Source organism: Sphingomonas sp. CCH21-G11 (genome assembly GCF_001555965.1).
Lineage (GTDB): Bacteria > Pseudomonadota > Alphaproteobacteria > Sphingomonadales > Sphingomonadaceae > Sphingomonas.
In genome coordinates, this window is record NZ_LSHX01000052.1 from 1 (window position 1) to 57,671 (window position 57,671).

49 protein-coding genes, 1 tRNA gene and 1 pseudogene (1 of these 51 running past the window's edge) are annotated in these 57,671 nt (G+C 65.2%); 24 read left to right on the forward strand and 27 right to left on the reverse strand.

Annotation, left to right across the window (positions count from 1 at the left end):
• From AX676_RS18345 to AX676_RS13675, 3 genes are all read left to right on the forward strand, one after another.
• On the forward strand, window positions 1-203 hold a 203-nt coding region (locus AX676_RS18345; RefSeq protein ID WP_231733191.1), incomplete at its 5' end, for a hypothetical protein.
• Window positions 204-377: 174 nt separating this feature from the next.
• Window positions 378-875, forward strand: a complete 498-nt coding sequence (locus AX676_RS18155) for a JAB domain-containing protein (protein ID WP_197420889.1) — start codon at window positions 378-380, stop codon at window positions 873-875.
• On the forward strand, window positions 872-1,378 hold the full coding sequence (locus AX676_RS13675) for a winged helix DNA-binding protein (RefSeq protein ID WP_066478767.1): 507 nt from the start codon (window positions 872-874) through the stop codon (window positions 1,376-1,378). Before AX676_RS18155 ends, AX676_RS13675 begins: the two co-directional genes overlap by 4 nt.
• A gap of 113 nt (window positions 1,379-1,491) precedes the next feature.
• Here AX676_RS13675 and AX676_RS13680 read toward each other — a convergent pair whose 3' ends face one another.
• From AX676_RS13680 to AX676_RS18160, 3 genes are all read right to left on the reverse strand, one after another.
• Complete coding sequence (locus tag AX676_RS13680; protein ID WP_066478769.1) at window positions 1,492-2,103, reverse strand: hypothetical protein; 612 nt, start codon at window positions 2,101-2,103, stop codon at window positions 1,492-1,494.
• 590 nt (window positions 2,104-2,693) lie between these two features.
• Window positions 2,694-3,005: a hypothetical protein gene (locus tag AX676_RS13685; protein ID WP_066478771.1), complete on the reverse strand. Its 312-nt coding sequence runs from the start codon at window positions 3,003-3,005 to the stop codon at window positions 2,694-2,696.
• 86 nt (window positions 3,006-3,091) lie between these two features.
• Entirely contained in the window at window positions 3,092-3,313 is a 222-nt protein-coding gene (locus AX676_RS18160; RefSeq protein WP_197417208.1) for a hypothetical protein, read from the reverse strand.
• Here AX676_RS18160 and AX676_RS13690 point away from each other — a divergent pair.
• A pseudogene (locus AX676_RS13690) lies at window positions 3,260-3,496 on the forward strand (IS3 family transposase); the annotation flags it as partial. The gene AX676_RS18160 and the pseudogene AX676_RS13690 overlap by 54 nt on opposite strands.
• On the opposite strand, the gene AX676_RS13695 reads toward AX676_RS13690, so the two are convergent.
• The 4 genes from AX676_RS13695 to AX676_RS13710 all read right to left on the reverse strand — a co-directional run bounded on the left by AX676_RS13695 (window position 3,458) and on the right by AX676_RS13710 (window position 6,848).
• On the reverse strand, window positions 3,458-3,664 hold the full coding sequence (locus tag AX676_RS13695; RefSeq protein ID WP_197417206.1) for a hypothetical protein: 207 nt from the start codon (window positions 3,662-3,664) through the stop codon (window positions 3,458-3,460). The pseudogene AX676_RS13690 and the gene AX676_RS13695 overlap by 39 nt on opposite strands.
• Before the next feature lie 143 nt (window positions 3,665-3,807).
• Window positions 3,808-5,754, reverse strand: coding sequence for a prolyl oligopeptidase family serine peptidase (locus tag AX676_RS17440; RefSeq protein ID WP_082731211.1), 1,947 nt, complete (start codon window positions 5,752-5,754; stop codon window positions 3,808-3,810).
• Between the two features lie 76 nt (window positions 5,755-5,830).
• Window positions 5,831-6,622 carry an ATP-binding cassette domain-containing protein gene (locus AX676_RS18165; protein ID WP_066544417.1) on the reverse strand — a complete coding sequence of 264 codons (792 nt, stop codon included), beginning with the start codon at window positions 6,620-6,622 and terminating at the stop codon, window positions 5,831-5,833.
• A gap of 150 nt (window positions 6,623-6,772) precedes the next feature.
• Window positions 6,773-6,848 (reverse strand) — tRNA-Thr (locus tag AX676_RS13710).
• A 167-nt stretch (window positions 6,849-7,015) separates the two neighbouring features.
• On the opposite strand from AX676_RS13710, the gene AX676_RS13715 reads away from it, so the two are divergent.
• A complete protein-coding gene (locus tag AX676_RS13715) occupies window positions 7,016-8,308 on the forward strand; it encodes a PAS domain-containing protein (protein ID WP_066478778.1) in 1,293 nt (430 codons plus the stop codon).
• 70 nt (window positions 8,309-8,378) lie between these two features.
• The gene (locus AX676_RS13720) at window positions 8,379-13,010 is read left to right on the forward strand and encodes an NAD-glutamate dehydrogenase (protein ID WP_066478781.1); all 4,632 of its coding nucleotides are present in this window, start codon (window positions 8,379-8,381) and stop codon (window positions 13,008-13,010) included.
• A 24-nt stretch (window positions 13,011-13,034) separates the two neighbouring features.
• Here the strand turns inward: AX676_RS13720 and AX676_RS13725 are convergent, their stop codons facing one another.
• From AX676_RS13725 to AX676_RS13755, 7 genes are all read right to left on the reverse strand, one after another.
• Window positions 13,035-15,209 (reverse strand): hypothetical protein, encoded by a 2,175-nt coding sequence (locus tag AX676_RS13725; protein WP_156437699.1) that lies wholly within the window; start codon window positions 15,207-15,209, stop codon window positions 13,035-13,037.
• Between the two features lie 137 nt (window positions 15,210-15,346).
• Window positions 15,347-15,613, reverse strand: coding sequence for a ribbon-helix-helix domain-containing protein (locus AX676_RS13730; RefSeq protein ID WP_197417205.1), 267 nt, complete (start codon window positions 15,611-15,613; stop codon window positions 15,347-15,349).
• A gap of 4 nt (window positions 15,614-15,617) precedes the next feature.
• Window positions 15,618-17,450, reverse strand: coding sequence for a cobaltochelatase subunit CobT (gene cobT, locus AX676_RS13735; protein WP_066478788.1), 1,833 nt, complete (start codon window positions 17,448-17,450; stop codon window positions 15,618-15,620).
• A complete protein-coding gene (locus AX676_RS13740; RefSeq protein ID WP_066478790.1) occupies window positions 17,450-17,836 on the reverse strand; it encodes a type II toxin-antitoxin system VapC family toxin in 387 nt (128 codons plus the stop codon). The genes cobT and AX676_RS13740 overlap by 1 nt, the downstream gene beginning before the upstream one ends.
• A gap of 3 nt (window positions 17,837-17,839) precedes the next feature.
• Window positions 17,840-18,118 (reverse strand): type II toxin-antitoxin system Phd/YefM family antitoxin, encoded by a 279-nt coding sequence (locus tag AX676_RS13745; RefSeq protein ID WP_066478793.1) that lies wholly within the window; start codon window positions 18,116-18,118, stop codon window positions 17,840-17,842.
• 49 nt (window positions 18,119-18,167) lie between these two features.
• Window positions 18,168-19,172, reverse strand: coding sequence for a cobaltochelatase subunit CobS (cobS, locus tag AX676_RS13750; RefSeq protein ID WP_066478799.1), 1,005 nt, complete (start codon window positions 19,170-19,172; stop codon window positions 18,168-18,170).
• A gap of 82 nt (window positions 19,173-19,254) precedes the next feature.
• Entirely contained in the window at window positions 19,255-19,911 is a 657-nt protein-coding gene (locus AX676_RS13755; protein ID WP_231726200.1) for a winged helix-turn-helix transcriptional regulator, read from the reverse strand.
• Between the two features lie 363 nt (window positions 19,912-20,274).
• Here AX676_RS13755 and AX676_RS13760 point away from each other — a divergent pair, with 363 nt between their 5' ends.
• Genes AX676_RS13760 through AX676_RS13780 form a run of 6 tightly spaced genes read left to right on the forward strand, consistent with a single transcriptional unit; the run spans window position 20,275 to window position 23,465 of the window.
• Window positions 20,275-20,943 carry a glutathione S-transferase family protein gene (locus tag AX676_RS13760; protein WP_066479036.1) on the forward strand — a complete coding sequence of 223 codons (669 nt, stop codon included), beginning with the start codon at window positions 20,275-20,277 and terminating at the stop codon, window positions 20,941-20,943.
• A 28-nt stretch (window positions 20,944-20,971) separates the two neighbouring features.
• Complete coding sequence (locus AX676_RS18565; RefSeq protein ID WP_066478803.1) at window positions 20,972-21,688, forward strand: DUF1428 domain-containing protein; 717 nt, start codon at window positions 20,972-20,974, stop codon at window positions 21,686-21,688.
• 14 nt (window positions 21,689-21,702) lie between these two features.
• Window positions 21,703-21,858: a hypothetical protein gene (locus AX676_RS18170; RefSeq protein WP_197417805.1), complete on the forward strand. Its 156-nt coding sequence runs from the start codon at window positions 21,703-21,705 to the stop codon at window positions 21,856-21,858.
• Complete coding sequence (locus tag AX676_RS13770; RefSeq protein WP_066544423.1) at window positions 21,858-22,496, forward strand: VOC family protein; 639 nt, start codon at window positions 21,858-21,860, stop codon at window positions 22,494-22,496. The genes AX676_RS18170 and AX676_RS13770 overlap by 1 nt, the downstream gene beginning before the upstream one ends.
• A gap of 3 nt (window positions 22,497-22,499) precedes the next feature.
• Window positions 22,500-22,979 (forward strand): VOC family protein, encoded by a 480-nt coding sequence (locus AX676_RS13775; RefSeq protein ID WP_066478807.1) that lies wholly within the window; start codon window positions 22,500-22,502, stop codon window positions 22,977-22,979.
• Between the two features lie 12 nt (window positions 22,980-22,991).
• A complete protein-coding gene (locus AX676_RS13780; RefSeq protein WP_066478817.1) occupies window positions 22,992-23,465 on the forward strand; it encodes an SRPBCC domain-containing protein in 474 nt (157 codons plus the stop codon).
• On the opposite strand, the gene AX676_RS13785 is transcribed toward AX676_RS13780, so the two are convergent.
• The gene (locus AX676_RS13785; protein WP_443025970.1) at window positions 23,448-24,056 is read right to left on the reverse strand and encodes a J domain-containing protein; all 609 of its coding nucleotides are present in this window, start codon (window positions 24,054-24,056) and stop codon (window positions 23,448-23,450) included. The two genes, AX676_RS13780 and AX676_RS13785, sit on opposite strands and share 18 nt — an antisense overlap.
• 42 nt (window positions 24,057-24,098) lie before the next feature.
• Here AX676_RS13785 and AX676_RS13790 point away from each other — a divergent pair, with 42 nt between their 5' ends.
• From AX676_RS13790 to dacB, 9 genes are all read left to right on the forward strand, one after another.
• On the forward strand, window positions 24,099-24,410 hold the full coding sequence (locus tag AX676_RS13790) for a BolA family protein (RefSeq protein WP_066479037.1): 312 nt from the start codon (window positions 24,099-24,101) through the stop codon (window positions 24,408-24,410).
• Between the two features lie 18 nt (window positions 24,411-24,428).
• Complete coding sequence (locus tag AX676_RS13795; RefSeq protein ID WP_066478821.1) at window positions 24,429-25,328, forward strand: pirin family protein; 900 nt, start codon at window positions 24,429-24,431, stop codon at window positions 25,326-25,328.
• 80 nt (window positions 25,329-25,408) lie between these two features.
• Complete coding sequence (locus AX676_RS13800; protein ID WP_066478824.1) at window positions 25,409-26,290, forward strand: alpha/beta fold hydrolase; 882 nt, start codon at window positions 25,409-25,411, stop codon at window positions 26,288-26,290.
• Complete coding sequence (locus AX676_RS13805; RefSeq protein ID WP_066478832.1) at window positions 26,287-26,760, forward strand: DUF523 domain-containing protein; 474 nt, start codon at window positions 26,287-26,289, stop codon at window positions 26,758-26,760. Before AX676_RS13800 ends, AX676_RS13805 begins: the two co-directional genes overlap by 4 nt.
• Before the next feature lie 52 nt (window positions 26,761-26,812).
• Window positions 26,813-27,697: a LysR family transcriptional regulator gene (locus AX676_RS13810; RefSeq protein ID WP_066478834.1), complete on the forward strand. Its 885-nt coding sequence runs from the start codon at window positions 26,813-26,815 to the stop codon at window positions 27,695-27,697.
• Window positions 27,698-27,765: 68 nt separating this feature from the next.
• Entirely contained in the window at window positions 27,766-28,800 is a 1,035-nt protein-coding gene (gene dgcN / locus AX676_RS13815; RefSeq protein WP_066479040.1) for an N-acetyltransferase DgcN, read from the forward strand.
• A complete protein-coding gene (gene dgcA, locus AX676_RS13820) occupies window positions 28,758-29,783 on the forward strand; it encodes an N-acetyl-D-Glu racemase DgcA (protein WP_066478836.1) in 1,026 nt (341 codons plus the stop codon). Before dgcN ends, dgcA begins: the two co-directional genes overlap by 43 nt.
• Entirely contained in the window at window positions 29,783-31,027 is a 1,245-nt protein-coding gene (locus AX676_RS13825; protein WP_066478839.1) for a dicarboxylate/amino acid:cation symporter, read from the forward strand. Before dgcA ends, AX676_RS13825 begins: the two co-directional genes overlap by 1 nt.
• The gene (gene dacB, locus AX676_RS13830; RefSeq protein ID WP_066478842.1) at window positions 31,024-32,484 is read left to right on the forward strand and encodes a D-alanyl-D-alanine carboxypeptidase/D-alanyl-D-alanine endopeptidase; all 1,461 of its coding nucleotides are present in this window, start codon (window positions 31,024-31,026) and stop codon (window positions 32,482-32,484) included. Before AX676_RS13825 ends, dacB begins: the two co-directional genes overlap by 4 nt.
• An 18-nt stretch (window positions 32,485-32,502) precedes the next feature.
• Here the strand turns inward: dacB and AX676_RS13835 are convergent, their stop codons facing one another.
• Complete coding sequence (locus tag AX676_RS13835) at window positions 32,503-33,522, reverse strand: serine hydrolase domain-containing protein (protein ID WP_066478854.1); 1,020 nt, start codon at window positions 33,520-33,522, stop codon at window positions 32,503-32,505.
• Window positions 33,519-35,042, reverse strand: coding sequence for an MFS transporter (locus AX676_RS13840; RefSeq protein ID WP_231726198.1), 1,524 nt, complete (start codon window positions 35,040-35,042; stop codon window positions 33,519-33,521). Before AX676_RS13840 ends, AX676_RS13835 begins: the two co-directional genes overlap by 4 nt.
• Before the next feature lie 325 nt (window positions 35,043-35,367).
• Here AX676_RS13840 and AX676_RS13845 point away from each other — a divergent pair, with 325 nt between their 5' ends.
• Window positions 35,368-36,582: a serine hydrolase domain-containing protein gene (locus tag AX676_RS13845; protein WP_231726196.1), complete on the forward strand. Its 1,215-nt coding sequence runs from the start codon at window positions 35,368-35,370 to the stop codon at window positions 36,580-36,582.
• A gap of 27 nt (window positions 36,583-36,609) precedes the next feature.
• Here AX676_RS13845 and AX676_RS13850 read toward each other — a convergent pair whose 3' ends face one another.
• On the reverse strand, window positions 36,610-37,794 hold the full coding sequence (locus AX676_RS13850; RefSeq protein WP_156437700.1) for an MFS transporter: 1,185 nt from the start codon (window positions 37,792-37,794) through the stop codon (window positions 36,610-36,612).
• A 50-nt stretch (window positions 37,795-37,844) separates the two neighbouring features.
• Complete coding sequence (locus tag AX676_RS13855; protein ID WP_156437701.1) at window positions 37,845-38,321, reverse strand: cupin domain-containing protein; 477 nt, start codon at window positions 38,319-38,321, stop codon at window positions 37,845-37,847.
• Window positions 38,322-38,492: 171 nt separating this feature from the next.
• Between AX676_RS13855 and AX676_RS13860 the strand changes: the two genes are divergently transcribed.
• Both AX676_RS13860 and AX676_RS13865 read left to right on the forward strand, forming a co-directional pair.
• Window positions 38,493-39,674 (forward strand): patatin-like phospholipase family protein, encoded by a 1,182-nt coding sequence (locus AX676_RS13860; protein ID WP_066479050.1) that lies wholly within the window; start codon window positions 38,493-38,495, stop codon window positions 39,672-39,674.
• Window positions 39,658-40,158, forward strand: coding sequence for a DUF302 domain-containing protein (locus AX676_RS13865; RefSeq protein ID WP_066478858.1), 501 nt, complete (start codon window positions 39,658-39,660; stop codon window positions 40,156-40,158). Before AX676_RS13860 ends, AX676_RS13865 begins: the two co-directional genes overlap by 17 nt.
• Window positions 40,159-40,534: 376 nt before the next feature.
• Here the strand turns inward: AX676_RS13865 and AX676_RS13870 are convergent, their stop codons facing one another.
• The 8 genes from AX676_RS13870 to pglX form a co-directional block, all read right to left on the reverse strand.
• On the reverse strand, window positions 40,535-43,075 hold the full coding sequence (locus tag AX676_RS13870) for a DEAD/DEAH box helicase family protein (RefSeq protein ID WP_066478866.1): 2,541 nt from the start codon (window positions 43,073-43,075) through the stop codon (window positions 40,535-40,537).
• Complete coding sequence (locus tag AX676_RS13875; RefSeq protein WP_066478868.1) at window positions 43,075-44,877, reverse strand: hypothetical protein; 1,803 nt, start codon at window positions 44,875-44,877, stop codon at window positions 43,075-43,077. The genes AX676_RS13870 and AX676_RS13875 overlap by 1 nt, the downstream gene beginning before the upstream one ends.
• Window positions 44,877-46,091 carry a hypothetical protein gene (locus AX676_RS13880; RefSeq protein ID WP_066478871.1) on the reverse strand — a complete coding sequence of 405 codons (1,215 nt, stop codon included), beginning with the start codon at window positions 46,089-46,091 and terminating at the stop codon, window positions 44,877-44,879. The genes AX676_RS13875 and AX676_RS13880 overlap by 1 nt, the downstream gene beginning before the upstream one ends.
• Window positions 46,091-49,297, reverse strand: coding sequence for a UvrD-helicase domain-containing protein (locus AX676_RS13885; RefSeq protein WP_066478873.1), 3,207 nt, complete (start codon window positions 49,295-49,297; stop codon window positions 46,091-46,093). The genes AX676_RS13880 and AX676_RS13885 overlap by 1 nt, the downstream gene beginning before the upstream one ends.
• Entirely contained in the window at window positions 49,294-51,840 is a 2,547-nt protein-coding gene (locus AX676_RS13890) for a PD-(D/E)XK nuclease family protein (protein ID WP_066478875.1), read from the reverse strand. Before AX676_RS13890 ends, AX676_RS13885 begins: the two co-directional genes overlap by 4 nt.
• Window positions 51,841-51,964: 124 nt before the next feature.
• Window positions 51,965-54,046 (reverse strand): BREX system Lon protease-like protein BrxL, encoded by a 2,082-nt coding sequence (brxL, locus tag AX676_RS13895; RefSeq protein WP_066479056.1) that lies wholly within the window; start codon window positions 54,044-54,046, stop codon window positions 51,965-51,967.
• A 7-nt stretch (window positions 54,047-54,053) separates the two neighbouring features.
• Window positions 54,054-56,561 (reverse strand): BREX-1 system phosphatase PglZ type A, encoded by a 2,508-nt coding sequence (gene pglZ, locus AX676_RS13900; RefSeq protein WP_066478878.1) that lies wholly within the window; start codon window positions 56,559-56,561, stop codon window positions 54,054-54,056.
• Window positions 56,554-57,671, reverse strand: partial view of a BREX-1 system adenine-specific DNA-methyltransferase PglX gene (pglX, locus tag AX676_RS13905; RefSeq protein ID WP_066478879.1) — the 3' end only. Its footprint extends 2,413 nt past the window's final position; the window shows 1,118 of its 3,531 coding nt (coding positions 2,414-3,531); the start codon falls outside the window, past its right edge — the gene reads right to left on this strand; it ends in the stop codon at window positions 56,554-56,556. Before pglX ends, pglZ begins: the two co-directional genes overlap by 8 nt.

The window sequence follows — 57,671 nt, forward strand, 5'->3', positions numbered from 1 at the left end:
AGGCCTTTACGGCCAGCTTTCTGATTGCGTGGTTTGTTAAATACGTAATCGCCTTCGGTTTGGGTATTCTGGGCACTGTATCTGCCTTCCATTGCCCTTGGGCTGTGGAAGGGCGGACTACCCGAACGAATCGGCGCTGCCGTGCTTGTCGCAATCCCGGCGGTTCAGTTCGCGGGGTACGCGTTCTTTCTGCCGAATTATGACGCCATAGACCCGGTTTCCTTGGCCGCCGATTGCGTCGGCATTCTCGGCTTCGGGTATCTGGCCCTGAACGCTCAAAGGTTCTGGCCCATATGCGCATGCTCTTTCCAGCTACTGGCCGTAAGCGGCCATTTCGCCCGCTCGATCGAGATATCGGGACATCCGGTGATTTATTCGTGGATGAAGTCGACGCCGACGCTGATCGCTGCGCTCTGCGTTCTGGCGGGCACGATCATGCATCAACGCAAGCGCCAGGCGATCCCTCGAAACGACTCCTGGGTCGACTGGGCGCGCGTCCGTTCTTCCGGGTCCGATCGAAAGCGACATCCCGGGCTCTGATCAGCGCGATGGCCGGCCCCCTTGAGCGGCTCCGGGTCATTCTGCTCGATGAAAAGGACGGTTACATTCACGACGAGGAGATCGCGATGGGCGATGCGAACTCCTTATCCGCCGACTTCCGGTCGGTATTCAAGATCGCGTTCAATTACGGCGCATCGGGTATCGCGCTGGTTCACAATCATCCCTCGGGCAATTGCGAACCCAGCTCAAAGGACATCGAGGCGACCCGTCGCATCAACAGTCTCGCGCATATCCTGGGATTTCGGCTGGTCGACCACATCATCGTCGGGGGCGACGCAGCGCATTCAATCAAGACGGGAGCTCGACTCAAATGAAGCAATTCCCCTCTTTAGTTCCCGTCCGCATCCGGGACGCCGGCAATGCCTCATCCCGCAACGCCGGATCCAAGGTCTTTGACCAGCGCCGGCTGAGGGAATGGGCGGATCACACCCTGCCACCAAAGGCCTTTTCATCACAGGATCATCTGGACTTTGAATTCGACCTGAAGGCGCTCTCCGAACGCGCGGTGTACATCTACGAGATGCGCCGGATTCGATCGAAACATTTCGACCAGGACCTCTTCGGCGAACCCGGCTGGGACATCCTGCTCGATCTTTTCATCGCGTTCGCAAATCGGGAGCGGATTTCAACGACGAGTTGCTGCATCGCGTCGGCGGCGCCCGCCTCGACCGCGCTGCGATGGATCGGAGAACTGGTCGAAACGGGGCTCGTCAAGCGGGAGCCGTCCCTGACCGACCGACGCTCGAGCTACGTTTCCCTCACGCAAGAGGGGGCGCTCAAGATGGCGCGCTTCCTCACCTCGCTCGGCGACTGGTAAGCTTGGCGACGCTCTGACCGTTGAAAGCGCGATTGCGTTTCGCCTGGTTTTCGGCGCGCGTTGCAAATGAGGCCTCGACATGACGCCTCAGCTGTGGAGATCGACCGTGCGGTCTAATGCGCCTCGCCCATCAGACCACTGGCAGTTCCCGGAAGACGACGGCGATTTCCGTCATCATCGGGGTCGCGCTTGCGGCCGTTGCAGGTCGGTCGACCGTCACTCCAATAACCGCTCGCCTTGGCGAGCCAGGTCAGGCAGTTCCGGCAGGGGTTCTTGGGCCTGTTTCCATCCGGATAGAAGGTGATGAAAAACAGCTCGTGTACCGGGACGTTGCATTCCTGGGCCAGTTGCAGGGCCCTGGCCTCTGCACAATTACAGATCGGGCGATTTTCGACATTGTTGGAGCTGAACACCTGATCGTAGGAGCTTCCGATCGCCTCCGCGAAATTGTCGATGCGTCGGCGTGACCCGTCATCGAGCTCTCGATAACGAGCACCCCTGTATGATGCCCCGGTCAAGCCGCCGGACAGGCCCGAATATCCGACGAAATCCTCGTCTCCGGTCAGGTTGATGGCGTAGCAGAGGTCGGACATCCGCCTGACGCCGAAGCGGCCCGCCATGTCCCGGTTCCGCAACAGTTCCTCATCACGCGCACGACGCCGCAGGGCGCGCTCCATCATGTAACGCAGAAACTCTTCGTCCGAGTCCTTCCACGGCGCACACATGGGCAGCTCCCCCCAGCCAAATGAGATACCGGGGAAGGCAAACAGATCGGTCGTGCAAATTCAAATCAAATCCCGCCCGTTTTGAATGCTTCGGGCAAACGGGTTTCGACGGCGCGGGGTGACCATAGAAATCAGGCTGACAGCAAATCTTTATGGCATGGCATCGCATCTCACGAAGGTCCGACGGCGGAGCCGAACCTGTACGGTCATACTCGGCCGCGAAGTCGCCGCCGTCATACAGGGATCGGGTCGCACCCCATCCGCCGCTCACCTGGACCAGCCGCCCCAGCGGGTCCCAGGTCAGCAACGCGGTCCGCGCCCCGCTCGCGCTGACCAGCCGGTTCTCGACGTCGTAATTGTAGGTCGTGCTGACGTCGTTGGTCGGGTTGCCGCGACACGTGAAAAGGTGCCCGGCAACGCACATGGTCGCCTGTGCCACTCTTCGATGCTCAGCGGAAGCGATAATGCCCCATAGAGGACAAAGCTGGGCGCTCAAATTACCCGAGAATTTCCGTCAGTCGCGGCCATAAGGATGACCCCGGCCATTAGTTTGTGCTTCGCTCCCATCGCGCCGCTGGCATTGCCGGTGTTCAGTTTCGCGCTTCGCGCAAGGCCTCCAACTCGGCCAGCCTGACAGGATCGTCTGCTGCCAACGCCTCTTCGAGATAGAAACTATGCGCGATGTTTCGCACGACCTCTTTGGCTTCGCCGCTATATTCTTCAGCGATAACTGCAAAAGCGTCAACTAATTCTCGAAGAAATCCCTTATCCATCTCGTCGAGTCGTGCGGCGAGATTTTCCATCATCTCAACAGATGTATCAATATTTAGCTCGTCTTCATCAGTGAGCGATAGGAATATAACAAAATCGGCGACAATACGCGCAACTTGCTCAGCGATCATGGCTTGACAACCCTCACACGTATATTGGTTACGTTCATTCTCTTGAACAACTTTAGTGCCTTGATCTTCTGGGTGGATGTCGGAACTTACCATATCCCAATAAGGCGATGCTGTGCCAATACGTCAGACTGCCGCAGCAGCTGATCGCGCGCATGTGGTGCATCGACCACTTTTAATTTCCGATCGATGACATATTCGCCACGGAAACCATCGAACTTGACGGGCCGTTTCGAGCCGTCTTGCAATATCCGCGTCAGTGTCGGCGCTTGAACCGCACGATCAAGGAGACAACGGTCAAGCGTTACCATTACGACAGCCACGCACAGCTGACCGCGCACCTCCACGACTTCATTAATGCCTACAATTATGGTCGTCGGCTCAAAACCCTGCGCGGCCTCACGCCCTAGGAATACATCTGCAAATGCTGGACATCCAAGCCCCAGCGGTTCACGTCAAACCCGCACCACCAAATGCCGGGACCAGACACCTAGAACCAACGGTTTGGTGAAGTCCGGCTCGTCGTTGCTCTTCTGCACCTCGCCCTCTTCGAGCGGCGAAAGTGCGATGTCGGCGATACGCCCGAGATGAACCTTGACGAACAGATCCTGCGGATCACGACCAGCCAGCAGCTGGTCCAAAACGCCCTTTTCGATTGCCATATCGATGGTCCTTTCCATTCCACTCCATCCTATGGCTTCTCGCACAAAATTCCTGACAGTCCCTGCGCGCCTCGCTCACGGCCGCGAACGCGAACTGGCCGACCCGGTCAATGTGCTCAACTATAAAACGCTGAGCGTCGTGATCAGCGCGGCGAGCCGATCTGTTCCATTATGACCTGGGTCAGAGCTGGTGCGTCTATGTCGCCGTGCGACGCGCCTTCGGTTGTCAATAGTCCCGCCCTGTAGCCAAGAGATTTAGCATATACCTGAAAATTTTGCGAATTTGCGAGAAGCGTGCGCTCGTCGCCCTTGTCGTGTACCAGTATAAAAATGGGTGCCTGCTTGGCAGGCGCGCGAACACCTCCATACCAGCGCGGAAAACCCCCTTCGGCCGAGCCGAACTCCGCGAGGTTGGGATCCCGCCCCGCGGCAAGCACCTGAAGATCCAACGCTCCCGAAAGCAGCACCGCCGCCCTAAACAGGTCCGGCCGGCGCAGCGCCGCTTTAGCCGCGACGAATGCGCCCGCGCTCGCGCCCGATACGGTTACCAGCCCGCCTCCGCCAATACGACGGCGACGAATATCCTCCACCACGGCTAAGAGGTCGTCGACTGTGCGCGTTTTTAGGTTGCCTCGCCCCTGAGCTGCCCACGCCGCATCGCGCCCCCCGTCGCCGCGCAGCACGGGCACGATCACCACGCCCCCCTGCTCGATCCAAGCCTTCTCTAAGCTGTTGGTCAGCCACTCTCGAGCGGGCTCGCCATAAGCGCCATATGCCCTCACCAGCGCCCGCCCGCCCTGTGAAGGATCGCCCAGCACGGCGTAGCTGACGGTCTGACCATCTGGCGCACGCGCCTCGTGCCGGACAATGGCGGGCCCCCGGCGCTCTTGCGTTTGCGTCTTCGTTCCTGTGCTCGCTTGGTTTAAGGTAGGTGCGCGCTCACCACATGGCGCAAACGGGTCGGCGCCGGTCCGTTCGGACTCGAAGCGGATGACCCACTGCGCCAACTGGCCGTCAGGTCGCGCCACATTAAGTATGCCTTCCGCGCCGGCACCCGCCATTAGGCCGATGGCGGCAGCGTCATCACCTAACTCACGCACGGTGACGGCTGTTAAGTCACCACTTTGTCGACATAGCTCCACCAAGCGCGTGTGGCCCGCTTGGTCGGCCACCGCGAGCGCGCGACCTCCGAAAAAGGCCAAGGAAGCCCCCACGTCGTTCAATTCGCGACGAGTATGTCGGGAGCGTAGCGGCGGACCATGGACGTCGGCGACGTACATCGGGCTCCAACCAGTCGTTCCGCCCAGTGCCGTCGTGAACGGAAGGTGGAGTAGCGATCCAGCCGGCAGAACTTGTCCGCTCCGGCTGCGAAGGTCCGCACGGGAGATCGCAAAAGCCGTCGTGCCGTGTGCAGTGACGAATCCGTCGGTTCCGAAACCCGCGAAGAGCGTTCGCCCTGCCACGTCGAGCAATGACAATTCTTTGTCGGCGACAAGTATGTGATGACCTCCGTCCATTTGCACAAACCAACCGCGTGGCAATTGTCCATCGTCGGTCATTCGGACGCGTCCGGCCACCGTCGGCGGCCCGCCCGCCTTGGTAACGTAGAGTCCGGACGGGAGATCACCCGGCTTGCGCTCGCTCAACGCCGTGGCCGACCATACCGCAATGCCGCCGGAAAAGCTGACAGCTTCAAGCGTTGCGTTCGTGATGCCGATTTCGGGCCAACCCGGTATCGAACGCCCAGTGGCGAGGTCGAGACTGCGCCACCGGGCGCGATCCGAGCCAGGCGGCGCGTAGCCGACAATGCAGCGGTCGACAGCCTTGCTGTCGCAAGTCAGGCGCTTGATGACCTGCGGCAAACCGTCCGGTGTGTCCGGTGTCGAGAAGACGACCTCCCCCGAGCGAGCGCCGTCGTGCCGTACTAACCTGTTTCCACTCCGCACTTCTAGGATCGGCCCACCTACAGCAACGATGCGTGCATTAGCTTCGGCTTGGTTCGTCTCCGCATTTGTTTCGCTGTGGGCCCCAAATATGAAGAGAGCAGATAAAAAAGCGGCCAATGGACGCCGCCGAAAATATAACCACATCTTTAATCTCCAACGGCGTCCATGTCAGATTAGAACACTAAGCTATACCTAATAGCGACTGTCTGACCGGTGGTATCTACTCCGAATGCAATCTATTCGATACCATCGCTGATTCCGTATCGAGATTGGCGGTGCCTTCATCGAGGATGAGCATCTTGGGGTTTGGATAGAGCGCGCGCGCAAGCAGCACGCGCTGAAGCTGCCCTCCCGACAACACTGACCCCATGTCGCCGACAAGCGTCTCATAGCCCATCGGCATGGCCTCGATCTCGGCATCAATCTGCGCCATTCTGGCGACCTCGCGCACACGCGCCATGTCGATATCGGGATCAAAGAACGCGATGTTCTCGGCCAGCGACCCGGGATAGAGCATGTCGCCTCGTGCGACCGAGCCGGTCGCGCGCCGATATTTGTCCTTGCGATACGAACCGATCGGCCGCTCGCCGAGACGCACCGCGCCGCTGCTCGGTTCGAACGGGCCCATCAGAACTTTCATCAACGTGGTCTTGCCGCCGCCCGATGGACCGGTGATCGCGATGAACTCGCCCGGCTCGATCCGCAGGCTGACACCGTTCAGCACCATCGGTTCATTGGCGCCATAGCGGTAGAACACGCGGTCGAGAACCAACGGTTTGTTGAAGTCCGGCTCGTCGTTGCTCTTCTGCACCTCGCCCTCTTCGAGCGGCGAAAGTGCGATGTCGGCGAAACTTCCCAGCGAGAGCTTCCGTTCGATGCCGCAGCAGCGGTAGCGGTAACGCCAAAGCAGAGCCCCCGCCGGCTGCACCAGCAAATACAAACCATCGGTGTCAGCAACCTTATATGGCCGCTCAGCCGGTTTGAGCGATCGAATCCGCATCACCGTAAGCATGGGTCCACGCCTCCTGCACCGTTCGTGGCCCCTTGATTCGTGGCCCCTTTTGAGTGGGCCACGGCGGAACATAATGAGATTTCACGGGACCGCCGAACGCCAATTCACCGCAGTTTTCTGCGGTTTTCTAGCCTTGCTCACGGTATGTGCTGGTGCCGCCTACAGGACTCGAACCTGTGACCCCCGCATTACGAATGCGATGCTCTACCAACTGAGCTAAGGCGGCGGCGGGGCGTGGACCCCGTCGGGACGCGGCGCATATCAGGCCATGGGCGGCCTGACAAGCATCGCCTCGCGCCCCTGCTTTAGCGCGAAGCCCTTTACGCAACGTTTACCACGCAGCGTGCAAAAGAGCGGCGACGGCGGCGCGTCGTCGCCCCAGGGGAGCCTTCAATGGATACCGTTCGCGGACTCGACGACCCAATCGAACACGGCCAGGACGAGCTGCTGGACGATCATGGTCAGGACAGTCCCGTCGACATCGGCAGCGACGAGCGGCGGATGCATGTCCGCGCCTATAATCACTGGGTGTCGCTGCTGAATGGGCGCCCCTTCCCGCTGATCAGCGATCTCGAGCCCGAGAATATAGCGGATTTCGGCCCGAACAGCGTGCTGATCGATTTCAGCCACGGCCTTGACGATCCGACCATCCAGTTCCTGGGTTCGCTGCTGCGCGAGGAGTGCGGCATCACGGGCGACCTTCAGCGCATCGCCGACGTGCCCAGCCGCTCGCTCCTGTCGCGGCTGACCGACCATTATCTCCAGATCATCGCGAATCGCGCGCCGATCGGCTTCGAAGCCGAATTTGTCAGCCAGCGCGGCTACAACACCTTTTATCGCGGCATCCTGATGCCCTTCTCGTCGACGGGCGAGGCGATCGATTTCATCTATGGCGTCATCAACTGGAAAGAAGTGCTGGACGACGCGGCGCAGGCGGTGATCCACGCCGCGCTCGATGCCGTCCGCCAGTCCGGGCCGCGCTCGAACATGTCCGCGCCGATCTGGGCCGACGGTCCGGGCGCCGGGCTGGGCGACGATGCGGGCGCGGATGAGGACGACGCGCTGCTGCTCGGGGCGGAACTCGAGGCCCCGTTCGAGGTCGCCGGGCTGGCCGACCAGCTGGTGCTGGCGCGCGAGACCGCGGAGCTGGCACGCGTCGCCGATACCCGGTCGCGTGCCGCGCTGTACCGCGCGCTCGGCCGTGCGCATGATTTCGCGCTCGCCACGCTGGACAGCCCGGAGGATTATGCCGAGCTACTCGCCGACGCCGGCATCACCGTCCAGGCGCGCGCGCCGATGACCGCGGTAGTCAAGCTAGTCTTCGGCGGCGATTACGACAAGGCGCGCGTCACCGAATTCGCCGCCGTCCTCGCCTATGCCCGGCGTACCGGGCTCGCCGCCGGCCAGCTGGTCGCCGCGATCGAGGCGATGCCGGGGGGCATGAAGGCGATGGTGCAGGCCGAGCGCGTGTACCGCCGCCCCGCCCCGCGTGCCGCCGCGGAGGCCGAGCTGATGACCGCGCTGCGCGCTCGCCCGACAATCGCCAGCGTGCCGATCGCCGCCGACGGCGCGGAATTCGTGCTGTTGCTCGCCCGCGCCAACGATGCGGGCGCGCTGGATGTGGTCGGGCGCGTCGATGCCGATGAAAAGCTGACGCGCCAGGCCGTCCGCCATCTTGCGGAATAAGGCAGGACCGCGACGCATTCGCCGCGACTAAGGCTTGAGCCGCGGGCGGGGCGGGCGCATAGCCGCGCACATGACGACGACGATCGACGCGACGCTGGTCACCGAGCTTGCCGCCCGGCTGATCGAGGGAGCATTGCCGGGCGAGCTGGAGGGGTTCGACCCGGATGCACGACGGGAGGCCGCCGCCTTCATGGTGCTGGCCGCGCAATCCCGCCCACCCGGCGGATCGGGGATCGTCATCGAACCGTTGCGCAGCGACGGGCCGGCCAGGATGCGCCTTGCCGTCGTCAATGACGACATGCCGTTCCTGGTCGATTCGATCGCTGCCGCAATCGGCGCGCACGACATCGCGGTCGACCGGATCATCCACCCCGTGCTGCCGGTGCGGCGCGATGCCGACGGACGGCTGGTCGCGATCGACAGCGGCGGTGCCCCGGAATCGATGATCTATATCGAGATGGAGCGCGCCGAATCCCGCGTCCGCCGTCAGCTCCACGACGATATCGCGCGCGTGCTCGGCCATGTTCGCCACGCGGTCGGCGACTGGCCGGCATTGCAGGCGGCGATGCTGCACGATGCAAGCGCGTTGCGCGACCGTGAGGCCGCCGCGCTGCTCCACTGGTTTCTCGATCGCAACTTCACGCTGCTGGCGCACGAACGCTGGCATCCGGACGGCACGGCGTCGGGCCAGCTCGGCCTGGCGCGCGGCGAGCTCGACGTGCCGATCCTGGCCGAGCCGTCGCGCCAGCTGGCGCGCGAATGGTTTGCGGAGGGCGGGCGCGTGCCCCTGCTGCTCAAGTCCAACTGCATCTCGCCCGTGCATCGCCGCGCGCCGCTCGACCTGGTGCTGCTGCCGGTGCTGCGGGACGGCGCGGTCGAGGGCCTGTCGATCCATGCCGGGCTCTGGACGAGCGCCGCGCTCAATGCCGATCCGGAGGATGTACCACTCCTGCGCCGGCATCTGGAACGGCTGCAACAGAAGTTCGGTTTCGATCCGCGCGGTCACACCGGCAAGGCGATGGCGCACATGCTGAGCGCGCTGCCCCACGACCTGACCACCGCCTTCTCGCCCGAGGCGCTCGAGGACGTCACGCTGACCGCGATGTCGATCGCCGATCGCCCGCGGTCGAAGCTCGCGCTGGTGCGCAGCACGCTGGGGCGCCACCTGTTCGCCTTTGTCTGGCTGCCGCGCGACGAGCTGACCACCGCGCGGCGGGTGGCGATCGGCGACATGCTGGCGAGTGCGGCCAATGCGCATGTGCTCAACTGGACGATCAACCTCGACGACGGGGTCGCGGCGCTGATCCGCTATACGCTCGATTTGCGCGGCGAGGGGCGGATGCCCGACGCGGTTGCGCTCGATGCGCGCATCCGGCGGATGGTACGCGGCTGGCGGCCGGCGGTGAGCGCGGCGCTCGAGGAACTGGTCGGGACGCGCGCGACCCGGCTGGCGCTGCGCTTCGCCAACTGCTTCCCCGCCAATTACCGCAACGTCCACACGCCCGAGGACGCGGCGCAGGACATCCTGCGCTTCGCCGCACTTCAGAGCGCGGAAGACCGATCGGTCCGGATCATCCCGGGCGACGACGCGGCCGGCGGGCCGCTGCGCATCAAGGTCTATTGCATCGGCGGCGCGCTGGCGCTGTCCGACGCGGTGCCGGTGTTCGAGAATTTCGGCTTCCGCGTGATCGAGGAAGTCCCGACCCGGCTTGCCGGCGATTCGGGCGCCTTCGTCCACGACTTCCTGGTCGAGCTGACCGGTGCGCACGATTCGCGCGCATTGCCCTTCGACGTCGGCGTGGTGGAGCGCGCCATCGCCGCCGTGCTGGAAGGGCGGGCGGAAAATGACGGTTTCAACCGGCTGGTGGTCGAAACCGGCATGGCCCCGCAGTCGGCGGTGCTGTTCCGCGCCTGGTTCCGATACCTGCGCCAGACCGGGATGAGCTATGGCCTGGTTACCGTCGTCGATGCGCTGCGCCGCGCGCCGCACATCGCCCAGGCGTTGATCGCGCGGTTCAACGCTCGGCACAATCCCGCCGCACGCGATGACGCTGCCGCAACCGCCGCCGACGAAGCCATCGCGCAGGGGCTGACCAAGGTTTCCGCGATCGACGATGACCGCATCATTCGCGCCTTCCGCGGCGTGATCGACGCGATGCTGCGCACCAATGCCTTCGCCCCTGCGGCCGAGGAAGCATTGGCGTTCAAGCTCGACAGCGCGCGGGTGCCGGGCCTGCCCCAGCCGCTGCCGTGGCGCGAGATCTGGGTCTATTCGCCGCGGATCGAGGGCATTCACCTGCGCGCGGGACCGGTGGCGCGCGGCGGCCTGCGCTGGTCCGACCGGCGCGACGATTTCCGCACCGAGATCCTGGGCCTGATGAAGGCGCAGCGGGTCAAGAACGCGGTCATCGTGCCGACGGGCGCCAAGGGCGGCTTCTACCCCAAGCTGCTCCCCTCCCCCGCCACCGACCGCGACGCCTGGCTGGCCGAGGGGACGGAGAGCTACCGCATCTTCATCCGCTCGCTGCTGTCGGTCACCGACAACATCGTCGGCGGCAACGTCGTCCATCCGGCCGGCATCGTCGTCCATGACGGCGAGGACCCGTATTTCGTCGTCGCCGCGGACAAGGGCACCGCGACGTTCAGCGACGTCGCCAACGCGCTCGCGATCGAGCGCGACTTCTGGCTGGGCGACGCCTTCGCCAGCGGCGGATCGGTCGGCTATGACCACAAGGCGATGGGCATCACCGCCAAGGGCGCGTGGATTTCCGTCCAGCGCCACTTCCTCGAATCCGGCATCGACGTCCAGACCCAGCCGGTGCGCGTCGCCGGGTGCGGCGACATGTCGGGCGACGTGTTCGGCAACGGCATGTTGCTGAGCCGGGCGATCAAGCTGGTCGCCGCGTTCGACCACCGCCACATCTTCCTCGATCCCGATCCCGATCCGGCGACAAGCTGGGCCGAGCGTTCCCGCCTGTTCGCGTTGCCGCGGTCGAGCTGGGCGGACTATGATGCGTCGCTGATCTCCAAGGGCGGCGGCATCTTCGCGCGGAGTGAAAAGAGCATCGCGCTCAGCCCGGAGGTGCGCGCGGCGCTGGGCATCGAGGCCGAGGCGCTCGAACCCGCCGCGCTCATCTCCGCGATCCTGACCGCACCGGTCGACCTGATCTGGTTCGGCGGCATCGGCACCTATGTGAAGGCCGCCGCAGAGAGCAATTCGGACGTCGGCGATCCCGCCAACGACCGGCTGCGCGTCAATGCGGAGGCGATGCGCGCGAACGTGATCGGCGAGGGCGCCAATCTGGGCGTGACCCAGGCCGCGCGCATCGCCTTTGCCGCGCGCGGGGGCCGCATCAACACCGATTTCATCGACAATGCCGCCGGCGTCGATTGTTCGGACAACGAGGTCAACATCAAGATCGCGCTCAACCGCGAGATGATCGAGGGGCGGCTGGCGTTCGAGGACCGCAACGTGCTGCTCGCGTCGATGACCGAAGATGTCGCGCATCTGGTGCTTGAGGATAACCGGCTGCAGACGCTGGCCCTGTCCTTCATGGAGGGTGACGGCCCGGTCGCGCTGCCCAGCTATGTCCGCGTCATCGAAATCCTCGAAGCCGGCGGACGGCTCGACCGCGCGGTCGAGGGACTGGGCACCAACGAGGAGCTGTTGCGCCGCGCACAGGAGGGCAAGGGGCTGACCCGGCCGGAACTGGCCGTGCTGCTCGCCACCGCCAAGCTGGCGCTGCAGGACGCGATCGAAACCCAGGCGCTCGGCAGCGATCCCGAGTTGCTGGGCGACCTTCATGCCGCCTTCCCGCCCGCGATGCGCGAACGCTTCGGTCCGGCGATCGAGGCGCACAGGCTGCGCGGCGAAATCGTCGCGACCAAGCTTGCCAACCGGATCATCAATCGGCTGGGGGTGCTTCACCCGTTCGAGCTTGCCGAGGAGGAAGGCGCGTCGCTGGGCGACATCGCGGCGATGTTCGTCGTCGCCGAACGCCTGTTCGGGCTGCCCGAATTGTGGCGCGAGATCGAGACGGCATCGATCAGCGAGGCCGCGCGCCTTGCCCTGTTCGACGAAGCCGCGGTCGCAATGCGGTCGCAGATGGCGGACCTGTTGCGCGTTTGCCCGCCGGGCACGGGGCCGGGCGCAGTCATTGCGCGCCTCGAACCCGGCATCGCCAATCTCGACCGGCGCACGCGCGAGCTGCTGCTGACCGAAGCGCAGCTGCAAAGCGACCGCATCGCGCAGCGCCTTCAGGAAACCGGCGCGCCGGCCGATCTGGTGCGCAAGGTGGTGCGGATCTTCGAACTCGACGGCGCGGTCGGTCTTGCCGACCTCGGCGAACGTTCGGGTCTGGACGAAGCGGTCCTGACCCGCGCCTTCACTGGACTGGGCAACGCGCTTGGTCTCGACTGGGCCCAGGCGACGGCGGCGCGGATCAACACCGGCGATCCGTGGGAACGGCTGTTGATTGCGGGACTGGCGCGCGATTTCCAGCAGCTGCGGCTCGACTGGCTGGCGCGCAATGCCGGCGGCGACCCGCAGGCAGCGGTCGAGGCCTGGATCAAGGCGAACCAGCCGCGCATCGACCAGTTCGTCGCGCTCATCGCCCGCGCGCGTCGTACCCAGGTGCCGGGCGCCGCGATGCTCGCCCAGATCGCGGGCCAGGCCCGCGTGCTGCTGGGGCGCGGCGGCTAAGCCGCCGCGCGCCCGGTTCTCGGCTTAGATTACTTCGTCGATGCTCAGCGCGAACGGCTTGCCCTGCAGCGTGCGGCCCGAGCCATATTGGAAGGGCTGGCGGGTACGATCGTCGGGGCCGTCATGCGGCCATTGCTCGACCACCCAGCTGTCGAGCCGGCCCGGCTGATAGCGCGCGGGATAGTTGTCGATCCAGATGCCGTAGACGTGCACCGTCTTGCCCTCGTAATCGAGGACGGTCATGCCCTGGGAGCCGAGCGCGAGGTCGCGGCCGGCACCGCCGAACCCGGCCTGGTTGCCGGCGATCGTCAGGAACACCGGGTCTTTCAACCGCCGGTCGCGCAGCACCGCATAACGATCGCCCCGATAGCTATAGACGCCGATTTCGCGCGTGCCACGACTGACGATATAAAGATCGTCGGTTCGGACGGCGCCGGCAATCGGCGTCGTGACCTGGACCGGGTTACGGCCTACTCGCCATTCGCGCACCGCCATCGTCGGCATCTGCGACGCCCGCGCCGGATCAATCAGCGACGCGACGTCGTATTGTCGCACCGTCCCGTCCATCGACGCGATGGTCACCAGTGTCGACAGATAATTCCAGCTGAGCCGGTCCCAGCCGGACAAGGTGTTGGTACCTGTGCGGATCTGTCGCGCGTAGACCGCGGTGGGCTGTGCCACGTCCAGCGTGCCCAGCACCACCGGCCGCTGTTCCGGCCGGGTCGCAAAGCCATAGGGCCATTGGTCGTCGCGCGCGCCCTGATTGGAGTTAGCGGTCTCGTTCCAACGTGCCTGGGTTGTCAGATACTGGTCGCGATAGAAGCGCAGCAGCGGGCGCAGGTCGACGATCGCCACCTTGTTCTCCGCACGTGAGCCGACAACCGCATAGCCCGCCGACGCCAGCAGCTTCCAATATTCGGTCTGGGGAATAAACGCGTCGAACGCGAGGTTGCTGCGCGCGAACCAGCGATCGCGCTCCGCTTGGGTATTCAAGCCCCGGCCGCGCCAATCCTCGAAGCCGCGAAACTTCATTGTGCCGGTTGAAAGCGCCATGGCCACCGTGTTGGGTGCCGCCATCGGCAAGTCGACAAAGCCGAGCAGCTTCAGCCCACGCACGCCCGGCCAGCTTTGCACGCCCCAGCCGTGACGGCCAGTGTCGGTGTTGCCGATATTGGCGGGATCGTCCGCGCCCACGGCGATTACGCCCAACTGACCCTTGCGCGCGGCGGCGTCCCACACGGTCACCAGCAGAAACTCATTCATCGCGGACAGGGCAAGTGCGGTCGGCACCTTTCCGGCCGGCAGACGGATCGCGGTTTCGCAGGGCGTGCCGGTCGCAAAACCATTGCAATACTGGTCGTTGCCGGTGCCGGCGGCAGCGATCACCCCGTTCTGGAACGCCAGGAAGCCGGTGATCGATGTCTGAATCTCGCCACGCGTCGCGGCGATAGCGGGCAGGGGCAGCGTAGGGTCCTGCTCCCGCAACCGCGCAACCGCGGGCGTCGTTGGCGTGGAGACGTTGTTGCGGTTCCACCAGTCGCCATACCAGGATGCGTTCATGCGCATGCACAGCGCCTGGGTCGAACCGTCGCTGGCGCGTGCGGCACGGGCACCGTCAAAGGCACGGGCGTTGGCGACGCCGGCGCGCAGGTTCGCGGGCGCGTCGGTATCGGGTGAAAACAGCATCTGGCCCGACATGATCCAGCCGCCACCGCCGCCAAAGCCGTTGCCATAACCGTCCGGCGCATCGCTTTGGATCAGCCGGTCCGACGTCTGGCAGAAGCGGTCCGCGAGCGTGCGGTTCAGCCCGCCCTTCCACAAACCGTTCGGCTCGGGCTGGTAGATCGTGTTGGCGGGCTCGGCCTCGCCATAGTCGACCGCGCTCGGCCCCAGCCGGTATCGCACCATTTCCGCCGTGTGGTAATTGGCGGCAACCCGGCCATATTCGGTCCAGTTGATGCTGCCATCGGCATTCAGGATCAGTTCGCGCCACTGCCCGATCTGACTTGGGCTTTGGCCGGTTGCCGCGGGCGTTGGCGTAGGGCTGGGGGTTGGCGCCGGGGCAACCGCAACGCCGCCGGCACTTGTGCCTTCACCGCCGCCGCCGCCGCCGCCGCCGCATGCGCTCAACGCGCCCAGCGTCGCGACCGCAGCCCACCGTCGCGAACGCACGGCCACGATGGCCACCAATCCTGGCATCGATCTACTCCCCGACTCCCATATTCGCGAAGCGATGCCACGCCGGTCGTTAACGCGCTGTAGTGGTCGCTACGATAATCGCAATATCGAGAAAGCCAGCAGATAGATCGTGTGAAGCGCGCGCCGGATGGTTAGGACTATCGAGCCGACAGCGCCGCTGAATGCCCATGCAGCCAGCTACGGATCGCGCTCGCCAGGTTGGGCGGATCATTCGCCTGAATACGCAGCGCATCGATTTCAGCGATCAGTGCATTGAGCGGCAGCGCGCGCACGGCGGCGGCGTGTTCCAGCGCGTCCCAGAACAAGGGTTCGAGCGCGATCGACGTTTCATGCCCGGCAATGGTGACCGATCGCTTGACCGCGGGACGAAACCCGCCGGGCGGCGGCTGGATCGCGCCAGTCACGCGATCAATCGGTATCGAACAGGCTGGCGAGCTGTTCGACCATCGTACCCGCTAGCTGTTCGGCATCCATGATTGTCACCGCTTTGGAATACCAGCGGGTCACGTCGTGGCCAATCCCGATCGCCACCAGCTCCACGGGCGAGCGCCCTTCGATCCAGCCGATCACCTGGCGCAGATGGCGTTCCAGATAGCTGCCCGAATTGACCGACAGCGTGCTGTCGTCGACCGGCGCACCGTCCGAAATCACCATCAGGATCTTGCGATCCTCCGCCCGCGCGATCAGGCGGGCGTGCGCCCAGAGCAGCGCCTCGCCATCGATATTTTCCTTGAGCAGCCCCTCGCGCATCATCAGCCCGAGCGACTTCTTGGCGCGCCGCCACGGCTCGTCGGCCTGCTTGTAGACGATGTGGCGAATGTCGTTCAGCCGCCCCGGCTGTGGCGGACGTCCGGCCGCCAGCCATGCCTCGCGCGCCTGCCCGCCCTTCCACGCGCGCGTGGTGAAGCCCAGGATCTCGGTCTTGACCCCCACCCGCTCCAGCGTGCGCGCCAGGATGTCGGCGCTGATCGCCGCGATGCTGATCGGCCGGCCGCGCATCGATCCCGAATTGTCGATCAACAATGTGACGACCGTGTCCTTGAACTCGGTATCGCGCTCGATCTTGTAGCTCAACGACTGCATCGGGTTGACCACCACCCGCGCCAGCCGCGCCGCGTCGAGCAGCCCTTCGTCTTGGTCGAAGTCCCAGCTGCGGTTCTGCTGCGCCATCAGGCGGCGCTGCAGCCGGTTGGCGAGCTTGGTCACCGCGCCCTGCAGATGGACGAGCTGCTGGTCGAGATAGGCGCGCAGCCGGCTCAGCTCCTCCTCGTCGCACAGCTCGGTCGCGGCGACGACTTCGTCGAAACGGGTGGTGAAGGGCCGGTATTCGAATTGCGGCGGCAGGTCGGACCACGGCCGGTTGGGCCGCACCGGCATCATCCCCTCTTCGCCTTCGTCCCCCGGCTCGCCCTCGGCATCGTCCATGCCGTCTTGTTGCTGCTCGGCGGTTTCGCCGTCCTGCTGCTCGCCCGATTGCTGTTCGGGGCGCTGCTCGAACTCCCCCTGCCCCTCGGCGCCCGAGTCCTGGTCCTGTTCGGCCTCGTCGGTGTCGTCGCCTTCCTCGCCGCCCTCCTGGTCGTCGCCCTCGTCCTCGCTATCGTCGGGCTTCAACTCGCCCTCGGTCAGCTCCAGGTCTTCAAGCAATTGCCCGATCAGCTTGGCGAACATCGCCTGATCGTCGATCGCCAGCGCCAGCGCATCCAGGTCCGCCGCGCCCTTGCCCTCGATCCACTCGTCGACCAGCGCCATGCCAGGCACCGCGGCGATGGGGGGCAGCTTGCCGGTCAGCCGATGGCGGACCTTCAGCCCGATCGCGGTCGACAGCGGCACCTCGTCGCGGCTGCGCGCGCGGGCGATCGGGTCCGATTTAAGCCGCATGGCCAGCGCCTGGTCGAGATTTTCCGAAACGCCCGCATAGCCGCGCGATCCCAGCGCCTCGACCCGCGCGGTCTCCACCGCGTCGAACACCGCGCGCGCGACGGCCTCCTTCGGCGCGCCGCGCGCATGAAGCGCGGCGTCGTGGTGGCGAAGGCGGAGCGCAAAGCTGTCTGCGAACCCGCGCGCCTCGGCGACCTGATCGGCGGGCAGTTGCCGCGCCGGCATCGGCACGCGCAGATTGCGCCCCGACTGGCTCGGCGCGTCGGCGGTAAAGGCCAGCTCGACCTCCGCATCGCGCGCAATCGCCCGCGCAGTGCCGGTCAGCACCGATTTGAAGTCATCGAGCTGGGTCTTCTGCGACATTACCAAAGCACCTTGCAGCCGAGCGCCGCGATCTGCGGGTCACGGGTGATGACGGTCAGCCCCTCGATCTGGCCCTGCGCCGCAATCATTCGATCAAACGGATCACGATGCCGCCCCGGCAGCAAACCTGCCAGCCGGGCATGATCGTAACGAAGGGGAAGATGCACGAAACGGTCCTCCTGTGTCGCCGTCTCGAATTGCTCCAGCGTGTCGATCATCGACCGCAACTGTCCGGCCTGAACCTTCAATGCAATCTCGTAGGCCGAAATCGCGCTGACGAGAATGTCTTCGTCGCCTGACTCGATCAGTGCCCGCGCGCGCGACGACAACATGGGATCTTCGAGCCACCACCAGATCAGCGCGTGCGTATCGAGGAGGAACCGCAACGCTCACGCGTCCCCGAGCTTGCGTTCGAACCCGTCCAGCTCCTCGTCGGTAAAGGTCGGCTCGAACCAGATGTCGCTGGGCACATCCTTCAGCAGATGCCGGAAGCGACCGGGTTTACGGGGCGGATGCCGCTCAGGCTCGAGCGGCATGAGCCGCGCATAGGGCTTGCCCGCCTTGGCGATGATGATTTCCTCGCCCGCATTGGCGCGATCGATCAGGCGCGACAGGTTCGTCTTCGCGTCGTGCACATTGTAGATCTTGTGCGGATCGGCTTCGGACATACGGCACCTCTTACTCAGTGGACTAAGTTAGTCCAGTCAGGCTCCGCGCTCAACCCTTCCCCACCACGCTCTCCGGCAAATCCTTGCCGAACACGCGCTGATAATATTCGGCCACCAGCGCGCGCTCGGCCTCGTCGCACTTGTTGAGGAAGCTCAGCCGGAAGGCGAAGCCGATGTCGCCGAAGATGAGCGTGTTCTGCGCCCAGGTGATGACGGTGCGCGGGCTCATCACGGTCGAGATGTCGCCGTTGATGAAGCCGCGACGCGTCAGATCGGCGACGCGGACCATGTTCTCCACCGTCTCCTTGCCGCCGGGCTTGTCATATTCGCCCGACTTGGCGAGCACGATCTGCGCTTCGGTGGCGGCGGGCAGGTAATTGAGCGTGACCACGATGTTCCAGCGGTCCATCTGACCCTGGTTGATCTGTTGCGTGCCGTGATACAGTCCGCTGGTGTCGCCCAGGCCGACGGTGTTCGCGGTCGCGAACAGCCGAAACCACGGATTGGGCCGGATCACCCGGTTCTGGTCGAGCAGGGTCAGCTTGCCCTCGGTTTCCAGCACGCGCTGGATCACGAACATCACGTCGGGGCGACCGGCATCATATTCGTCGAACACGAGCGCGGTCGGGGTCTGCAGCGCCCAGGGCAACAGGCCCTCGCGGAACTCGGTGATCTGCTGGCCGTCCTTGAGCACGATCGCATCGCGGCCGATCAGGTCGATGCGGCTGATATGCGCGTCCAGGTTGATGCGGATGCACGGCCAGTTCAACCGCGCTGCGACCTGTTCGATGTGCGACGACTTGCCGGTTCCGTGATAGCCCTGGATCATCACGCGGCGGTTGTGGGCAAAGCCCGCCAGCACCGCCAGCGTCGTGTCGGGATCGAACACATAAGCGGGGTCGAGGTCGGGCACGCGCTCGTCCGCTTCGCTGAACGCCGGCACTTCCATGTCGGTGTCGATGCCGAACAGGTCGCGCGCCTTCACCATCTTGTCGGGCGCGTCGAGCACCGTGGTGGCGCGGCTGTCGGGCTGGGTATTAGGAATGGTCGACATGGGAGTTTCCTGATGGGCGGTCTGATGCCGGGCTATGGCTGCAGGTAGCCACTCGATCCGGCAGCCGCAACGGGGCCGTTGGTCAGCGATGCTTGGCGGGCAGCGGAAACCAGGTGATGAAACGCGCGAGCAGGTCGCGGTCTCCCGCTACGGAAAGCTGGCCTGCGGCTTCAGCATCGTCGACCGGACGGCCGCCATAGACGATGGACGCAATCGTCACCGGATCGCCGGTCAGGACCAGATCAGCGCCATCGGGATCGCCGCGCCCGCTGTCCAGCCTCCCGTCGGCGATGCGGATGACGAACGATTCGGGGCCGATCCGAAACCCCAGGGTGGCGCGCGTACGGCCAGCGCGGGTGGCATCGAACATCGTGCGGAACGACATCATGACCGACGCGGCTGATATGGGCAGCGTCGGATCGTGGAGCGGCGACCGCACCGCCCAGCGCCCCAGCTCCTGCACCAGGACTTCGGCTTGGTACCCCCATTCGGTAAGCTCATAGACCTGGACCGACGCGGGTGGCGGCAGGCGATGGCGTTTCACGACGGCCAATGCCTCCAGTCCCTCCAGCCGCTGGGTCAGCACATTGGCGCTGATGCCGGGCAGGCCGGCGCGCAGCTCGCTGAAACGGCGCGGCCCGAACATCAGCTCGCGCAGGATCAAAAGCGACCAACGCTCACCGATCAGCTCAAGCCCCAGCGCGGTACCGCAGGCATCGTCATACCACCGGCCGTGCACCCCTGATCCACTTTGAGTTATCTTTTCTGACTTCACAGTTGCTTTTTGTAACGCGCGCGCGCACAAAGCTCAAGCGGCCGATTCGCCCGGACCGCGGTCGAGGGAGAATGGCGATGAACCGAATGATCGGCGTCGGCCGGCGCGTGACCGCACCCGAGGGATCGGGTGCTGCCGATCCACCCGCCCCTTCCCGCTCACCCACAGGCCGTCCGTCCGCGACGTACCGTGCCGCGGTGCGTGCATGCACGACGGCCGGACCCGGGCACGCCTGACGACGATCGCGGCCGAACCGCCCCCGCATTCGGGACCAAAGGCCGGCCAAGCCGGGTTAACCCGGACGACACCCCCTGCCGGAGAATGATGATGCCCGTCGACCCTGAAGCCCGCGTTTCGATCACCGCCTTCGACTGGGTCCCCGCCTTCGCGCGCGGCCAGGTCCGCGACCTGCGGGTGCGCTGGGCATTGGAGGAGGCCGGCATCCCCTATTCGGTGCGGCTGATGTCGCCGCGCGGCGAGCGGCCCGCCGACTATTTTGCCGATCAGCCCTTTGGCCAGGTGCCATGTTACCGCGATGACGACGTCGTGCTGTTCGAAACCGGGGCGATCCTGCTCTATCTGGGCGACGGGTGCGAGGCGCTGCTGCCGCGCGACCGCGTCGGCAGAGCGCGGGCGACGAGCTGGCTGATCGCCGCGCTGAACAGCGTCGAGCCGGTGATCCAGCAGCTGACCGCGATCGACCTGTTCCACGCTGGCGAGGACTGGACTGCGGCGCGACGCCCGCAAGTCGTCGAAATGGTCGAGCGCCGCCTGATGCGGCTCGCCGCGCATCTGGGCCAGCGCGACTATCTGGAGGACCGCTTTACCGCCGGCGACTTGATGATGACGAGCGTGCTGCGCATCCTGAACGGCACCGGGCTGGTCGATGCGCACCCCAATCTGGTCGCCTATCGCGATCGCTGCGCCGCGCGCCCGGCATTTGCCGCGGCGCTGGCCGCCCAGCTGGCGGATTTTCGCGAACCGGCGGCCGCCTGAACGGCCGCGAAGGTGGAGGGAGAGTGAAATGACCTATGTGGAAGGCTTTGTCCTGGCGGTGCCTGCGGAAAACAAAGACGCGTATCTCACGCACGCGCAAGAAGCGTCGGCGATGATCCTCGATGCCGGCGTCGCCCGGATGGTCGAATGTTGGGAAGACGATGTCCCCGATGGCACCCACACCGACTTTCGTCGCGCCGTAAAGGCGCAGCCGGACGAAAAGATCATCTTCAGCTGGTTCGAATATCCCGACCGCGCCGCCCGCGATGCCGCCGGCGCGAAGATGATGGCCGATCCGCGCATGGAAGACATGAGCAAGTCGATGCCGTTCGACGGCCGGCGCATGATCTATGGCGGGTTCAGCTCCCTGCTCGACCTTGGCGACAGCAAGGGCGGCTATACCGACGGGTTCTTGGTCGCCGTGCCGACCGCCAATCGCGATGCCTATCTGGATCTCGCACGTCAGGCCGCCGAAGTGTTTATCGAATACGGCGCCAACCGTGTGGTCGAAGCCTGGGGCGACGACGTGCCCGACGGCAAGGTGACCGACTATCGCATGGCGGTGCAGGCTGGCACGGACGAGAACGTCGTCTATTCCTGGATCGAATGGCCGTCGAAGGCGCATCGCGACACCGCCTGGGAACAGGTGATGGCCGATCCGCGGATGCAGCCCGATCCTGAAAACCGCCCGTTCGACGGCAAGCGCATGATCTACGGCGGCTTCACCCCCATCCTCGATCGCTGAACGGGAGACAGGCGATGGCAAACCTTCATGGCGACTTCATCTGGTACGAACTGATCACGCCCGACGCCGACTCGGCGCAGGCCTTCTATGCCCCTCTGCTCGGCTGGGCGGTGCGCAGCGCGGGCATGCCCGACATGGACTACCGGCTGGGGGCGATGTCGCCGGGCTGATGCGAATGCCCGACGGGATGGCGATGCCGCCCGCGTGGCTCGGCTATGTCGGCGTCGATGATGTCGACGCGATGGCTGACGCGTTCAGGCAGGGCGGCGGCGCGGTCCACCAGCCGCCGTGGGACATTCCCGGCGTCGGCCGCATGGCCCTGGTTGCCGACCCGCAGGGCGCGCCGCTCTACGTGATGAAGGGCGCGGTCGAAGGCGGCGAGAGTGTGGCCTTTTCCTACGACAAACCGCGCCCCGGCCATTGCGCGTGGAACGAGCTGTCGACGAGCGATCCCGCCGCGGCCAAGGCCTTTTACGGCGCGCGCTTCGGCTGGGTGAAGGACGGCGAGATGGCGCTGGGCGACATGGGAACATACGAGTTCCTGCGCCACACCGGCCATGCCCCGGACGGATCGCCGATGGGCCGGGGGATTCTCGGCGCGGTGATGCCGATGATGCCCGGCGTGCCGATGCCGCACTGGACCTTCTACTTCCGCGTGCCCGACATCGACGCCGCCGCCACGCTGATCGGTGCGAGCGGGGGCGGGATCGTCCAGCCGCCGATCGAGATTCCGGGCGGCGACTATTCGCTCGTCGCCACCGATCCCGCCGGCGCCGTCTTCGGCCTGGTCGGCAGCAGGAAGGGTTGAGCCATGGGCAAGCTGGTCAACTGCCTGTGGTATGATCGCGGCGAGGCGCGCAGGGCCGCCGAGTTCTACGCTAGCGTCTTTCCCGACAGCCGGGTCGGCCGCGCCAGCGTCCAGCCGTCCGATTCGCCGGGCGGCAGCGCCGGCGACGAGATGACGGTCGAGTTCACCGTGTGCGGTCGCGATTTCATCGGCCTGAATGGCGGCGATCTGTTCAAGCCCAACGAAGCGGTCAGCTTCATGGTGCTGACCGCCGACCAGGCGGAAACCGACCGCTACTGGGATGCCATCGTGAACAACGGCGGACAGGAAAGCGCCTGCGGCTGGTGCAAGGACCGCTGGGGTCATTCGTGGCAGATCACGCCCCGCGTGCTGATGGACGCAATCACCCATGACGACCCGGCCGTCGCCAAGCGCGCCTTCGACGCGATGGCACAAATGGGCAGGATCGATGTCGCCGCGATCGAAGCCGCGATTGCGGGTTGAGGAAGGAAGACGATGACGGCAACCGCAGAAAATAGCTGGCAAATGGGCGTCACGCGCTTCATCGCCGCACCGCCCGAACGGGTGTGGGATGCGATGACCCGGCGCCAGACCGAATGGTGGTGTCCGCTGCCCTGGCGGGTCGAGATCGTCGAGCAGGACTGGCGCGCGGGCGGGCGCACCCTGACGGTCATGCACGGTCCGGACGGAGAGGTGCACCCGCACGAGGGCATTTTCCTGGAGGTGGTGCCGGGCGTGCGCTTCGTGTCGACCGACGCCTTCGTGCTCGCCCCCGACGGCAGCTACATGCCGGCAGGTCCCTTCATGCTCGGATCCTGGGAAATCGCGCCCGAGGGCGACGGCACACGCTATACCGCAACCGCGCGTCACTGGGACGAGGACACGGCCCGGCGCCACGCCGAAATGGGGTTCGAGCAGGGCTGGGGCGTGTGCGCGGACCAGCTCAAGGCGCTATGCGAAAGCGGGTGAGCCCTTGAGCCGCTGATACGCCTCGATCACCGCCTGCAGCGCGCGTTCGTGGCTGCGGTCGCCGCCATTGCGGTCGGGATGGAACTTGCGGACGAGCTCGCTGTACCGCTGGCGCAGCGCGCGGCGGTCGCAATCGGCGTCGAGCCCCAGAATCTTGAGTGCGGATCGCTCCTGCGGGGTCAGGGGCTTGCCGTCGCTGCGCGCGCGCGCGTTGGCCAACCCGTCGCGGAACCGCGCGCCGATCGCGTCGATCGGGTCGGAATAATCCGCCCAGCGCGGCGGGCGATCGGCGCCGCCGGTCGCCGCAAAGGCGCGCGTTTCGCGCTCCCACCCGGCATAGGGCCGCTGGGCGTCGTGGATTTCCTCCGCGGTCATTCCAGCGAAATAATTGTAGCCGGCATTGAAGGCGCGGACATGCTCCAGGCACAGCCAGCGGTAACGCCCCGGCTGATCGCCCGGCAGGCCATCGGCCAGCGGCGCACGAAACTCGCCGGGCTGGTCGCAACCCGGATGCGCGCACATCCTTCCGTTCGCCTCGACCCGGCCGTGAAACCGGGTGCCCGGCCGTTCCCTGCGCTCATCCCGCGCCACGCCTGACCCTCACATTCTGCAAAAATGGCCTATATAGGCGCGATGACCGATGCCGCCACCGCCCCCGCCGCGATTCCCGACGCGATCCCCCTGGCCGACACGATCGCCCGGCGCCTGACCGCCGCGCTCGACCCGACACGGCTGCATGTCAGCAACGACAGCGCGCAGCACGCCGGCCACATGGGCGATGACGGCAGCGGGGAGAGCCATTTTTCGGTGACGATCGAAAGCCCCGCCTTTGCCGGCAAATCGCGCGTCGAACGCCAGCGCATGGTCAATCACGCGCTCGCCGACTTGCTCGCAACGCGCATCCACGCGCTCGCCATCCGTGCCACCGCCCCCGCCGACGCGTGAAGCCCGAAAGGAATTGCCGTGACTGAGGACCCGGTCATCCACGTCATCCATCCGACCACGCACGACCTGGGCGGGTTCAAGGTGCATCGCACCCTGCCCTCGAGGCCGCGCACCATGGTCGGGCCGTTCATCTTCTTCGACCAGATGGGCCCCGCGCATCTGGCGGTCGGCGAGGGAATCGACGTGCGTCCCCACCCGCATATCAACCTGGCCACCGTCACCTATCTGTTCGACGGGGCGATCGACCATCGCGATTCGCTGGGCACAGTGGCGCGGATCGATCCCGGTGCGGTCAATCTGATGACCGCCGGTCATGGCATCGTCCATTCCGAACGTTCGCCGGCCGACCAGCGCGCGCAGGGGCCCGCGCTGTCGGGCATCCAGACCTGGATCGCGCTGCCCGAACGCTTCGAGGAAATAGACCCGGCGTTCGAGCATGTCGGTGCCGACGATCTGCCGATCGTGACCGGTGCCGGGGTGAGCGCGCGCGTGATCATGGGCAGCCTGTGGGGCACGCCGGCGCCGACCACCACCTATGCCGGGACCATCTATGCCGATATCGAGCTGGACGCGGGCGGCGTGGTGCCGATTGACGCCGATGCGGACGAACGCGCGGTCTATGTCGCGATGGGCGACGCCACGCTCGACGGCATGACGCTGGAGCCGCAGACGCTATACGTCCTGCGGCCGGGTGCGGCGATGACGCTGCGCTCCGAACGGGGCGGACGCGTCATGCTTTGCGGGGGCGAGGCGTTCGCGACGCCGCGTCACGTCTGGTGGAATTTCGTGTCGTCGAGCCGCGACCGGATCAATCAGGCCAAAGAGGACTGGAAGGCCGATCGCTTTTCAAAGGTTCCGGGCGACGATCAGGAATTCATCCCGATCCCCGAAGTGCCCAAGACCGTCAGCTATCCCTGATCCCCCCCGACCGCGCTTGCCGGAGGGCCCGGGCGTCGGCATAGCGTGCGGCGTCGAACATGGCCGTCGGGGGAAATGGGATGTCCGAGTTAAAGCACGACCGTATCGCACTGCCGACCGGCGTCGCGCTCGACGTGTGGACCGGCGGCGATCCGGCACATCCGGCGATGATCTTCCTGCACGGCTTTCCCGAATCGCACCGCACCTGGCGGCACCAGCTGCCCGAATTCGCGCGCGACCATTTCGTGATCGCGCCGGATCAGCGCGGCTTTGCGCGATCGGATAAGCCGGCCGAGATCAGCGCCTATGCCCCCGACAAGGTCGTCGCCGACCTGATCGCGCTGGCCGGCCATTTCGGCCTCGATCGCTTCACGCTTGTCGGCCACGACTGGGGCGGCGCGGCCTCGTGGATGGCTGCCCTCAAGCGGCCGGACCGGGTGAGCCAGCTCATCATCCTGAACGCACCCCATCCGCTCATTTTCCAGCGCACGCTGATCCACGACCCTGCGCAGCGCGCCGCCAGCCAGTATATCCGCGCGTTCCGCAATCCCAGCCTGGAAGCGCACATCGAAGGCATCGGCCTGGATGCGTTCTTCGACACGTCCTTCGCGCGTCATGCCGACCTTGCCCGGCTCGCCCCCGAAAAGGCCGCATATCTCGACGAATGGTCGCAACCCGGCGCGATCACCGCCATGCTCAACTGGTATCGCGCCAGCGCGCTCGAAGTCCCGGCGACCGACGAGCAATGCGACGGGCCGGCCTTTCTCCACGCCCCCTTCCCGCCGGTCACCCAGCGCACGCTGGTCATCTGGGGTGTCCGCGACGCGGCGCTGCTGCCCGTCCAGCTCGACGGGCTGGACGCGCTGGTCCCCGACCTGACGCTGGTGCGCGTGGATGCGGGCCACTTCATACCGTGGGAGGCCCCCGACGAAGTCAACCGGGCGATCCGCGACTGGCTGTGACCGCGCCGCCCCCGCGCATCCTGGTGTCGGCCTGCCTGCTCGGCCAGCCGGTGCGGTATGACGGCGCGGCGAAGACGGTCGACGACCCCCGGATCGAGCGCTGGCGGCGCGAAGGGCGGCTGGTGACGATCTGCCCCGAACTGGCCGGGGGGCTCGGCGTGCCGCGCCGCCCCGCCGAGCGGCAGGGCGAGCGGGTTGTAGATGATGCCGGCGACGACGTGAGCGGCGCGTTTGACGCCGGGGCGCACGCGGCGCTCGTGCTCGCGCGCAGCCAGGACTGTCGGTTCGCATTGCTGAAGCAGGGGAGCCCGTCCTGCGGGTCCGTTCAGATCGGTGATGGCAGCTTCACCGGGCGGCGGGTTCCGGGCATGGGGATCACCGCCGAACTGTTGTCCGCCAACGGTATCCGCGTGTTCGGCGAGGACCAGATCGATGCCCTGGACGCTGCCCTTGCCGCGACGCCGCGCTGACACCCCGCCGCACGGAAATTGCGCATCGTGCAAAGCACGATAGGGTGGCAGCATGAACCTGCGCCACATCGAGATTTTTCACGCGGTCTATGTCAACGGGTCGGTCAGCGCGGCGGCGCGCGCGCTCAACGTGTCGCAGCCATCGGTGTCGAAGACGCTGCGCCACGCCGAATCGCTGCTCGGTTTTCCGTTGTTTCAGCGGACCAACGGCCGGCTGGTGGCGACCGAGGATGCGCACAGCCTGTTCGTCGAAGTGGGCGAGATTCAGGATCGCGTTCACGCGCTGCGTGAGGCGGGGCGCAACCTGAAGCGCGGCGTGTCGGGCATGCTGCGCGTGTCGGCCCTGCCTTCGCTGGCGTTGGATGCGTTGCCGAACGCCGTCACCGAATTCCTGCGCCGCCATCCCAATGTGAAGTTCGACCTGCAGACGATCCATCACGACGATCTGCTGCGCAAGCTCTATGAGCGCGAGAGCGACCTCGCCATCGCGTTCGAAGTGCCGCCCGCCGCGCCGATCGGCAGCCGGCGGCTCGGCGAGGGCTCGCTGGTCGTGCTCTATCGTGAACAGGACATGCCCGACGCGCCCGAGGAAATCGAACTGCAGCAGCTCAGCGGCCGCCCGTTCATCAGCCTGGCGTCGAGCGGTCCGATCGGGCTGCGCTTCACCCATGAGGTCGAGCGGCTGGGGCTCGAGCTCAACGAAGTGATTTCGGCGCGGACCTTCTACATCGCCACCGCACTGGTCCGCCGTGGCGTCGGGATCACGGTGGTCGACAGCTTCACCGCGCGCGCGGCGATGGCACCGGGGCTGGCGATGCGGCCGTTGAAGCCCAGCATCGGCTTCGACGTCCACGCGATGTTTCTGCAGAACCGCCCGCCGACCGCGCTCGCGACCGAATTCCTGAAAACCGTCGCTCAGGTCATGGTCGCCCCATAACATCAATCTATGGCACGCGTGCACTTGCTATAATGCGCCCGCCGGTCCCGATGTTACGTCAATTCGCGATGATCCCGGCACCCTATCTCCTCTATCTCGGTCACAGCACCGATCCCGTCGGGATCAAGACGTCGCGGGGGCTGGCCACGTTTCGCCCCGAGGATTGCGTCGGCGAATTCCGCCACGACGACTGTCCGCTGACGCTGGGGCTGCCCCGCCTGAACATGATCGAAGCCGCGATGGCGGGCGCGCGCACGCTGGTGCTGGGCGTGGCCAATGCCGGCGGCCGGATGGACGCCGCGCTGGTCGAAGATGCCGCAGCGGCGCTCGAGGTGGGGATGAACGTCGCATCGGGCCTGCACCACCGCCTGCGCGACGAACCCCGGCTGGCGGCGCTCGCGGCCGAGCGTGGCCTCGCGCTGTTCGATGTGCGCGATCCGCCGCCGGGCCTGCCGGTCGGTACCGGCGAGGCGCGGGCGGGCCACCGGCTGCTGACCGTCGGCACCGATTGTTCGGTCGGCAAGATGTATGCCTCGCTCGCGCTGACCCAGGCGCTTCGCGAACGCGGCCTGCCCGCCGATTTCCGCGCGACCGGCCAGACCGGCATCCTGATCGCGGGCGCGGGTGTCCCGGTCGATGCCGTGGTCGCCGATTTCATCGCCGGCGCGATCGAGCAGCTGGCACCCGCGCGCGACGATGACGGCTGGGACGTGATCGAGGGCCAGGGCTCGCTGTTCCACCCGTCCTTTGCCGGGGTTTCGACGGGCCTGCTCCACGGCGCGCAGCCCGAGGCGATCGTGATGTGCCACGATCCGTCGCGCCCGTTCATGCGCGGATTGCCCGGCCGCGCGCTGCCGGACCTGGCCGAATGCCTCGCCGCCAACCTCAACGTCGCGCGCCTGACCAGCCCGGCGGTGCGCGCGGTCGGCATCTGTCTCAACACCTCGGCGATGGACCGTGGCGAGGCGCAACGCCTGTGCCACGCGACCGCGGATCGCATCGGCCTGCCCTGCACCGACCCGATCGCCTTCGGAGTCGACGCGATCATCGACGAGCTCCTATGCCACGCATCCTACGCGCGCAGCACCATCGCTTCGCGCTAGCCCGGCCCTTCCGCATCGCCCGCGGGGTCAAGACCGTCGCCGAAGTCGTGACGGTCTCGGTGCGTGACGGCAGCCATGTCGGGCGTGGCGAGGGGGTGCCCTATGCCCGCTACGGCGAATCGATCGACGCGACGCTCGCCGCGATCGACCGTGTCCGGCCGGCGATCGAGGCAGGCGCGAGCCCGCATGACCTGCTGGCATTGATGCCGCCGGGCGCGGCGCGAAATGCGGTCGATTGCGCGCTCTGGGACCTCGAGGCCCGCGCTCGCGGTCGATCTGTCGCCGAGCTGACGGGCGTGGCACCGCCGGGGCCGACCGCCAGCGCGCTCACCATCGGGATCGACACGCCCGACGCGATGGCCGCCGCCGCCGCCAAGGTCGCCGGCGCGCCGCTGATCAAGGTCAAGGTGGACGCCGATGATCCGGTCGCGCGATTGCGCGCCGTGCGCGCCGCTGCACCGGGCCCGCGGCTGATCGTCGACCCCAACGAAAGCTGGGACGAGGAACTGCTCCGCGCGATGCAGCTGCCGTTGGTCGAACTCGGTACCGATCTCGTCGAACAGCCGGTGGCGGCCGATGCCGACGCCTGGCTCGCGGGCTTCACGCCGGCCGTGCCGATCTGTGCCGACGAAGCGGTGCACGTCGCCGACGATCTCGACCGGATCGCCGGGCGGTATCAGGCGGTCAACATCAAGCTGGACAAGACCGGCGGATTGACCGCTGCAATCGCGCTGGCCGACGCGGCGCAGGCACGGGGCCTGACGCTGATGACCGGGTGCATGATCTCGTCCTCGCTGTCGATCGCGCCCGCGCTGCACATTGCGGGACGCTGTGCGTTCGTCGACCTTGACGGGCCGGTCTGGCTCCGGGAGGATCGGCCCGGCGGCGTCACCGACCGGCACGGGATCATGTTGCCGCCGCAACCGGGCTTCTGGGGGGACGGAATGACCGAAACGGACGCGGCGAACGGCATCGCGACCTGATGGCGCGTGCGTGGTTCGCCATCCCCCTGTGGCAACGCGTGCTCGGCGCGCTGGTGCTGGGCGTCGCCTTTGCCCTGATCTGGCCCGCAGGTACGCCGGCGGTCGCGTTCATCGGCGAGCTGTTCGTCCGCGCCATCCGGATGCTGGTCGCGCCGATCGTCCTGATCACCATCGCTGCCGGCATCACGTCGCTGGCCGATCCCAAGCGACTGGGTGGGCTGGGTGGCCGCACCATCGCCCTGTTCGCGATGACGACCGCCATCGCCGTTTCGGTCGGAATGCTGGTCGCCAGCCTGATCGGGCCGGGGATCGGCGCGCCGATCGGGCGGGCCACGGCCCATGTGCTGGGTGATCCGGTCACGCCCTATCAGCAGCTGATCGGGATCATCCCGGTCAATATCGTCGACGCGCTGGCAAAGGGCGACATGCTGGCGTTGATCTTCGTCGCGATCCTGACCGGGGTCGGCACCGTCGTCGCGGGTGCGCCCGGCAAGCCATTCGCCGACCTGCTCCAGTCGCTGTCGGCGGTGCTGCTGCGCATCGTCGGCATCGTCATGGAGGCGACGCCGTTCGGGGTCTTTGCGCTGATCGCCAATGCGGTCGCCGCGAATGGCGCGGCGGTGTTCGTCAATGTCGGCTGGCTGGCGCTGGCAGTGGTCGCGGGCTCCGCGATCCAGCTGCTGATCGTCCACAGCCTGATCCTGCGGGTGATCGCGCGCCTGCCCGTTCTCCCCTTCTATCGCGGCATCGTCGACGCGCTGGTCGTCGCCTTCTCGACCGCGTCGAGCTCGGCCACGCTGCCCGTCGCGATGCGGGTGGCCGAACGCAATCTGGGCATCGCGCGGCCCGTCTTTTCGACCGTGCTGCCGCTGGGCGCCAGCATCGGCAAGGACGGCACAGCCATGTATGTGGGCCTGCTCAGCATGTTCGCGCTGCAGGCGCTCGGCACGCCGCTGACCCCGGAAACCTATGGCGTCGTGCTGCTGACCGGTGCGCTGGCCGCGTTCGGCACCGCGCCGGTGCCGTCGGCATCGCTGTTCATGCTGGCGGCGGTCCTGTCGGCGGCGGGCGTCGCACCTGAACAGACCGCACTGGTCGTCGGCTTCGTGCTCCCGTTCGACCGGCTGCTCGACATGACACGCACCGTGCCGAGCGCGAGCGCCAATCTGGTCGTCGCGACCACCGTCGCGCGCTGGGAGGGCGAGCTGGACGCCGATATCTACCGCGCGGCGAACGCGGCATGAGGGGCGGCCGCGGCCTGCTGATCATCGGCGTGCTGGCCATGACCGGCGTGGCGGTCGCGCAGGACCCGCCGCCGCTGACCGTGCAGGTCGAACGCGTGTTCGCCGGGGCGCCGCCCGGTACCCGCTTCGGCCTGCTCGTGGTTGACCCGGACGGGCGTGAGATCGTGGCAATCAACGCCGGCCAGCGTTTCATCCCGGCGTCCAATACCAAGATCGTGACCACCGCCGCCGCCTTTGCGACCTTGCCCGCCATCGACCGCGCCGACCAGGCGGCGGGCACGCGGGTGCGCCTGTCGCCGCGCGCTGGCGGGATCAGTGACGTCGTGCTGGAGGGGCGCGGCGATCCGTTCCTGTCCGGCGCGCCCGACTGCACGCGCGCGTGCCTGAGCGAACTGGCCGATGCGGTCGCGGCGCGCGCTCGCATCGTCGGCGACGTGGTCGGCGACGCCAGCTATTTCCCCGACGAACGCTGGCCGCCGGGGATGAGCTGGAACAACATCCCGACGCGCTCGGGCACGGGAATCGCCGCGCTGGGCATCGACGACCATGAAACCGCGCTGAGCGTGACGCCCGGCGGGTCGGGTCAGCCGCCGGCGATCGGCGGATCGGGCTATTTCACGATCGACAACCGCGCCGTGACCGTTTCTGGCGATCAGGTCGATCTCAGCTATGACCGCGCGCCCAACCGGCGCGTCCTGCGCATCACCGGTACGATCGGCAGCGCCGCTGCGCCGGAGACGCTGCGGGTCGGGGTCGACGATCCCGCGCATTATGCGGCGTGGCGGCTGGCCGAAATGCTGAAGGCGCGTGGCGTGCGCATCACGGGCGAGATCGTGTCGCGCTATCGCCCCGCCGACGCTGGCGACGATCCGGCGCGACGCGGCAACGCGCCCCCGCCCCGCGCACCCGATCAGCCGGCTATCGCGGTCACCGCCCTGCCTCCGCTAACCGAGGATGCGACGACGATCAACAAGGTCAGCCAGAACGTCCATGCCGAGTTGATGCTGCGCCGGGTCGGGCGCGTCGCCGGCACCGGATCGATCGCCGACGGACAGGCGGCGGTGCGTGCGATGCTGGCCCGCGCGAGCGTGGCGGCGGATGCGATCGCGTTGTCCGATGGGTCGGGCATGTCGACCTATAACCGGATGACCCCGCGCGGCACCGTCGCGCTGCTGCGCTGGATCGAGGGGCAATCATGGGGTGCGACCTGGCGCGCGACGTTGCCCGTCGGCGGGGTCGACGGCACGCTGGCACGCCGGTTCAAGGGCACGCCGCTGGAAGGACGCGTTTTTGCCAAGACAGGGTCGCTCAACGCGACATCGGCGCTGTCGGGCTATCTGGTCGCGCGCAGCGGCCGGATGCTGACCTTCGCGCTCTTCGCCAACGACGTGCCGGCGGGCGGAAGCGCGACCCCGGCAATGGATGCCGCACTGGTGGCGATCGCCGAGGCGAACTGAACAAGGATCAGCGACGACCTAGACCGCGTCGTCCCACGCCGCGATCAGCGCATCGCCCGTCGCCGGGCGCAGCGTGAAGATGCCGCTGTCGAAATGGCGCGACGGGTGCACGCGATTGGTCAGCAGTGTCCAGGCGAGCCCGCGATCGAAGTCGATCCAGAGGCCAGTGCCGGTAAAGCCGGTGTGCCCGATCGTCGCGTCCGAACAGGCATCACCCCCCGACCAGCCGGCAAAGCGCCGCTCCCAGCCGCAGGTGCGGTCCCCTGCTACGCGCGTGCGGATCGCGTCCAGCACGAAGGGCGACGCGCCCGTCCCGTCGAGCAGCCCGGCGGCGAAGTCGAGCACCCCGGCGACCGTGCCGAACAGCCCGGCATGGCCCGGCGCGCCCCCCAGTGCGGCGGCATTCTCATCATGCACCTCGCCCTTCAGCACGCGGTCACGCCAGCGGCAATGCTCGGTCGCCACCGCCGGCCCCGGCGGCGGGCCGTAACTCAGCCCCTCGCCCAGCGGCCAGGCGGACAGCGGCGCGCCCGTCACCCGCTCGATCGCGATGCCGAGCAACAGGTAGTTGATGTCGGAATAGACCGCCGGGCCCTGCCGCCACTCGCGCTGGAGGATGAAGGCGCGCAGCCGGGCCGGATCGTCGCCATAGGTATAGATCGGCTCGACCGCGGGCAGGAAGGTGCGGTGCGCGAGACAATCGCGGAAGGTCAGCCGGCGTTCCGCGGCATGGGCGACGTCGTACTGGCGCAGATCGGGAATCGCATCGGTCAGCGGCCGGTCGAGGTCGATCCGCCCCTGTTCGGCGAGCGAGAGGATCATCATCGTCGTCGCGATCACCTTGCTGACCGACGCAAGGTCGAACCAGTGGTCGATCGTCAGCGCCTCCGGTTCGGGCACCCGCGCCGCGAGCCCGGTCAGGCGCACCGCGCGGCGACCGTCGGCGCTGACGATCCCCAGGGTCGCGCCGGGAATACGCCCTGCCTCCACGCTGGCGCGGGCGGGCGCGAACGCCGCATCGGCAAGCTGCGCGATCACCCGGCCACCGCCTCCGGATGGTCGTCGGGCCGGGGGCGAAGGCGCGTGATCACCGGCAGGAAGGCGATGGCAGCCAGGCTGACCGCCCCGGACAATGCGAAGAAGTTGTTGTAGCCGATTGACTGGACCATGCCGCCCCCCGCACCCGCGAGCAGGCGCGGCAGCAGAAAGGTAAAGCCTGACAGGAACGCATATTGCGCGCCGGGGTAGCGCGGGTTGACCAGCAGCGAGAGGTAAACGACGTACACCGCGCCGGCCATGCCGTTGCCGAACTGGTCGGCGGCGGTGGCCAGATACAGCATTGGCTCGGTCGGCACCTGATATGCCAGCCAGACAAAGCCGAAATTGCCGAGCGCCGCGAATACCGCGCCGATCGCGAGCGACCGTCCCATCGGCCAGCGCGTCACCATCCACCCGCCAAGCCCGACGCCGATCATGCTGGCGAGGAGCGCGACGATGCTGTCGGCCCGGCCGATCTCGCTCAACGAATAGCCGAGCCCCCGGATCATCGGCTTGGAAAGCTGCAACGCCAGCACGTCACCCATCCGATAGATCGACACGAACGCCATGAGGACGATCGCGCCATAGGCATAGCGCCAGAAGAAATCGACATAGGGCCCGATCACCGCCGATCGTCGCGCCGGATGGCTGAACGGCAATTGGCGAAGGCGCGGCACCGCCAGCGCCATCGCTACGAACGGCAGCATGCAGATCGCCAGCACATAGGGGGTGACATTGGTGTCGGCGGTGATGCCGATCCCCGCCGCCGCGCCGAGCAACAGCCAGCCGATGCCGGCCGTCACGACGCACGCGATCGCGAGGATCACGATGCTCGCCACCAGCCCCGCCACCAGCGCCGACCAGCGATTGCCCGCCTGTCGGCCACCTTCCTCGTCCGCACGCATGGCGACCAGCAGCGGGAAGGGAGCAAACGCCGCGACCGCAATCGCCAGATAGGCCGCCGTCCAGCCGGTGCCATCCGCGATCAGCAGCGCACCGCTGCCCGCCGCGACCATCGCGCTGCGATACCCCCAAAGATTGGCGGCGACGATCGGCCCCTGTTCATCCTGGGTGGGCGCGAGCTCGATACGCCAGGCATCGGCCGCAACCTCGAGCGTCGTCGTCCAGAAGGCGAGCAGCACCGCGAACAGCGCGGTGATGCCCAGGCTCGCATCGCCGGAGGTCAGCGCCATCGCCGCCATCGCGGTGAAGATGCCGAGCTGCGACAGCATGATCCAGCCCCGCCTTTTGCCCCAATAGCGCCCGAAGCCGGGAACGTCGTAACGATCGAGCAATGGCGCCCACAGGAACTTGAAGGTCGGGAGCAACGTCACCCAGGCGAAGAAGCCGATGACGACCAGCCCGACGCCATGTTCGGTCAGCCGCAGCGCGAGCACGGTCGAAAACATGTAGAAGGGCAGCCCGGCGGAAAAACCCAGCATGCCGTACAGCGCCATCCGGCGCAGCGGCACGCGGCCCGATGCCGTGGCAGGATCGGCGGTCAGCGCGTGATCGGTCACGTCTGGCTATGCGAGGCAGGGGGCGTCATCATCGCCCGAAGAACCATTGTCTCGGGTGCGGGGTCAAGCACCGACCTTTGCGGCGCGAGCGCCGCCGAACCGCGTCGCCGCGCGCCGCGCTTCGCGCACCGACCGCCAGGGCGTGCACGATTTCCCGATTTCGCGCGCAGGCAGCAGGGTCCGGTGTCGGGAGAAGCGCGCCGAGCCCGGCCCGCGCGCCATGACGAGCGGTTATGGATCGCCAAACGGAAACGATCCCGCGCCTGGCCGCGACCCTGATGCGCAACGCCGATTGCCTGGGCGCGATGACGAGCTAAGCTGACGCATGATGCCCCTTTCCGCGATCGCCCTTCTCCTGACGCTGCCGGCCGCGCAGGTCACCCCCGCTCCGGCCGAGGCCAGACATCCCGTGGCCACTGTACGGGTCACGTTCGACCGGAACGGCGAGAATGAGGTGACGACCAGCGGCTTCGCGGATCTCGCGACCCGGCGACCGGTGACGGCGGACGACCCGGTCCGCGTCGCGTCGATCTCGAAACTCGTCGTCGCGATCGCGGTGATGCGCCTGGTCGAGGCGGGGACGCTCGACCTCGACGCCGATGTCGACGACGTGCTGGGCTGGCGGGTGCGCAACCCCGCCTTTCCCGACCGGCCGGTGACGCTGCGCCTGCTGTTGTCGCATCGCGCCGGCATCACCGACGGGATCGATTATGTCCTGCCGCTCGACGCCGATTTGGCCTCCGTGCTCGCCGATCCCGGCGCCTGGGATGCCGCGCACCCGCCGGGCAGCTATTTCCGCTACGCCAATCTGAACTTCCCGGTCATCGCCGCCGTGATGGAGCGCGCTACCGGAGAGCGGTTCGACCGCCTGATGGACCGGCTCGTGCTCCGCCCGCTGGGCATCGACGGGTGCTACAACTGGGCCAGCTGCAGCGACGCGACGACGGCGCGCGCGGTCGTGCTGTACCGTGACCGCAAGCCGGTGCGCGACGATCATCAGGGCGGGCGGCCCGAATGCCCCGTTACACCGGCGCGCGACGGCAGCTGTGACCTGTCGCACTGGCAGCCCGGGCGCAATGGCGCGATCTTCTCGCCCCAGGGGGGCCTGCGCATCTCGGCGCGCGGGCTGGCGCGGATCGGTCGACTCCTCCTCCGCCACGGCGAGGTCGACGGCGTCAGGTTGCTCAGCGCGAAATCGGTGCGCGAGATGATCCGCCCGCAATGGATGCACGGGGCCGGCGAAGGGCTGACCGGCAGCGATACCGAGCCCGACGCGCCCGACAGCGGTTTCATGTGCAGCTATGGCCTGGCGGCCGCCACGCTCGCCACCCCTGCGCCCGGCTGTCGCGACGATCCGTTCGGCGACGGGGTGCGCCGGTTCGGGCATGCCGGCGATGCCTATGGGCTGTTGTCGGGGTTGTGGATCGATCCCGAAAATGATGACGGGGTCGTCTATTTCGTGACCGACGCGCCGCTCGCCCCGGGCAAGCGTTCCGCCTATGCCGAGATCGAGGAGCAGCTCGCCCGTCCCGGCGACTGATCCTGCCAACCTCCCCTTGGAGCGCGTTCAGCCCATCTCCGGTGCGGCAGTCATCGTCCGGGAATCGACGAAGCGCAGCGCCCCGAGCGCAGCGATGACCAGCGCCGCCGCCGATGACGCAATCACCGCGAGCCAGCCCGCCCGGGCATAGACCAGCCCCAGCAACAGCGTGCCGACCAGCCCCCCGGTAAAATAGGCGGCGAGATAGGCCCCGCTCGCCTGCGCGCGATTGGCGGCACCGACCCGCGCGACATGGCCGGTGGCGATCGCCTGCGCACCAAAGGTGCCGACCGCGAACAGGGTCAGGCCCGCCATCAACGCGACGAACGTCTGGGGGATCATGAAGACCAGCCCGACCAGCGCCACCGCCAGCGCGACGATCATCGCACGGTCGACCCCGATGCGACCCGCCAGCTGCCCGAAACGCGTCGTCAGGAAAATCGACGGCACGAAGACCAGATAGACGAAGCTGGATTGCGCCATCGACAGCGCGAGATGCGGCTTGACCAGTTCAAAGCCGACAAAGGTGAACACGCCGATAAATGCGAACAGCAGCATGAACCCGACCAGCAGCGCGCAGAACAGTCGCGCGTCGCGCAGCAGCGACACCGACATCCCCGGCATTGCGGGGCCGACCGCCTCCGGCGCGCCGACCCGCTTCAGCATCTGCGCGACCCAGACCGCGCCGGCCAGGTTTACCGCGGCGAACAGGAGAAAACTGTTGTGCGATCCGAAAACGCTGACCCCGACCGACGCGGTGACGCGGCCCAGCAGGTTGCTGGCGATATTGCCGGTGACATAGGCCGCCATCGCGCCCGCCGTGCGCATGCCGCCCCAGCGTTCGCCCAGAAACGCGACCGCCAGGGCAAAGGCGATCGACATCAACACACCCTGTGCGATCCGCAACAGGCCGAATGCGACCAGATTGGGCGCGATCGCCAGCAACGCGGTCGGGATCGTGAGCAGCGCCAGGGCGATGACGACGCCGCGACGGCGATCGATCCGGTCGCCCAGCAGGCCGATCGCCAGCCCGCCGGCCGCCATGCCCAGCGTGCTGGCGTTGACGGCAATGCCCGCGGTCGCCGGCGCGACGGAAAATCGCGCCGCGATCGCGGGCAGGATCGCCTGCGTCGCAAACAGGTCGATCAGCGTGACGATCGCCATCCCGGCGATGAACCAGGACGGCACCTGGTCGCGCGACATCATCGGCATGACGTTTCCCTCTGGATGGCGCGGCGGCCGGTTGCGGCCGCCGCCCGCGGTCACATCGCCTTCGGATCGCCGTCGACCGGGAAGAAGTCGCTGGCAAGCAGCACGACCGGCACCTTGCCGGTGTTGCGCCACCAATGCGACGTCTTGTTGAGTTCGGCGACGCTCTCGCCGGCCTTGTGAACGATCGGCACCGCGCAGGTGCTGGCATATTCGGTGATCGTGCCCGACACGACATGGATGATCGCCGGCCGGTTGCCGTGGCTGTGATAGGGGACGACGCCGCCCGGCGCGACCGTCAGCCGGCGCAGCCGCAGCATCCGGCCGTCGACGGCGACCGGCTCCTTTGCCAGATCGATCGACGACAGCACCGTGTCGGTGACGCCGCTCGCCGGTGCGTCCGACGGCTTCATCACGTCGATGCCCGCCTTGCCCGCCGGGCAGGTGCCGGCGACCGCCGGGGCCGCACCGAACCCGACCAGAAGTCCGGCGGTCAGCGCGCCGCGCAGGCTCAAAAGCGTGAGTTTCATTGGAACCCTCCATTCCAGGCGGGGCGACATACCCCGCATCGCCGGCCAGAGTGCCGTCTACTTTGTGCGATGCACAATGCCATGATCGCATCGTTTCGATAGCTTTCGGATATTGGTGCTGCGAGTGCGAGCAGGAGTACGTTAATGGCTTGAAACGCGTGAGGGATGACCATGAAAACGCCCCATGATTCTGCCGCGACCGCGGTGCCGCCCCACGGCCCGGTCCGCATCCCCGATGCCTGTGGCCAGGTGGTGCTGGTGCTCCAGGGCGGCGGCGCGCTCGGCGCGTACCAGGCGGGCGTGTATCAGGCGATGCACGAAGCCGGCATCGCGCCGGACTGGGTCATCGGCACATCGATCGGCGCGATCAACGCAGCCCTGATCGCCGGCAGCCCGCCCAGCGACCGGCTCGACCGGATCACCGAATTCTGGAAGCGGGTGCGCTATGGCCCGTGGACGGAAATGCTGAACGGCTGGCCGATGCTCGGCGCGCTTGGCGGTTATGCCGCCACCGTGACCGGGGGCCTGCCGGGCTTCTTCACGCCCAACCCGCTCGCATTCTTCGGCGCGCATACGCCGCTCGGGCCGGAGGATGCCGGCTATTATTCCACCGCGCCGCTCGCCGCGACGCTCAGCGAGCTGATCGACTTCGACCTGCTCAACCGCGGTGCCCCGCGCATCACGGTCGGCGCGGCGGCGGTGGCGACGGGGGTGATGCGCTATTTCGACAGCCGCGACACCCCGCTTGAGCTCAAGCACATCCTGGCATCGGGCGCGCTGCCACCGGCGTTTCCGGCGATCCGCATCGACGGCGAGCTGTTCTGGGACGGCGGCATCGTATCCAATACCCCGGTCGAAGCGGTGTTCGACGATCATCCGCGGCGTAGCAGCCTGGTCTTCGCGGTCCACATCTGGAATCCCCAGGGAACCGAGCCCGACACGATCTGGAAGGTCATCACCCGGCAGAAGGACATCCAATATGCCAGCCGGTCGGACGCGCACATTTTTCGCCAGCGCCAGATCCACAAGCTGCGCCATGTGATTTCCGACCTGGTCGACCGGCTCCCGCCCGATCAGCGCCAGACTCCCGAAGTGGCCGCACTCGCCGCCTATGGCTGCGTGACGCGGATGCACGTCGTCCGCCTGCTCGCGCCGCCGCTTTATGGCGAAGACCATTCCAAGGATATCGATTTCAGCGAAGCGTCGATCCGCGCGCGTTGGGAACGTGGCTATGCCGACACGATGCGCGTGCTGAACAAGCAGCCTTGGCACGAGGATGTCGATCCGCTCGAAGGGTTCATCCTGCACGAAGCGAGCGCGGGCGAGATGATGCCCGATGGCCACGCCCGTTGATCGTCGCGGGGCCGCGCGCGCCGGCGTCGGTGCGCTCGGCGCCCTGTTCGCGCTGACGGGGGCGGCGAACGACCGAACCGGGCGGCCCGAGGGCATCCGCGTGCTGGCAAGCACGCATGGCCATGACGCGACGGTCGGCGCAATCGAGCGCGAGGTGGCACGGCGCGGCATCCGCCTGTTCGCGACGATCGACCAGTCCGCGCTGGGGCCGGAGGCCGGAGTGCCGATCGCGCCGTCGACCCTGATCCTGTTCGGCAATCCCGCACATGGCCTGACATTCCTGGCAGCCGCGCCGCTCGCGGGGCTAGATTGGCCGGTGCGGATGCTGGTCACGGACATCGACGGTCGGGTAACGATTGCCTGGCCCGATTTCGCGGCGATCGCGTCACGCTATGGCGCCATGGGCATCGCCGGCGAAGTTGCCATCGCCGATCGCACCGCTACGGCGATTGCGCACATTGCCGCCGGCGCGCCGCTACCCTGACGTGCCGGAGGGCACGCGACGCCCGCGGCCCCGTCATCCGCGAACCGCGTCACCGCCGAAACCTAAGGTCACAGGCCGGAAGGCAGATCACCACCTCGGCGACGTCGGGACGGCGCCCGCCGCAGACACAGAAAAGCCCGCCAAACCATGGGTTTGACGGGCTTTTAACTGGTTGCGGGGACCGGCATCGATCACAACTTGCAATCGACGCCGGTAAAGATGGTTGCGGGAGGCTGCAACCACCATTACTTGCGACCTACTAACAGCCATTTTCCTATCAACGCCAAATCCAACGCGGGGAGAATGGTTGCTAAAAATAGCAGCTTTCATTCCGTCCTATTCCGAACAGCAGCGTGAGTATCGGTTACACTACAACTCAACCGCCACGTTTTCCCGGCGAAAAATCCGGCACTGCGCGCCGAACGCGGTCAGCGCAGGTTCGTTTGTCATCTATCACCTCTGACCGACCTAGAACGGGACGCAGGACATCGCCATGCAACTGCGCCCTCAGTTCCAGCCAACGCGCCTTGAGAACCTGCCAGTTGTGATCGTCGTATGTGCCACTGACGACAACAGGGTGAACCCGAATGCGGGGCGGGAGACCATCACCATGATCCCTCCATTTCCGCCATTCGCGAAGCCAAAGACTGTTCTTGCGATCCACACGCCCAATCTGCTGCTCGACAATGCCGGGATTCCACTCCGCGTGCAGTAGAATCACTGTGCGACAGGCCTCATGCAGATTCAGGCCCTCACGCCCGACGCGGGATTGCGCGAGGAGCACCATCGGCCAACTGGACGACCGGTTGAATGCAGATTGCAGCATACGCCGCGTTTGCGGTGCGGTTGCGCCTGACATCATCCTGGCGAAGTTGCCCTCGCGCCCGGAATAATCGTTCAGCCAGGCATCCAGCCGGGCTTTCTGCGTATCGTTGTTCTCTGCTTCATCATCCCCGGCAAGCTCCATGAGCAGTTTTTCGAACAGCCCGAGCATTTCCCGCCCCGTCCAGGAAGCGCCCGCAACTTCCCGCCTGCCACCAAGTGCCTCGAGCAAAGCCCCGAATTGAAGGTCTTGTTTGCCGTCCTCATGGCGCAGAATCTCTGACAGAAATGCAGCAGCTCCTCCCTCCAGCGCAAGGTCTTCCAACTCCCGATGAAGCCGTGCGAGTTCAGCCCGGCGCTCGCTCGCCCACTCCTGATAGCGGGTTTTCAACATCACATCGATTTCGTCGACCCCACCCGCCACCGCAAGATCAGGATCCCTCATCGCCGCAATGACGGCTGCTATATTGCTTTCCCCGATCCCACTGGCAGGCCAGTGCTGTCCGTCTCGCAAACGACGCAGCATCTCACGCGCGTCCAGCAGTCTGGTCAGCACATTCATCGGCGTCAGGAACCTGCCGAAGACGAGCACTTTCTCGCCGGCCCGTGTATAGGCCTCGATTTGTCTCACAGCCGCCAGGATCGCAGGGTGGCTATAGATGTCGTTGCTCTCAGCGGTGAAAGCTTCCGTCCAAAACCCCGCCGGACCAACGAGGTTTGCATCTGTCATGCCTGAAGGGCTGTCTTCCTCATCCTCTCCAAAGCCGAACCCATACCCCTGGGCAACGGCGAGCCTGACCCGTTTCACACGCGGATCATCCTGAGGGAGTAACGACAGCGCCTCAGCCGCACAAAAGCGGCGCAACCAGTCACGGGTAAAACCCTCTGCCTCCGGTGAAACCGAGATATCGGTGACCTCACGATAATCACCATGACTGTCTTTGAAGACGCAGAATTCGGGGTCACTGCGTTTGTCCCGGCGCAGGACGTATGGTCGCAATGCTGCGCAGAACTGCCGGGCGGAGGTCTCGAATTCCCCGGTCAGCGTCTCGTCCAGTTCTTCGGTTTGAATCCGACGAACAACATCCACATAGCCGGTGATCCATTCCGTCAGCTCTGCGAGCGCAGTAATATCCTGATCGTCATCGCGACCATTGAGCCGCTCCAGCGTGTCGATCCACTGGCTGGAGTCCAGCTCGACCGGGGTTGCGGTCATGCCCAGACGAAAAGGATCATCCGCTTCCCAGCTTACCGGGCCGAGAATGCGCGAAAGGCTTGAATCTGCGCCGCGCGCCTTGTGGGCTTCGTCAACGACTATGAGATCAAACTGACCCAGGCCATAGCCGATCAGCGGCAGGATCCTGTTCTTGTAATCGTCCGCCGAAAGCCATTTCTGATCGCCGTTAATGGCATCGCGCGACAGTTCGTGGTCCAGAATCGTTTGGGCAATGTGCCGCGCCGCACGGCGACTGGCATATACATAGCCCACCTCACCCGAATGGAAATTTTCGCGCATGAAGTTGCGCCGTCGGCCGTCAATCAGGCGGGCGACGTTGGGTAAGAGTTCCCGGCGCCAGCCTCCAGCGGGGCCTTCTCCACGATTGGGAAACTGCATGTTCGCGAAGGAATGAGAGATCATTATGATCTCTTCGGCGGCCCAGCCGTTCTCCGGCAACTCACGCTGCTTGCGGCGATCCGAAAGCCACTCCTTATGGCTGTGTATCCGTCTTGCGCTCCCCTCCGCATCGGTATCGTGCAAGAAACCGGAGATGAAACCATCATAGCTGCGCAGCGGCAGCAATGTCTTGTCGTCGGCGTTGAACCGTTTCAGTTCCTGCTGCCATTGTGCCCCAAGGCCCGCGGGCAGAACAATGGCGCTGCGCCCGCCCGCCTCCCGCACCGCTGCGATCAGCGCCGCCGCAATGCGGGTCTTGCCCATACCCACCTCATCAGCCAGCAGGGCCGAGCGTTGGCCCGCCCGGATACGGCACGCCAGTTCTGTGACACTCGCCTTCTGGCCATGATCTAGCAGGGTATCGTCAGACGTCCCTGCGATACGATCCAGAATGCTCGCGACCTCGTTCCAGTCCACCATCACGCGGCCTCCCGTTCCCAGAGCGATGGGTAAGCGCTGAGCTCCCACGCGACGGACACTGCCAAAAGCGCATCTCTCAATAGGTCTGGCGAAACCCCTTCCGGGCGCATACGCGGATCTGCCAGAGCAGGCAGAGGATTTGCCCTGGCGTTCCGGAAGAACTCGAGCATCGTTTTTTCGCGAGACGCGATAGCGCAAAGGTTCTGTTGCAACTCCCGACACCACCTTTGCCAGTCCCGCGGGTCCAACCTTGCCTGTGTCTCACAAAGACGCACCAGAAGTTCCATCATCCTGCGAATGGGATAGGCAGCTGGCGGAGCTTCGGTGGTATCTGAGGCGTCGGTGAGCGGCTCTTCGCCTTCCTCACCCTCATCTTCGCTGTCAGCATCACCTGGCTCGGGAAATGAGCCAAGGCTGGCAAGGATATCTTCGACCGACATATCGGAGGGGCGAGCGACAACAAGTGCTTCGGAAGAAATGACAGGCAGCCGCCAGCCGTCCTCCGCGAGTGTCACAATCGCCGGAGCCGGTGCAGGCCATGCACAAGGTGTCTGGGCCTGAGCCGCATCGACACCAATCACCATCACCGATTTGTCTTCGGGGGCCGAGAGCACCCCGTCTTGCCATATAAGCCACGCAACTGGCGGCTGGGTTTCTGGCTCATCGGGGCACACAAAGACTTCCCCTTGCTGCAGGGCCTCGGGCGTCACCACATCAGTGAACTGGATCGGCAAAACAGCGGCGATACCGTTCCGCGTGTCTCTGCGTCGCGGCCATTTCAGTCCTCCCGGCAGATCGACGATCACACCTGCCTCAAGGTTTCCCCCGACGCTTGCGGCACGCTCAAACCCGTTCATGCTCAGATTGCCGGATCCAAGATAAGCCCGTCCCGAGGCCTCGGTCTCGCCCGACGCCAGCACCACAAATTTTGCATGCAGGCACCCATCAGTTCCATGCAAGACAGAGCGCGGAGGGCGCAAGTTCCAGCCTGCGTCAATCAAGGCACCGGCCCGGGCAGCAAGCCCCTGACAGGAGGACGGGTTAAGAAACAGGTCGAGAGCCGCTGTTTTCGTCAGGGATTTCTCCTGCACCAATGCGCGGCGCAGTCGCTCCGGCAGGCCAGCAGCACCATCGCCGTCGCTCTCGAAATAGCCAGACCCGAGGATGAGACGGTCGGCCTTCTTTTTGGTACCCAGGCGCTCGACCACCTGAGGAAACAGCGCCTGATTGCGGCTGTCGATGAAGCGGGGACGCGCGGATGACGTGGGCAAGGCTGTGATCGCGGCCTCCAGCAGGGCGTCTGGCCGGTGCCCGTCAAAACTGCGTTCGATCAGGGCGCAATCTGCCCGCTCGCGCAGCCATCCAAACATCTCATGCGCAGCGCGGATATCGGCAATGTCCTGTGCGTCAGGCACAGCAGAGTCCAGATCGATCGACCAGAACAGGTCGATGCTGCGAGTAAGCGGATCCTGTGTCCAGTTCCCCGTGCTGACAGCGAGGCGAATGACATAGCCATCTCCGCCGCGCTTGCGAAAACCCAGAAGCGCCACCTTGGCATGGAGAAGGTTGTAGCCGCGTCCCACGAGGCGCATCCACATCCAGGCAAGTCCCGGAACGTCCGAGATCGCATTCACGGTTGGATGGATGAAGGCGGCCAGCACCGGGCGCGCCATCTCGCCTGTGAATGTTCGGCGGATCTGCCCCAGGACCTGCCGCGTCGCGGTGAAGCCGCACATAAGGCCAAAGTCGCCATAACAATCTTCGGGCGGCATGAAGAGGGAGTAGAGCGTCGTGTTCTGCATCAGACGGCCTCCGATCCCTCGTCACGGCTGCCCGGGTTCACCTTTCCGGACAGCTCCGTCACCAGACAATGAAGATTGTGCAGCCGGAAAAGCTGCGGCGCGAAGGCCTCGTCCTGAGGGGGCCGGTTCTCGTCCTGGGTCTCCGAGCTGCCCCGCAACTCGCTCGCGGCCGGCCCGAGAAAAATGTGGCCTTCGCGCTGACAAATCACGGTAGAATCGCGCTCGGCCAGCCTCTGGATCAGCTGCTGATCGGACAGATTTCGGATTTCCGCGATAAATCTGCGGCTAGTCTCCTCATTGCCCTGATCGACAAGCGCGCCTTTTGCCGAGGCCAGATCGCGCAATTGTTTCAGTGGCTCGGCGGCGACTTCAGCTGCGTCCGCTTCTGACAGGCGCACAGGCTGATTATCGTCGCGAAGCTTCAGCAAGTGCTGTTCCAACTGGTCCAACACCGACAACGCAGCATCGCGAATATCCATAAAAGCCGCTCCTGCGCGCAAATCCGACCAATGATCCGGCGCCAGCCCCGCCAATGCGGTTTCCTGGTCCAAATGCGCGGAGCTGGGGCCAGTGCCGAGGCGCGCCAGGGCCCGGCGCCGGGTCGAGCCGGGATCATTTCCGTCGAGCAATCGGGCAAGGATCAGTTTACGCACCGCTTCCGGGACAGCCCCAACCGGGGAAAGCACTGTCAGGGCCTCCTTCAGGCCATGTGGCTGCCTGCCATGCGCCCAGGCACCAAGCAAACGGCGCGGTTCTTTCATCGCATTCAGCTCCAACAGCTCTCTGCCAGCGCTATGTATGCGAAACGCGCCGTAGCGGCTGCCCTGCACGAACCCGAGTGCGACCAGAGGCTGCACCATCGCCATGCGGATCGGCTGAACCACATAAGTTCCGCGACGCCTGAGATTGTGGAAACTGCTATCCTTCAAGCCCTGCATCTTCCGCGCCCCTCGCACGCGGCGATCCTGCGGACCCGCGATGACTTCAAGCATGACGCGCGCTTCGACCGCGTTGCCGACAGGCAGTGCCGGCACACCAAGTTCCTCGGCGATAGAGATCGCCAGAACCGACCAAAGGATGGGCATGGGAAACCACATGCCGCCGATTCCGGGGACCGCCCGATCATTGAAATGACGAACCGCCGCCGCAAGCCCGAGGTTCTGCTGGCGCCGTTGCGAAACCACGGTATCGGGCGCAAGTATTCCCCAGGGCATCAGTTAACTCTGGCCTGTGCGAAAGCTCCCGCTGACGCGCCCTCATCTGCCAGTTCCAGCCAACCGTGATCGACCCAGAACACCGCCACGCCCTGCAGCGGATGCTGCGGGTATAGTCCGGCCAACAGTCCGGCATAGCTGGAAAGCTGTGGCCAATAGGGGCCAAACCCGTCACCGCCGCCGCCGGATTTATGGTCGATCAGCATCGCGCCTGCCGGGCCGATGGCGAGAAGGTCGAGGGCACCGGGGATCTCTGCACCCTCGGGCGTGTGGCCAAGCACCGGAATCTCGGCGCGCAGGTCCGTATAGCCCTGATCGGCAAGCCAGGCTTTCAGCGCCGTGGCGCGCTCGGCCACTAGCGCAAGAGTGGCGTCGTCAAGCCCGGTCGCGAGAGCCAAAGCCGGGGCCAGATCGGGCCGGGTCAGGTATGTGCGCAGCGCCAGATGCAGTGCTGTGCCGCGGTAGGCATCGTTCAGTGCCTTTGGCCAGGGTGCTCCGATGTTGATACGGCGGGACACGGGCGGCACCCCCGCACTACGGGTTTGCGAGGGCTGCAGCCGCCAGGGCGTCAGCGGTGTCACGGGCAACGGCGCAGCGGCACCGAATCGCAGCGCTGAGGCTGCCGCACCGCCTGCGTACTCGGTAAATCCCGCCTCTTCAGGCAGTTGCGTGATCAGCGCCGGGCAATCCACGCCATTGATACGCAGGCTGCCCGCCCCGATCTGCGGCGCGCAAGTATCGGACAGGATATGAAACAGGTTCGTAGCCTCGGGCGCGTCTTCTTCGCGGTCCTTCAGAAAACCCGGCCATTCCAGCACCATCCGGTCACGGGCACGGGTCAGGGCGACATAGAGAAGGTTTTTCGCATTGGTTTCAAAATCGGCGCGGCGGTCTTCGATGAAACGGCGGGTCGCCTCGGGCGCGGCAAAGCCGGGCGTGTGGATCAGGCTCGCGGACCCCAGCACCACCGCCATATCGTCGATGCGGTCCAGGGCATCGAAACGGGTCGCAGTGGCCCCCGCACGTTCCTCAATGCCATAGTCGAACTCGGCGACGACAGTGATCGGCCATTCCCGCCCTTTGGAGGCGTGCCAGGTGACGATCTCCACCGCCTCGGCGCTGTTGGCGGAAGGATCGGGATGACGGTCGAAATCGCGCTCGCTCCCACGGGCGTCGAGCCAGCCGAGAAAGACCTTGGCAGTCTCGCCGTGGAACCCCGAGGCGGATTTGAGATCGCGATGCGCGGCTTCGAACTCACCCGCCTCAGCCTCTAGCCGCAAAAGATCGGCACGGGATTGGGCGGCGTCAGGCTGACGTTCCGCCCAGAGGCGCAGGCCGGCAGCATCCAACACCAGATCAAGGGCCGCACCCACCGGCAGGCGGGCCAAAAGGTTCGACAGAGCGGCGAGCCGCATCAGCACCGGGTCATCCACCAACCGCCCTTCCATTTGGGCGGATAGCGCCTCCTGCAAGGGCAGCGGGTCCGGGCCAAGCGCGCGCAAGAGCAGCCCGGCATGGATATCCGCCGGATTGGCGGCAAAGGCCAGCGCGGCGCGGGCGGCAACAATCACCGGGCTTTTCGCCCAGCCATCCTCGGCGATCCGCACCGGAACGCCGCGCGCGCGCAATTCCTCGGCATAGCGGGCGGCGGTGGTGTGACGGCAGACCAAGAGCGCGATATCCGAAGGCCGCGCCGGCCGGGCGGCCTTCGTGTGGCGGTCGGTGATGGTCTCAGTATCAGTCAGGATACGGGCGATGCGCTCGGCGATGTGTTCTGGGGGCTGCGAATACTTTTGTGAGCGCCGTCCCTGCGTAGCGTTCAGAACCTCGATCGCGGGACCTGCGACCGCATCGCGGGTCGGCGCCAGCGGGTTATAGCCCTGCCCAAAGAGGCCAGCCCCCATCGCATTGACGAATTGCATGATGGCTGGGGTCGAGCGCCAGTTGCGGTCCAAAGGCTGGGTCGCATCGGGGTTTACCGCCGCCAGCGCTGTGGATAGGCGCGGATCGGCACCCTGAAACCCCATGATCGACTGTTTGACATCGCCCACCAGCAGTGTACGCGGCGCGTGCTGGCCCAACTGCCACAAAAGCGCGAATTGCACAGGGTTGGTATCCTGGAATTCGTCGATGATGACGCAGTCGATCTCGTCCAGCACCGCTTGCCGCACGGCGAGGTCGGTGCGGAGCAGGTGCTCAGCCCCGGTGATCATGTCAGCAAAGTCGATCAGGCCGAGCGCCTTCTTGCGGGTCTCATAGGCCGCCATCACCTCTTGCGCGCAGGCGATTAGGCAGGACAGGTGCAGCTTAGCATCGGCCAGCGGGCCGGGATGGCAGGGCAGCACATCCGCCGCCGCCATGATCGCCGTGGCAAGGTCGTCATATCCCGCAGGCGTCTTGCTGGAGCGGTTAGAGATGAACAGGCTGCGCAGATCGTTCCAGACCTGCCAATCCCGATCCAGAAGATCGGGCGCGCGATCAACACGTTTGAAAAGCGCGAGGTTTTTCTCCAGCTTCTCGACATTGGTTTTGGCGGTGATCCCGGCCATGCCTCCCTCGGGAAAGGCTGCGATCATGACCTGCACGGCCGTCTGCAACGCGGTGGTCGCGGCGATAGGGTCATCCAGAACCGGCCCGTAAACCGCATCCAGCCGCGTCAGTGCCGGAGCGATCAGGCCAGCGTCACGCCCCTTGTCCCCAAGGCCGCGCAAGAGGTCGATCATCGATAGCACCCGGGCGCGCAAACTGTCTTCGACCGTCTCGCCCTTCACGAAGCTCGGGGCGTAACCGAACCGCTCGGGCGCGGCCTTGATCGGGTCCAGCGCCTTGGCATGTGCCAGTGCCTGACGGATCAGCAGATCCCGCTCGGCATCGCCCAGATGGCGCGGCTGCGGCGAGGCGCCAGCCGCCAGAGCATGTTCGGTCAAAAGCCGCAGGCCCAGTCCATGTATGGTCGAGACATAGGCGCGCTCGACCGCCATCGCCTCGGCGACCAGTCCATCGGCCAGAAGGCCGGCACGGATCCTTTCGCGCAACTCGCCAGCCGCGGCCTCGGTAAAGGTGACGGCAAGGATACGTTCGGGCCGGACAATGCCGCGTTTCACCCAATCGGACAGCTGGGTCTTGATGCGGTGGGTCTTGCCCGCGCCGGCACCCGCGGGAACGATGACCAGACCTTGATCTGCATTGACGGGGGCCATGGTCATTCCTCCTCGATCGTGCGGATGAAGGCGGTGACCAGGGCCGAGCCATCGGTCAGCGCATAGGGGGTGAAGCCGGCTTCTTTCTTGAAGAAGGCCACATCCTCAGAGGTGTTCAGCACGACCCGGCCTGCACCAAGTTCGGCCAAGCGTTCCGCCAGCTTGGCTACCGCCCCGGCATTCACCGCATCGCCCATGTCGCGAGCGGGCGAGCCCTCGGGCAAGACCAGACCCGAAGTCAGCAACCCGCCATCATTCATTAGGTGATAGGCGACCGCCACCTTGCGGCCGATCAGCGGGTCCATGCCGTCACCCTCGCGCCGCATGGGCCGCGCTATCATATCGGCGTAAAGCCCTGCCTGCAGATCCCAGCCCGCCTCCATCCGCTGCCGTCGGCCCTTGGTGCCGCTTTTCTTGTGATCGACGATCAAGAGCGCACCATCAGGCAGTTCAAGGATCGCGTCGGCCTTGCCATGCAGATTGATGCCATGCGCCTCACCGGCCAGCCAGATTTCATTGCCGATGATCTTGGCATTGAGCGCCAGCAAGTGGTCGCGCCAGCGCAGGGCCGCCGCCATGATCTCACGCTCCAAACCGTGGCGCTCCATCTCCCATGACGGGCTGCGCAGATAGCCCGCGTGACGGGTGAGCGCGCGGTCATAGGCCTCGGGGATCAGTTCTGCCAGCGCCTCGGTTTCCGGGAACGGCTGATCCTTCAGGAAGACATGCTCAAAGACATCATGGGCGATATTGCCCCTTGCCATCACGTCGAGTTCTTCGGTCGACCAAGACATATCCTCGGCCCCAACCTCGGCCAGAAGCCAGGCGAGCGGGCTGACAAGCAGCGTCTCGAGCCGCGAGGGCGATTGCGGTTTGGCGGTGCCGTCTTCACGCCGACGAAGGGAAAGAAGGTCATGCCCCGTGAAAGCAAGCTCCTCAGGCAATTCCGCGGGTTCCGGCACCGGCATCAGATGGTGATACGCAATCGGCCATTCCGCGGGGCTCTGACGCGACAGATCGGTGATCAGATCGCTGGCATCCTCAACACCCGCCACCGCCCGCGCCACCAGCGACAACCCGGCCGAAGGTTGCAAGCGCCCGCCCGCCAGATCGCGCCATGGGATGAGGAAGGTGACGCTGCCGGAAACCGCCTGAAGCTGTTGATCAAGTAACGCGAGGCTTTGCGCCAGCCCCTCGGCCCGACCGCGAAGGTGAACGCCGATTCCCGCGCGTATCGCAGCGATCTCGCTGTCAAGAAACAGCGGATTGGCACGCGGGCGAGTCGGGTAAAGCCCGTCGGTGAAATCGCTGACGATCAGATGGCGGCATGGGCGCCACGGGCTTTCATGCGCGGACCAAAGGCTGACGCCTTCAAGATTGCGGTCGGGGTCCGCAGCCATGGGCGGCGCGATCTGAATGCCACGCAGGATTATCTCCCAATCCGGCGTGCCTTCGCCGGGGGGGACAGTCAGCCGCGCGCGGACCTGATCGCCTTTTCCGATCCGCTCGCAGATCCGGTCCAGCAGGAATCGCAGCTGCGGCAAGCTGCCGGCCGAGGCGCGGATATCGTCCCACAGTTCCTTATGTGCGGGCGTGCCCGTGAGGATGGCGCCTCGGAAATCGCCACCCATGAGGCTTTCGGCAAGATCGCGCCCGGTCTGTGCCGCCCAGGGCATCAAGGGAGAAAGCGCGAGGCTCGCCAAGACCATGGCCGGAGTTGGCGGTCGCTTGGCCAGCGCCAGATGTAGCGCGGTCTCGCCAATGACATCTCGCTCGGGTAATTGGCCCGGAAGGCCCGAGAGCGGCACTCCCTGGGCTGAAAAAGCGCGCGCGATCTGGCGCAGATCATCGCCCGACAGCACGGCGATTTCACGGGCCGAAACGCCGGACTCAATCAGCGCCCGGGCTTGGGCGGCGGCGAAATCGGCGCAGGCGGCGGGATCGCGCAGGCCATAGAACGCGAGGCTGTCATCCAGAACCCCGGCCTCGATATCCTGCGCTGAAACACCGCCCTGCAGCGCGTGCAGGCGGCTGCCGATTGTGGCCCGGGGCGTATAGTCGCTTGCAGGAACAGTGCCGAACTCGTCCCGCAACCGGGCAAAAAGCGCCTGCAGCGCCGCAGGAGCTAGGGGATCCAGCGAACCTTCAACCACCGGCAACGAGCCCAGGAACGACCCATGCGGCAGGGCCAGCACATGGGAAATCGGTGCCAGCCCCTCTGGCAGCGCATCCCCCAACCTTTGCCACAACGCAACCAGCGCCAAGAGATGCCGCTTGGCGCGGCTGTCTGGCAGGTGATCGACGTTCGGCACCTTCAGATCCGGCGTGGCCAGCACAAGATCCGTCAGCGCGGCGGTCACCGCCGAGATCGTCTCGACAGGCGCATTGGCAAGACTTTCGGCCCAGACCGGGTCAGGCGCCTCGGCAATGGCACGCCCCGGCGCCCATTCGGCAGAAATGGGGGCAAGGGACAATTCGGCAAGACCGGTATCGGTCAGGCGGTATTGCAGGCCGGAGCGCGGATCAGTGACGAGGAAGGGGTAGTGCATGAATGGCCTGCAATCTGCGGATCAGGAAAACTGCAACGAGGATGAGGGCTTGGGCATCGAGGTCGACTTCTTGCTTCCCGCCGAGCGCGTAGCCAAACCTGCACCGCCAACACGGTCGACGAAGCTAAAGGTTCTCGACATAAGTCACGTAGAAACCACGGACCATCCGGTGCTCCTGCATCCGTTCTCCCAGCGAGAAACCGTTCATCTTGCGAGGCGTTGGCTGGAAAATATCTAACCCGCGATCCAGAACCATCTTCCAGCCAGTATCCGTCGTGATGTCGCGTGCATGGAGAGTGCCGCTCCCATCGAAGGCCCATGTGAAATCGACGCCCGTGCCTGTGCAGGCTTCAGCAATCCCGTCCAGGCACTCTCGCTGCTCCTGAATGTTCCCATCGTCCGGAGCCGTGACAAGATGCACAGCGATCTGATCTTCAGGCTGTTTGCGCCTGATCAGCATCTCGATCAGTTCCATCACGTTGCGCGCCTGATGGAACTTCCGGATATAGGGGTCTGTGATGATGATCCGCGTCGCGCCATCCGTCCAAGGACCAAAGATCTTATCGAAACTGATGCCCTTGCGGTTTTCTGTGAAAACGACATGTCCGGGAGTTGGGGGGGAGTGCGGGGCAGCGGTAACGGTAGGCGCTGCGGAAGCAGCCGCCGTTGAGACCGGCTCTGCCGGTACCAACCCAATCTCTTGTTGATTCGTACCTTCACTTCCATCGTCGGTTGATCGACGGTGGTAGAACTGGGGGAACTCCTCTTCCTCCAGCGTGGCGACGGCGCGCTTTGCGCCATCCGATGCGATGTAATGGAAATCTGCTGCCTCAAAGGTGCTGTCGATCCGCAGGAGCTGATCCTTCACCCGCTTTCGGCATTCAATCGCAAAGCGCAGCAGTTCTTCAACTTCGGCTTCTGTCTCGCCTCCATTCGGGAAGATCAGCTTCAGCAGACCTGACATGGTCTTGTTGATCGCCGCACGGTCCCGGATATGGGTCTGAACCGGAATGATGAAATAGCGATCTGGCCGGTGCGAGAAGTCCTCCGCACGCAGATGGCGCAGGATTTCGGCGAGATAGTCAACAATGAACCCATAGCCAGATGTGAACATCTCACCCCGGATGATGTCGACCTCCCATCCGGGCAGATAGGCATGCAATCGATCAATAAAGGCGCTGTCGTGGAACTGCGGCGGCAGAGCTTCGAACAGGTCCGTATTTTTCAGCATCCAAGGCACGTTATGGTCCGTGTTGCCGACGAAGGCGAAGCTGGCCTCGGCGCCCATCGGATTTACACCACGAGAGAACTGCTTGTTTGCCATGTAGTTCTTCATGATATCGACAAGCGCCTTGTTGGCCGTCTTCTCGCGGCCGGCAAATTCGTCAAAGGCCACGACATCCCAAAAGCCGACCAATCCGATCCGGCCATTGGAATTGTTCACGAAAAGCTTGGGAACCGTGATTTCACCGCCCGAGATCAGCTGACCATGTGGCGAAAACTCGGAATAGATATGAGATTTTCCCGTCCCCTTGGGACCAAGCTCGATGAGGTTGTAGTTGCGCTCAACAAATGGCACCAGGCGCAACAGTTGCAAAAGCTTTGACCTGCGCCCGAACAGTGACGGATCAAAGCCGATGCTCTGCATCAGCAGATCGATCCATTCCTCGGTGGTGAACTTATCCCGCGTCTCGCGATAGCCGTCATAGTCCACACGGGCGATCTGGATCGGCTTCAACGTGTCGATGATCCAGGGGGAGATCCGGCTGTCTTCCGAAAACTCGTACTGCACATCGGCGATGCACCAAATACCCGTAACCAGCAGTTTCGGGTGCGCCTTTACCGTGGCGCTGTCGATGGCAACCCGCTTGATACCGAGGTTTTCAAAGACCGCCTCATAGGCATCGGTCTTTTCATTCAGCGCCACGCTAACCTGATCGATGACCTTGTAGCGGCCACGCTCCTTGATCGTTGATTGTACCAACCCAGCTTCGGAACGATGGACGTAGTGCTTGCGCAGGATGTCCTTGACCGTTTCAATGCCTGTCGCAATCGAGGCTTCGTCATCGGTCGCGCAATACTGGCCGAGAAGGTATTCGAGCACATAAGTGGGGACAATGGCGTTCCCCTTCACGGCCTTCACCAGGTCCTTACGGACCACGAAACCGGCAAAATGCTCATTGATCTTGCCATCAAGGGTCGACATCGGCACCTCAGAAATCGAAATCTGTACTGATCCCGCGCTTCAACAGCAGCGGCTGCGAAGCGTGATCTTCGAAATGGCTGGTCTTGCCGATGCGCGTTCGCAGCTTCAGGAAGACTGTCTGATTATTATAGGCGTCTGCCGCCTTGGACAGCAGGAAGCTCCGCGACAGCTCGCGCTCGCGCGGGTTCTCAGACGTGAAATCGAATTCCAACTCGGCTTCGTCTGAGATGAGTGTTTTATCGTCGGCAAAGATGGCTGCATGCACCTGCCGGGGCTGCTGCTTGTCGGTCACTGGCTCCGCCTGATAGAAGGTGACCTGGATCTGGCCCGTGGTGATCTGAGCACGGGGTGGCGGAATGATCTGCACCGAAACCTGTCCGACATCCTCCTTGCGCTGCTTGCCGACACGCAGGACCGGCAGGACGATCTCCTGCAGGCTCGCCCCGCCATGGACAAAGCGGCTGCCCGATCCCTTGACGCGCAGGCGGTTGATCGAGTTTGGAATCAGGATGTCCTGACCACCCTCCAGGCCAAGCTGTGCGGCAGAGAACTTCTTCATGCCGCCACTGCTGTTAAGGCCTCGGCCGATCACGAAGCGGCGGTTGCGTGTAACGATCTCGCCTTCCGGCTCGCTCAGCGCGAAGCCGCTCTCTTCCAGAGCCTTGTGTTGCCACAAGAAGCCGTGATCGGCGGTGATCAGGATGTTCGAGAAGTTGGCCGAGGTCAGCTTCCGCACCAGCTTCACCAGATCCTCGATGGCAGTCTCTGCCGCAGCGGGGACATTTTCCTCCGTGGCGAGCTTGTCGCCAATTGCGTCGATCTGGTTGTGATACAGATAGAGGACATCATGATCCCGGAAGAGGTCTTTACCCTCCGATGATCCCAGATTCATGAAATCCTTCGCCGCGAGAACCTTTACCCGGTCTCCAGTCCGGCCCGCAGCAAGAGCCTTTTCACGAGCGGCGGCCCCCATGGTGCTTTCACCGTTCAGCAGCACCAGATCATTGTCGTCGCGGATCGCCAGTTGCCGGTGCGGCAACAGCGCCGCCATGCCAAGCTGCGTGTAGCTCGGCAAAACCCCGATCATTGGCTTCAGTTCAGCATCGAACCGATTGAGCTTGCGGATCTCGCGTAGCGCCTCTTCGGCCACCTCATAGCGCAGCGCATCCGAGATGATGACGACGACCTTCTGATCCTTGCGCCGGTATTCAGCGGCCTGTTCCCGATAGAAATCCACCTGACGCGGAAAGCCTGGGACCGCCCAGTCCGTCAGGCGGGCAACCTCATCCTGCCAGGCATCGTTCAGCTTGAGCACGAAATTCGTAGTGTAACGGTTCTCAACCGCCTCATAGAGCGCGGACAGCAGCCCCGACTGACCGCTTTTCTGCATGTGATAGATGAACTTGCGATAGAGCTGGTCCAGTCGAAACCAGCTTGCGGAATAGCGCTTCACACCATCGGACAGGCTGGTCATCGTCAGATCAGCCTCGGCCAGCGCCTGCTGAAACTCGGTCGCATAGCCAATGGCCTGATAGACATCCGCGTAACGGCTATACCAATGGCTCTGGCGGCGATCGCGCACCCATTTCAGCACATCTGTCGCCGACAGGCTCTGCCGGGCAAGCCCCTCAACGATGGCGACAACGATCCTCCGATCCACTTCCTCGAAGTGATCATGCGGCATCAGGCTACGGAAATCGCGGGAAGCCAGATCGTCCCTGATCTTCAGCACGTCCTGATAATCGCCCGACAGCTTCTCGAACGCCTCACCCCACCGGCGCGAGGCGCTCCAGCGGCGGAACATCAACGCGGCATCAGGATTCAGGCGGGCAGCCTCTCCCATGGCCCGCGCCCAGGCGCTGGAAAACAGCGTGATGGCGAAATCCTGAAAATCCGGCGCATCCGCCGCATAGCCATAACGCGCTGTCACTTCCTTCCAGAAGAACTCTGACAGCCCGACACGATCCACCAGCTTCAGCGCGTCATCACGGCCTTCAGCCAGTTCGGCCAGCAACGCCTCGATCACCGTATCGAGATCGCCATCCGCACCGACGCAGACCGCCAGCATCTTGCGGCGGACATCGTTGGCGCTTTGCGATGGCCGCTCGCGCTCGATCGCGCGAAGCGCTTCCAGCCGCTTGCCGGAACGGTAAAATTCGGCGTGATCGCGCACGGCGGCTTCATACTTCGCCGGAATGCCGAGATCAGCCACCCAGATCGCCGCCTGATCGGCGCGGAACACGGCGCTGGCCAGTTGCACATCCAGCAGCCAATTCTCAGGCATCGGCGGCTCGGGGCCGTCCTTATAGAGCAGGAACCGTGCCTTCGGCTCCTGCCGCAGCATGCGGTATTTCAGGCCGAATTCGTTGTTGGTGATCTCCACCTTGCTGACGCCGGGCAGATCAACCGCATCGAATGCCTCGCGCAGATCGCGGGCGACGTCATACCAGAAGACGATGCGATGTCCCTGATCTTCATAGAGCCGCATCAGGCCGGCGGTGATGCGGTCAGTCATCCGCAGCCTCCAGCCCCTTGATCGGCTTCAGCGCACCGGCGAACAGCGGATAGTTGCGCTTCACCCCGTCATCGAGATCGATGGCAATCTTCTGCTGCGCCATCGGATAGACGACTTCGCGTTCCCACTCGGTCAGCTCGGCAATCTGTTTGATGACTGTAGCCGTTTCCTTCTGCGCCTTTGTTTGCTGAGCGGGCGTAGCTGCAGGATCGACGGCCAGCTTTTCCAGCCGTGTGCGCTCCACCTCCAGCTTATGGATGAATTCGCGCACATACTGGTTCAGAACGACCGAGACGGTGTCTGGCCGGTAGCGGTGCATATAGATCAGCGCATTAAAGGTGCCCTTGGGGCTAGAGAACATCCAGTAGATCGGGCGCTTCTTGTAGCGGCGGACATGATAGTCGAAGAAGTCCCTGTTGAACCACTTGCGCAGATCCTTGCCGAGGGCGGTTTCGATGAAGGCGAGGTTTTCCCGGAACTTAGCCTCGCCAAAGGTGACGCGCAGGAAGTCGCGGGCGCGGGTGACGATGTCATCGGCGAACCAGTCAGCATCCAGCACCGGGATGACATTGTCGCGGTCGGGCGCGAATGTCGGCTCTGGCACCCGGGCGAGATAATCCTCGATCCCTTCGCCCTGATTGGCGAGAATCAGGCCGGGCGCGTCGAGGCTGTAGCGCCCGAACATGCAGCCCACAGCATAGTGGAGGAATTCGGCCACCGTATCCTCGCGCAGCCGCGCCTCGCGGTCCTCTTCCGAACCCTTCACGCCATAACGATAGGCCGGGTTGCAGGTGAGCGTGATCTCCTCGATCGGCACTCCGGGTGTGAGTTCGTCAGCCAGGCCATAAGCGTCGATGAAAATGCGGTTGTTCTCTTCCTCCAGCCGCTGCATCTCATCCGTCATGCCCTGCCAATGAGTGCGGAGATTGGCATAGGTATCCGCCAGCGACTCAGCACGATGTTCGAACGAGAGCACGGGGAGCGTGGTGAAGTCCCAGGAGGTTTCGTAAGCGTCCCAGTCGGATCTGGCGATGCTGACAAGCCTCTCAGTTGGAGCTCTCAGCTGCTGTTGCAATACAGATGCAAAACTCGCTGGCAGCTTTGAAATAT

Excerpts from the sequence above, each read along its gene's own strand:
- AX676_RS13675 (WP_066478767.1), top strand. The coding sequence starts at position 872 with ATGAAGCAATTCCCCTCTTTAGTTCCCGTCCGCATCCGGGACGCCGGC.
- AX676_RS13680 (WP_066478769.1), bottom strand. The coding sequence starts at position 2,103 with ATGTGTGCGCCGTGGAAGGACTCGGACGAAGAGTTTCTGCGTTACATG.
- AX676_RS13685 (WP_066478771.1), bottom strand. The coding sequence starts at position 3,005 with ATGATCGCTGAGCAAGTTGCGCGTATTGTCGCCGATTTTGTTATATTC.
- AX676_RS18160 (WP_197417208.1), bottom strand. The coding sequence starts at position 3,313 with ATGGTAACGCTTGACCGTTGTCTCCTTGATCGTGCGGTTCAAGCGCCG.
- AX676_RS13695 (WP_197417206.1), bottom strand. The coding sequence starts at position 3,664 with ATGGCAATCGAAAAGGGCGTTTTGGACCAGCTGCTGGCTGGTCGTGAT.
- AX676_RS17440 (WP_082731211.1), bottom strand. The coding sequence starts at position 5,754 with ATGTGGTTATATTTTCGGCGGCGTCCATTGGCCGCTTTTTTATCTGCT.
- AX676_RS18165 (WP_066544417.1), bottom strand. The coding sequence starts at position 6,622 with ATGCTTACGGTGATGCGGATTCGATCGCTCAAACCGGCTGAGCGGCCA.
- AX676_RS13715 (WP_066478778.1), top strand. The coding sequence starts at position 7,016 with ATGGATACCGTTCGCGGACTCGACGACCCAATCGAACACGGCCAGGAC.
- AX676_RS13720 (WP_066478781.1), top strand. The coding sequence starts at position 8,379 with ATGACGACGACGATCGACGCGACGCTGGTCACCGAGCTTGCCGCCCGG.
- AX676_RS13725 (WP_156437699.1), bottom strand. The coding sequence starts at position 15,209 with ATGCCAGGATTGGTGGCCATCGTGGCCGTGCGTTCGCGACGGTGGGCT.
- cobT (WP_066478788.1), bottom strand. The coding sequence starts at position 17,450 with ATGTCGCAGAAGACCCAGCTCGATGACTTCAAATCGGTGCTGACCGGC.
- AX676_RS13745 (WP_066478793.1), bottom strand. The coding sequence starts at position 18,118 with ATGTCCGAAGCCGATCCGCACAAGATCTACAATGTGCACGACGCGAAG.
- cobS (WP_066478799.1), bottom strand. The coding sequence starts at position 19,172 with ATGTCGACCATTCCTAATACCCAGCCCGACAGCCGCGCCACCACGGTG.
- AX676_RS13760 (WP_066479036.1), top strand. The coding sequence starts at position 20,275 with ATGCCCGTCGACCCTGAAGCCCGCGTTTCGATCACCGCCTTCGACTGG.
- AX676_RS18565 (WP_066478803.1), top strand. The coding sequence starts at position 20,972 with ATGACCTATGTGGAAGGCTTTGTCCTGGCGGTGCCTGCGGAAAACAAA.
- AX676_RS18170 (WP_197417805.1), top strand. The coding sequence starts at position 21,703 with ATGGCAAACCTTCATGGCGACTTCATCTGGTACGAACTGATCACGCCC.
- AX676_RS13770 (WP_066544423.1), top strand. The coding sequence starts at position 21,858 with ATGCGAATGCCCGACGGGATGGCGATGCCGCCCGCGTGGCTCGGCTAT.
- AX676_RS13775 (WP_066478807.1), top strand. The coding sequence starts at position 22,500 with ATGGGCAAGCTGGTCAACTGCCTGTGGTATGATCGCGGCGAGGCGCGC.
- AX676_RS13780 (WP_066478817.1), top strand. The coding sequence starts at position 22,992 with ATGACGGCAACCGCAGAAAATAGCTGGCAAATGGGCGTCACGCGCTTC.
- AX676_RS13790 (WP_066479037.1), top strand. The coding sequence starts at position 24,099 with ATGACCGATGCCGCCACCGCCCCCGCCGCGATTCCCGACGCGATCCCC.
- AX676_RS13800 (WP_066478824.1), top strand. The coding sequence starts at position 25,409 with ATGTCCGAGTTAAAGCACGACCGTATCGCACTGCCGACCGGCGTCGCG.
- AX676_RS13810 (WP_066478834.1), top strand. The coding sequence starts at position 26,813 with ATGAACCTGCGCCACATCGAGATTTTTCACGCGGTCTATGTCAACGGG.
- dgcN (WP_066479040.1), top strand. The coding sequence starts at position 27,766 with ATGATCCCGGCACCCTATCTCCTCTATCTCGGTCACAGCACCGATCCC.
- dgcA (WP_066478836.1), top strand. The coding sequence starts at position 28,758 with ATGCCACGCATCCTACGCGCGCAGCACCATCGCTTCGCGCTAGCCCGG.
- AX676_RS13825 (WP_066478839.1), top strand. The coding sequence starts at position 29,783 with ATGGCGCGTGCGTGGTTCGCCATCCCCCTGTGGCAACGCGTGCTCGGC.
- dacB (WP_066478842.1), top strand. The coding sequence starts at position 31,024 with ATGAGGGGCGGCCGCGGCCTGCTGATCATCGGCGTGCTGGCCATGACC.
- AX676_RS13845 (WP_231726196.1), top strand. The coding sequence starts at position 35,368 with ATGATGCCCCTTTCCGCGATCGCCCTTCTCCTGACGCTGCCGGCCGCG.
- AX676_RS13850 (WP_156437700.1), bottom strand. The coding sequence starts at position 37,794 with ATGCCGATGATGTCGCGCGACCAGGTGCCGTCCTGGTTCATCGCCGGG.
- AX676_RS13855 (WP_156437701.1), bottom strand. The coding sequence starts at position 38,321 with ATGAAACTCACGCTTTTGAGCCTGCGCGGCGCGCTGACCGCCGGACTT.
- AX676_RS13860 (WP_066479050.1), top strand. The coding sequence starts at position 38,493 with ATGAAAACGCCCCATGATTCTGCCGCGACCGCGGTGCCGCCCCACGGC.
- AX676_RS13865 (WP_066478858.1), top strand. The coding sequence starts at position 39,658 with ATGGCCACGCCCGTTGATCGTCGCGGGGCCGCGCGCGCCGGCGTCGGT.
- AX676_RS13870 (WP_066478866.1), bottom strand. The coding sequence starts at position 43,075 with ATGGTGGACTGGAACGAGGTCGCGAGCATTCTGGATCGTATCGCAGGG.
- AX676_RS13875 (WP_066478868.1), bottom strand. The coding sequence starts at position 44,877 with ATGCAGAACACGACGCTCTACTCCCTCTTCATGCCGCCCGAAGATTGT.
- AX676_RS13880 (WP_066478871.1), bottom strand. The coding sequence starts at position 46,091 with ATGCCCTGGGGAATACTTGCGCCCGATACCGTGGTTTCGCAACGGCGC.
- AX676_RS13885 (WP_066478873.1), bottom strand. The coding sequence starts at position 49,297 with ATGACCATGGCCCCCGTCAATGCAGATCAAGGTCTGGTCATCGTTCCC.
- AX676_RS13890 (WP_066478875.1), bottom strand. The coding sequence starts at position 51,840 with ATGCACTACCCCTTCCTCGTCACTGATCCGCGCTCCGGCCTGCAATAC.
- brxL (WP_066479056.1), bottom strand. The coding sequence starts at position 54,046 with ATGTCGACCCTTGATGGCAAGATCAATGAGCATTTTGCCGGTTTCGTG.
- pglZ (WP_066478878.1), bottom strand. The coding sequence starts at position 56,561 with ATGACTGACCGCATCACCGCCGGCCTGATGCGGCTCTATGAAGATCAG.